44 protein-coding genes and 2 pseudogenes (1 of these 46 running past the window's edge) are annotated in these 57671 nt (G+C 44.8%); 25 read left to right on the top strand and 21 right to left on the bottom strand.

Annotated features, from left to right (window positions below; translation table 11 throughout):
* On the top strand, nt 1-286 hold the 3' portion of the coding sequence (gene fusA, locus CAG58_RS04195) for an elongation factor G (protein WP_004395904.1). It extends 1802 nt beyond the left edge of the window; 286 of the gene's 2088 nt are visible here — the last part of the coding sequence; the start codon falls outside the window, past its left edge; its stop codon occupies nt 284-286.
* A gap of 217 nt (nt 287-503) precedes the next feature.
* Here the strand turns inward: fusA and CAG58_RS04190 are convergent, their stop codons facing one another.
* The 6 genes from CAG58_RS04190 to CAG58_RS04165 all read right to left on the bottom strand — a co-directional run bounded on the left by CAG58_RS04190 (nt 504) and on the right by CAG58_RS04165 (nt 7803).
* On the bottom strand, nt 504-2189 hold the full coding sequence (locus CAG58_RS04190; RefSeq protein WP_161429842.1) for an AMP-binding protein: 1686 nt from the start codon (nt 2187-2189) through the stop codon (nt 504-506).
* 142 nt (nt 2190-2331) lie between these two features.
* Complete coding sequence (locus CAG58_RS04185; protein WP_161429841.1) at nt 2332-3489, bottom strand: HD domain-containing phosphohydrolase; 1158 nt, start codon at nt 3487-3489, stop codon at nt 2332-2334.
* Nucleotides 3490-3586: 97 nt separating this feature from the next.
* The gene (chrA, locus tag CAG58_RS04180) at nt 3587-4732 is read right to left on the bottom strand and encodes a chromate efflux transporter (protein WP_161425842.1); all 1146 of its coding nucleotides are present in this window, start codon (nt 4730-4732) and stop codon (nt 3587-3589) included.
* A 32-nt stretch (nt 4733-4764) separates the two neighbouring features.
* Entirely contained in the window at nt 4765-5316 is a 552-nt protein-coding gene (locus tag CAG58_RS04175; protein WP_161425841.1) for a gamma-glutamylcyclotransferase family protein, read from the bottom strand.
* Between the two features lie 13 nt (nt 5317-5329).
* Nucleotides 5330-6265, bottom strand: coding sequence for a zinc transporter ZntB (locus tag CAG58_RS04170; RefSeq protein ID WP_161425840.1), 936 nt, complete (start codon nt 6263-6265; stop codon nt 5330-5332).
* Nucleotides 6266-6351: 86 nt separating this feature from the next.
* Complete coding sequence (locus CAG58_RS04165) at nt 6352-7803, bottom strand: RimK family protein (RefSeq protein ID WP_004395898.1); 1452 nt, start codon at nt 7801-7803, stop codon at nt 6352-6354.
* Between the two features lie 82 nt (nt 7804-7885).
* Here CAG58_RS04165 and CAG58_RS04160 point away from each other — a divergent pair, with 82 nt between their 5' ends.
* Complete coding sequence (locus tag CAG58_RS04160; RefSeq protein WP_161425839.1) at nt 7886-8986, top strand: GNAT family N-acetyltransferase/peptidase C39 family protein; 1101 nt, start codon at nt 7886-7888, stop codon at nt 8984-8986.
* A 103-nt stretch (nt 8987-9089) separates the two neighbouring features.
* Here the strand turns inward: CAG58_RS04160 and dapD are convergent, their stop codons facing one another.
* From dapD to CAG58_RS04145, 3 genes are all read right to left on the bottom strand, one after another.
* Nucleotides 9090-10121, bottom strand: coding sequence for a 2,3,4,5-tetrahydropyridine-2,6-dicarboxylate N-succinyltransferase (dapD, locus tag CAG58_RS04155; RefSeq protein WP_161425838.1), 1032 nt, complete (start codon nt 10119-10121; stop codon nt 9090-9092).
* A gap of 191 nt (nt 10122-10312) precedes the next feature.
* Complete coding sequence (locus CAG58_RS04150) at nt 10313-10606, bottom strand: YebG family protein (RefSeq protein ID WP_004395895.1); 294 nt, start codon at nt 10604-10606, stop codon at nt 10313-10315.
* Nucleotides 10607-10696: 90 nt separating this feature from the next.
* Nucleotides 10697-11587 (bottom strand): LysR family transcriptional regulator, encoded by an 891-nt coding sequence (locus CAG58_RS04145; RefSeq protein WP_161425837.1) that lies wholly within the window; start codon nt 11585-11587, stop codon nt 10697-10699.
* Between the two features lie 107 nt (nt 11588-11694).
* Here CAG58_RS04145 and CAG58_RS04140 point away from each other — a divergent pair, with 107 nt between their 5' ends.
* The 4 genes from CAG58_RS04140 (at nt 11695) to recD (ending at nt 22081) form a co-directional block, all read left to right on the top strand.
* Nucleotides 11695-12666, top strand: a complete 972-nt coding sequence (locus tag CAG58_RS04140; RefSeq protein ID WP_161425836.1) for a TDT family transporter — start codon at nt 11695-11697, stop codon at nt 12664-12666.
* A 101-nt stretch (nt 12667-12767) separates the two neighbouring features.
* Nucleotides 12768-16217, top strand: coding sequence for an exodeoxyribonuclease V subunit gamma (gene recC, locus CAG58_RS04135; RefSeq protein ID WP_161425835.1), 3450 nt, complete (start codon nt 12768-12770; stop codon nt 16215-16217).
* A gap of 99 nt (nt 16218-16316) precedes the next feature.
* The gene (gene recB, locus CAG58_RS04130; protein ID WP_161425834.1) at nt 16317-19931 is read left to right on the top strand and encodes an exodeoxyribonuclease V subunit beta; all 3615 of its coding nucleotides are present in this window, start codon (nt 16317-16319) and stop codon (nt 19929-19931) included.
* Nucleotides 19928-22081 (top strand): exodeoxyribonuclease V subunit alpha, encoded by a 2154-nt coding sequence (gene recD / locus CAG58_RS04125; protein ID WP_161425833.1) that lies wholly within the window; start codon nt 19928-19930, stop codon nt 22079-22081. Before recB ends, recD begins: the two co-directional genes overlap by 4 nt.
* A gap of 75 nt (nt 22082-22156) precedes the next feature.
* Here recD and CAG58_RS16795 read toward each other — a convergent pair whose 3' ends face one another.
* Both CAG58_RS16795 and argA read right to left on the bottom strand, forming a co-directional pair.
* The gene (locus CAG58_RS16795; RefSeq protein ID WP_004395889.1) at nt 22157-22333 is read right to left on the bottom strand and encodes a hypothetical protein; all 177 of its coding nucleotides are present in this window, start codon (nt 22331-22333) and stop codon (nt 22157-22159) included.
* 251 nt (nt 22334-22584) lie between these two features.
* Entirely contained in the window at nt 22585-23922 is a 1338-nt protein-coding gene (gene argA / locus CAG58_RS04120) for an amino-acid N-acetyltransferase (RefSeq protein ID WP_161425832.1), read from the bottom strand.
* Between the two features lie 235 nt (nt 23923-24157).
* Between argA and CAG58_RS17090 the strand changes: the two genes are divergently transcribed.
* From CAG58_RS17090 to csdE, 4 genes are all read left to right on the top strand, one after another.
* Nucleotides 24158-24565, top strand: coding sequence for a DUF2850 domain-containing protein (locus CAG58_RS17090; protein ID WP_040904658.1), 408 nt, complete (start codon nt 24158-24160; stop codon nt 24563-24565).
* A gap of 71 nt (nt 24566-24636) precedes the next feature.
* Nucleotides 24637-25740 carry a murein transglycosylase A gene (gene mltA / locus CAG58_RS04110; protein WP_161425831.1) on the top strand — a complete coding sequence of 368 codons (1104 nt, stop codon included), beginning with the start codon at nt 24637-24639 and terminating at the stop codon, nt 25738-25740.
* Between the two features lie 87 nt (nt 25741-25827).
* Nucleotides 25828-26637, top strand: coding sequence for a tRNA cyclic N6-threonylcarbamoyladenosine(37) synthase TcdA (tcdA, locus tag CAG58_RS04105; RefSeq protein WP_004395886.1), 810 nt, complete (start codon nt 25828-25830; stop codon nt 26635-26637).
* A gap of 74 nt (nt 26638-26711) precedes the next feature.
* Nucleotides 26712-27143, top strand: coding sequence for a cysteine desulfurase sulfur acceptor subunit CsdE (csdE, locus tag CAG58_RS04100; protein ID WP_161425830.1), 432 nt, complete (start codon nt 26712-26714; stop codon nt 27141-27143).
* A gap of 2 nt (nt 27144-27145) precedes the next feature.
* On the opposite strand, the gene CAG58_RS04095 is transcribed toward csdE, so the two are convergent.
* A complete protein-coding gene (locus tag CAG58_RS04095) occupies nt 27146-27745 on the bottom strand; it encodes a DJ-1 family glyoxalase III (protein WP_158144216.1) in 600 nt (199 codons plus the stop codon).
* On the bottom strand, nt 27745-28632 hold the full coding sequence (panE, locus tag CAG58_RS04090; protein ID WP_161425829.1) for a 2-dehydropantoate 2-reductase: 888 nt from the start codon (nt 28630-28632) through the stop codon (nt 27745-27747). Before panE ends, CAG58_RS04095 begins: the two co-directional genes overlap by 1 nt.
* A 227-nt stretch (nt 28633-28859) precedes the next feature.
* On the opposite strand from panE, the gene CAG58_RS04085 reads away from it, so the two are divergent.
* The gene (locus tag CAG58_RS04085) at nt 28860-30851 is read left to right on the top strand and encodes a bifunctional metallophosphatase/5'-nucleotidase (protein WP_161429840.1); all 1992 of its coding nucleotides are present in this window, start codon (nt 28860-28862) and stop codon (nt 30849-30851) included.
* A 156-nt stretch (nt 30852-31007) separates the two neighbouring features.
* Here CAG58_RS04085 and CAG58_RS04080 read toward each other — a convergent pair whose 3' ends face one another.
* A complete protein-coding gene (locus CAG58_RS04080) occupies nt 31008-31790 on the bottom strand; it encodes a nucleoside-specific channel-forming Tsx family protein (protein ID WP_161425646.1) in 783 nt (260 codons plus the stop codon).
* Nucleotides 31791-32115: 325 nt separating this feature from the next.
* On the opposite strand from CAG58_RS04080, the gene CAG58_RS04075 reads away from it, so the two are divergent.
* From CAG58_RS04075 to CAG58_RS04055, 5 genes are all read left to right on the top strand, one after another.
* A complete protein-coding gene (locus tag CAG58_RS04075) occupies nt 32116-32709 on the top strand; it encodes an LON peptidase substrate-binding domain-containing protein (RefSeq protein ID WP_161425647.1) in 594 nt (197 codons plus the stop codon).
* 251 nt (nt 32710-32960) lie between these two features.
* On the top strand, nt 32961-33545 hold the full coding sequence (locus tag CAG58_RS04070) for an RNA polymerase sigma factor (RefSeq protein ID WP_004395879.1): 585 nt from the start codon (nt 32961-32963) through the stop codon (nt 33543-33545).
* Entirely contained in the window at nt 33542-34210 is a 669-nt protein-coding gene (locus CAG58_RS04065; RefSeq protein ID WP_161425648.1) for a ChrR family anti-sigma-E factor, read from the top strand. The genes CAG58_RS04070 and CAG58_RS04065 overlap by 4 nt, the downstream gene beginning before the upstream one ends.
* A gap of 412 nt (nt 34211-34622) precedes the next feature.
* On the top strand, nt 34623-35717 hold the full coding sequence (locus CAG58_RS04060; protein WP_161425566.1) for a porin: 1095 nt from the start codon (nt 34623-34625) through the stop codon (nt 35715-35717).
* A 24-nt stretch (nt 35718-35741) separates the two neighbouring features.
* A complete protein-coding gene (locus tag CAG58_RS04055; protein ID WP_161439697.1) occupies nt 35742-39005 on the top strand; it encodes an ExeM/NucH family extracellular endonuclease in 3264 nt (1087 codons plus the stop codon).
* Nucleotides 39006-39086: 81 nt separating this feature from the next.
* On the opposite strand, the gene CAG58_RS04050 is transcribed toward CAG58_RS04055, so the two are convergent.
* The 3 genes from CAG58_RS04050 to rdgC all read right to left on the bottom strand — a co-directional run bounded on the left by CAG58_RS04050 (nt 39087) and on the right by rdgC (nt 41850).
* On the bottom strand, nt 39087-39341 hold the full coding sequence (locus tag CAG58_RS04050; RefSeq protein WP_040904656.1) for a YfhL family 4Fe-4S dicluster ferredoxin: 255 nt from the start codon (nt 39339-39341) through the stop codon (nt 39087-39089).
* Between the two features lie 2 nt (nt 39342-39343).
* Nucleotides 39344-40744, bottom strand: coding sequence for a prephenate-dependent tRNA uridine(34) hydroxylase TrhP (trhP, locus tag CAG58_RS04045; RefSeq protein WP_161425359.1), 1401 nt, complete (start codon nt 40742-40744; stop codon nt 39344-39346).
* 191 nt (nt 40745-40935) lie between these two features.
* On the bottom strand, nt 40936-41850 hold the full coding sequence (rdgC, locus tag CAG58_RS04040; protein WP_161425358.1) for a recombination-associated protein RdgC: 915 nt from the start codon (nt 41848-41850) through the stop codon (nt 40936-40938).
* A 236-nt stretch (nt 41851-42086) separates the two neighbouring features.
* Here rdgC and phoB point away from each other — a divergent pair, with 236 nt between their 5' ends.
* Genes phoB through CAG58_RS04025 form a run of 3 tightly spaced genes read left to right on the top strand, consistent with a single transcriptional unit; the run spans nt 42087 to nt 45046 of the window.
* Nucleotides 42087-42776: a phosphate regulon transcriptional regulator PhoB gene (phoB, locus tag CAG58_RS04035; protein WP_161425357.1), complete on the top strand. Its 690-nt coding sequence runs from the start codon at nt 42087-42089 to the stop codon at nt 42774-42776.
* A 21-nt stretch (nt 42777-42797) separates the two neighbouring features.
* Nucleotides 42798-44102, top strand: a complete 1305-nt coding sequence (gene phoR, locus CAG58_RS04030; RefSeq protein WP_004395870.1) for a phosphate regulon sensor histidine kinase PhoR — start codon at nt 42798-42800, stop codon at nt 44100-44102.
* A gap of 17 nt (nt 44103-44119) precedes the next feature.
* Nucleotides 44120-45046 (top strand): PstS family phosphate ABC transporter substrate-binding protein, encoded by a 927-nt coding sequence (locus CAG58_RS04025; protein WP_237665977.1) that lies wholly within the window; start codon nt 44120-44122, stop codon nt 45044-45046.
* A 53-nt stretch (nt 45047-45099) separates the two neighbouring features.
* Here the strand turns inward: CAG58_RS04025 and ppx are convergent, their stop codons facing one another.
* Both ppx and ppk1 read right to left on the bottom strand, forming a co-directional pair.
* Entirely contained in the window at nt 45100-46629 is a 1530-nt protein-coding gene (gene ppx, locus CAG58_RS04020; RefSeq protein ID WP_161425356.1) for an exopolyphosphatase, read from the bottom strand.
* Nucleotides 46613-48715, bottom strand: a complete 2103-nt coding sequence (ppk1, locus tag CAG58_RS04015) for a polyphosphate kinase 1 (protein WP_161425355.1) — start codon at nt 48713-48715, stop codon at nt 46613-46615. The genes ppx and ppk1 overlap by 17 nt, the downstream gene beginning before the upstream one ends.
* A 471-nt stretch (nt 48716-49186) precedes the next feature.
* On the opposite strand from ppk1, the gene CAG58_RS04010 reads away from it, so the two are divergent.
* From CAG58_RS04010 to phoU, 5 genes and pseudogenes are all read left to right on the top strand, one after another.
* Nucleotides 49187-51388 carry an ABC transporter permease subunit gene (locus CAG58_RS04010; RefSeq protein ID WP_161425354.1) on the top strand — a complete coding sequence of 734 codons (2202 nt, stop codon included), beginning with the start codon at nt 49187-49189 and terminating at the stop codon, nt 51386-51388.
* Between the two features lie 14 nt (nt 51389-51402).
* Nucleotides 51403-51727 (top strand): annotated as a pseudogene (locus tag CAG58_RS17140) (phosphate ABC transporter permease PstA); the annotation flags it as partial.
* A gap of 356 nt (nt 51728-52083) precedes the next feature.
* Nucleotides 52084-53052 (top strand): annotated as a pseudogene (gene pstA / locus CAG58_RS17135) (phosphate ABC transporter permease PstA); the annotation flags it as partial.
* A gap of 2 nt (nt 53053-53054) precedes the next feature.
* The gene (pstB, locus tag CAG58_RS04000; protein ID WP_004395863.1) at nt 53055-53873 is read left to right on the top strand and encodes a phosphate ABC transporter ATP-binding protein PstB; all 819 of its coding nucleotides are present in this window, start codon (nt 53055-53057) and stop codon (nt 53871-53873) included.
* 27 nt (nt 53874-53900) lie between these two features.
* Nucleotides 53901-54599 (top strand): phosphate signaling complex protein PhoU, encoded by a 699-nt coding sequence (gene phoU, locus CAG58_RS03995; RefSeq protein ID WP_040904645.1) that lies wholly within the window; start codon nt 53901-53903, stop codon nt 54597-54599.
* On the opposite strand, the gene CAG58_RS03990 is transcribed toward phoU, so the two are convergent.
* Nucleotides 54596-55348: a copper homeostasis protein CutC gene (locus CAG58_RS03990; RefSeq protein ID WP_161425353.1), complete on the bottom strand. Its 753-nt coding sequence runs from the start codon at nt 55346-55348 to the stop codon at nt 54596-54598. The two genes, phoU and CAG58_RS03990, sit on opposite strands and share 4 nt — an antisense overlap.
* Before the next feature lie 333 nt (nt 55349-55681).
* Nucleotides 55682-56293: a peroxiredoxin C gene (locus CAG58_RS03985; RefSeq protein ID WP_161425352.1), complete on the bottom strand. Its 612-nt coding sequence runs from the start codon at nt 56291-56293 to the stop codon at nt 55682-55684.
* A gap of 216 nt (nt 56294-56509) precedes the next feature.
* On the opposite strand from CAG58_RS03985, the gene CAG58_RS03980 reads away from it, so the two are divergent.
* A complete protein-coding gene (locus CAG58_RS03980) occupies nt 56510-57415 on the top strand; it encodes a hydrogen peroxide-inducible genes activator (RefSeq protein WP_154168999.1) in 906 nt (301 codons plus the stop codon).
* Nucleotides 57416-57671 lie beyond the last annotated feature (256 nt).

Here is a 57671-nt window from a genome sequence, read left to right as displayed (position 1 = left end):
AATCATGAAAGTTGACGTGTTCACTCCAGACGATCACGTTGGTGACGTTATTGGTGACTTGAACCGTCGTCGTGGTATGATCAAAGACCAAGAAGCTGGTGTGACTGGTGTTCGTGTTAAAGCGGATATCCCACTATCTGAAATGTTTGGTTATATCGGTTCTCTACGTACAATGACATCTGGTCGTGGTCAGTTCTCTATGGAGTTCTCACACTATGCACCATGTCCAGCTAACGTAGCAGAAACCGTTATTGCTGAAGCTAAAGCGAAAAAAGAGAAGAAATAATTCTTCACTTTAAGCGCTAAAAACGCCCCGAACAGTGAATGCTGTTCGGGGCATTTTGTTTATGGTTTTTATATTATAAAGGGTAAGAAATAAGTGAAGAACTAAAATACCCCCAACCATAACTAATGGTGCTGGGGGCAAAGTCTTCAGAGATAAGATGAGGGATTGGAATCTCTTATTCTCGTTTTTCTCTGGCCTAAAAGGGAGAATATCGTGATTATTCTTCCCAAACGACGAGTTTGTCTTTAGGCCAATTCTGGCCTACGTCATGATATTTTTGCTCTAAGACATGACGTTTTATCTTTAGTGTTGGCGTAAGAATACCATTATCGATACTCCACGGATCTTTGATCATCAATACGCCTTTTATCTGTTCATGAGATTCAAGTTTAGTATTCATTTTTTCGATCACCCGCTTCGTTGTACGCTCATAACGCTCTCGATCAAAATCAGAGAAATTATGCGGCACAACCAAAAGTATCGGCGCTGGCAGCCCTAAGCCAATTATACACAGCATCTCTACTCGACTGTATTCGTATAATTTCTTCTCAATGGGGACGGGGGAAACAAACTTACCTTTGGCTGTTTTAAACGTATCTTTGATTCTTCCTTGGATCGTAAGATAACCATCAGAGTCTATTGAACCTAAATCTCCAGTGTGTAACCAACCTTGAGCATCAAAAGCGTCTTTGGAGGCAATGTCATTTTTATAGTACCCAGAAAATACACCTTTACTATGAACGAGTATCTCACCGTCATCGGTAATTTTTAAGCGAATTCCAGGCCCTGCATGGCCAACTGTTCCTATTTTATCGGCCCGGAAAGGATAATTAATCGTACTGTAGGCAAATGATTCGGTCATTCCCCATGCTTCGGTAATATTTAAGCCAAGGCTGTGGTACCACTCTAATAATGCAGGAGAGACTGGGGCAGAGCCACAACCAAGGACTCGTGCTTGATCTAGCCCTAAACCATCCGCCAATTTGCGTTTAATTAAGCTATTTATAAAAGGGATTTTGAGCAGAATATTCAGTTTTTTCTGCGGAAGTTTATCTTGGATACGCTGTTGGAAAAGAGTCCATAGCCTTGGTACTGAGATAAATAACGTTGGGCGATGCATTTTGACATCTTCAATAAAAGTATCCAACGATTCAGGAAAAGCGGTTAAAACACCACCTTGAATTGACGTGCCAAGAATATAAACACGTTCGGTGATGTGTGCGAGAGGCAAATAAGAAAACAGGCGATCATCTTTTTGAATACCGATTTGAGCAATCAATTGTTGTACTGCCCAAGCAAAAGCACCGTAGGTTAGCATGGCACCTTTTGGTACGCCTGAGGTTCCTGAGGTATAAACAATCGACATCAGTTTGTCATCATAATGTTCAGGCCGTTCTTCACTGGGGGGATACTGAGCAATTAAGTCTAGATATTGATGGTGGCACGCTGGTGCTGAAGCGTAAGGTAGAGCGATACTAATCAGCTCTGGCATTTTAGCTAAAACTTGGGCGGTGGCTTTACTGTCGTCTAATTTACCGACAATGATTATTTTACTTTCACTATGACTCGCACAATATTCAATGGTGTCAGCGCCGGCAGTAGGGAAAATGGGCACACTGACATAGTCACCGAGCATGATTGCTAAATCACATATGAACCACTCGGCGCAGTTTTTTGATATAAGCGCCACTTTATCACCAGGTTCAGCCCCTAAGGCGCGTAGTGCTGAAACGAGACGTAGTGCTTGATCAGCGACTTGAGCGAAGGTGTACTCAACAAATTGTCGATTAATAATTTGTTTCAAGTAAACGTCGTTGGGGCGAGTTTGCGCCCAAGTTAAGATCATTTCATTAGGGGGTGGGAGAGCGCACTTAGTTTGACTTAGATTTGTTAACGGATTCATTCTCTAACTCCATGTATGAGCAATGGCTATTTTATTTTTGTTAAAATTTTGTAAATAGTAGCATGGCTATTGGAGTGGTGAAGGTTAATTAACTCACATTTGTTAATGACAACAGAGTGATACCTCACAAAAATTACTCAAATTAAGACGCTGGGGGTTCTCTATCTTTCGGATCGAGTTCTGGATAAGTCTCGCTAACCCGCTTTAAATAATCCTGATGATAACGCAGCGCGTTAACGCAGTGTTTATCTAGCTTACCGGATACGACCATTTTTTCTAGTTCCAACAAGGCAAATGGAACAGACCAAGCTTGTTTGTAGGGGCGATGGCTCGTTAGTGCATCGAAAATATTTGCGACAGCAATAATGCGAGCTGAGATAGGAATGGCTTCTTGGGTTAAGCCATAAGGATAGCCACTACCATCAAGAAACTCATGGTGGTAGGCAACAATCTCTTTGAGTACGGCGATACTTGGATGTTCTGGTGAGCCAATGTCATCAATAATATCGTTGATGATCTCAATGCCTTTTTCGATGTGTTGATTGAGCTGCTGCCTTTCATCTTGACCGAGTGAGCAAGGTTTATTCAGTAATTCTGCCGGAATGGCCAGTTTGCCAATATCATGGCATTTAGAAAACTGGCTAATATTCTCTATTACTTCATCATCCAATTGGTAGACCGATGCTACTTCTAGAGCTATGACACGCGCATAACGACTAATTCGTTCTTTATGTTCTTTTGAATCTAACCAGTGTTCAGGTGATTTAGCGTTAATGGCTTTGGTTGCATTGAGCAGCGATTGGACTAAATCGTATTCTGAACTGACGACAAAACGTACGATATCAATATACGATTTGAGTTGTGCGTATTTTTCAGGCGTAAAGGTGTTTTTTTGTTTTGAGTTTAAAAAGATAAAACCAATGAACGTTTGATCATGGTAAACCGGTAAGGTCATTGAGGATTGAAAACCTTGTTCAAATAACCATTGGCTATGCGGAGTGGTATGATTAACTTCAATTGAAATATCATTGATATAGCGAACTTCACCAGATTGTGCACACGCTTTTAAAATCGGTAGATTATCGAGGGGCACCGAGTAATGAAGCAGTTCAAAACCTTGATTATCACTATGAGCATAAGTTTTTAACTCGTTGCTCTCTTCATCGAATAGAGCGAAGGAGATACGGGCGATATTCGGCTCTACCGTTAGCATCCGTTGATGGATATCGGTTAACTGATGGTTTAGTGTGCCCACTTTAGCAAAGAAGCTGGGTTTTTCTCCTTCATGGTACGTGTTCATTTGCCCCCCTTGCGGTGGAATAGTCATCGCCTTTAGTAAGTCTAGGCGATTCGCTGGAATTCACCGTGTTTGATCAGCAAAAAATCACTTCTTTTTGTTACAAAACGCCACGAATAAGTGCCGTTAACAAATAGAACATGACTAAACCAAGAATGGGCCACTTCATAATTTTAAGTAACCATAAACCGATCAGTAGTAAAGCAACGTCCCAAGCGTTGAATACTGCACTGATAAACACTGGTTGATAAAGAGCAGCGAGTAATAATCCGACTACAGATGCGTTGACTCCGGTGAGAGCACCTGAAACGGAGGGAATATTAGCAAGATTTTGCCAGTGTTTGAGCACGCCTAAAAGCAGTAAAAATCCCGGTAAAAAGACGCCGATGGTAGCGATGATGGCACCGGTGATCGGCGATGCGGGTAGCAAGTAGTAACCCAGATACGTTGCTAGTGTAAACATTGGCCCCGGTACCGCTTGAGCGGCGGCATAACCAGTAAGGAAAGTATCGCTGCTTATTTGATCGGCTAACAAATTTTGCAACAGAGGCATGACGACATGGCCGCCACCAAATACTAAGCTACCAGCATGAAAAAATTGTTCGAATAACATTAAACTCGCACTGGAGCTGACTAGCCATGGTAGGCCAAATAAAATCGCTACAAATAAAACTAAAGGCCACCACGTTGGTCGAAATGGAATGAGACTTGTCGTGGAAAACGGATTTTTTAGCCACTTCATGCCGATGATGGCAGCAAGGATTATGACCAAGATTTGCGCTAAGATACCGGGAAAACACAACAAAATGACCGCACTAAACAGACCTAAGCTGGCGGTGGTTTTTGTTCGGCAAAAGTTTTGATACATCCCCCATGTTGCCTCGGCAACGACCACGACAGCGAGCAGTTTTAATCCATGGTTCAGTAGTGCATATTGTGATGTATCAAGCCAATAGCGGCTGAAAGTGGCGAGTAATACCATTAGTATGATCGAAGGGAGAGTAAAGCCAATAAAGGCTAAACCAGCGCCCAGTAATCCGCCTCTCTGATAGCCGATCGCGAAGCCAACTTGGCTTGAACCTGGGCCGGGTAAAAACTGACTTAAAACGACAATTTGTCCATATTGTTGATCGCTCATCCATTTTAGTTTTTCAACAAACGTGTGTCGAAAGTAGCCAATATGCGCCGCTGGGCCGCCAAAACTTATCCAACCGAGCGTAAAAAAGCGTATGAATATTTCCCACATCTTGTTCATCGTCCCTAGCGCGAATTGAATATTTAACGAACCTGAGCAATCAGTCGATCGATGTGTTCAAGGTCAGTGGCGTTGACACCGGCTAAGTTGCCATATTTAGGCATGGACCGATCATTTTCCCATGGTGCTTGCCAGCCTAAGGTATGTTCGACAAAATGGCGAGCAAACGCCTCAGAAACTTCCAAACACCCGGCGAGCACGGTATCAACGTAAGTTTGGACAATCGGACTGCGTGGACAAGGGGGCTGATATTGTTCGGTGACATAGACCCAAATCGCTTGATCGGTTTTAAGAGGATGCTGACAGTCTATGTGTTGATGAGAAAGTGCGATACGTTGATATCCACGTTCTCGGCGATCAAATTCAGCTAATCCAGCCTCATCGATTTCGAGCAGTACGCCATTCACTTGGCCTTGTCCCGGGTTAACCACTAAAGGTGAAATCAGATAGCTATCATCCACTTTTCCCCAATAACGCACTAAACCATGGACAATCGCTGGAATCGCTTGTCCGGTTTGGCCTGTCAGTTGACGCGAAGCTGAGTTCATTAAGCTTCCGTAACCGAAAATATACATAGTGAGTCCCCATTTAATTGGTTAAAAAACGCAAACGGCGCAATATCCAAAATTCCATCACAAAAATAGCAAGCAGACCAGCACAAAAGACCCCAAAAGCGATAGGAGAGTCGGTGCCTGGTATACCCCCGACATTGACCCCAAGTAAGCCAGTCAGGAATGTCGCAGGTAGAAAAATTGCCGTAATGACTGAAAATAAGTAAGTGTTTTGATTCATTTTTTCAGCGTGATACTGACGCAATTCCCCTTTAATAATATCCAACTCACTCAGGAAAAAATCTAAGGTTTCATTAATCCGAGTAATGGTATTTACGCTATGACGTAAATTCAATTGTTTGCTTTTGGCTATCGCAATTTGGCCGGTTTGATAATCTTCAAGGGCGTATTGTTGAGGTTTTATAAATCGCTTAATTTTTAGCAGCGCTTTATGAGTTTGGATTAATTGCTCACTCAGTTCGGTTTCACTTTCAAATTGAGCAATTTTGGTTTCCACCGTATCGAGATAATCATCAATATTTTTGCTCAGCCCATCAATGATGGCGAGTATTACCTCAGCAAGATTTTTCGGTCCATTGCCTTTTTGTAGTGCTTGGCTAATTAAATTAATGGTTTTTGAAGATATTTTACGGCTGGTAATTAAGGCGCCATGATAATAGAGAATTCGCACGCTGAGCATATCAGAAGGGTCGGCATTATCATTCAAATTAACCCCTCGTAGAATCAGCAGAAAGCGTTGTTCGTCGTACTGTTCAAATAGAGGTCGAGTATCTTCGGCAAGTAAACTATCGACGATAGAGAGAGGAATAGCATTATCGATTAGCCATTCACGTAACCCAGCTTTATCTCGTTGGCAGTGGTACCAGTGGTCTGCTTCAATTTTTTGGGGATGCAGAGAGAGTGGTATCGTAGGAGTCGTGGCAAAAGACCAATGATCGAGAAGAAAATCCATTGAGAATCCTTGTCCTTGATAAAATAAACCCAAGTGATGAGTTATCTACATCACTTGGGGAAAAGTGTTCATCGAATCAGAATAAACTAAAAACCACGCATCTGAATACGGCGTAAGAATTCTGTCATGATACGATCGTAGAGCAGATCGCCGAGAATCGCATCTTCAACTTGATGATCAATGCTCGGGTTATCATTGACTTCAATCACATAAACCTGTCCATCGATCTCTTTAAGATCGACGCCATACAGACCACTACCGATCAAGTTTGCCGCTTTTACCGCCACATCCACCACCGATTTAGGCACCTGCTTTAAATCGAAGGTTTCAAACCCACCCGATGAGACTCGGCCACTGCTGTGGTGCTGATAAATTTGCCAGTGTCCACGACTCATCATGTATTTACAGGCATAAATCGCTTGGCGGTTCATGACGCCAATTCGCCAATCAAAATCAGTCGGCATAAAAGCTTGAGCTAGGATCAGCGCGCTTTTGCTAAATAACGCATTGGCTTCTTTTTCAAGCTCTTGTTCATTACGAACCTTGACTACCCCACGAGAAAAAGCGCCATCGGGGATTTTCAGCACCATAGGGAAATCCAGTTGTCCCATCAAGTAGCTTTTCCAATCGTTATCAAACCCTTGTACGATAACACTCTTAGGCGCAGGAACTTTATTACGTTGCAGTAACTCGGTCAAAAATACCTTATTGGTACATTTCATGATCGATTCTGAATCATCCATCACGATCAGGCCCATTTTTTCCGCTGTTTTCGCAAAGCGATAGGTGTAGTTGCTAATATTAGTGGTGGCGCGAATGAATAGGCCATCAAACTCGCCCAAACGCGACAAATCATCAGGGGAGATCAATTCTAAGTTCATACCTAAGCGATTGGCGGCGCGGCGAAAACGCTTCAATGCAGAAGGATCGGAAGGCGGCATTTTCTCCTCTTCATCGACCAACATCGCGATATCGTAGCGATACTTCTTCTCTTGTTTCGGTCTGCGCCAGATTTTACTTGAGAACAGCTCTAATGACTCAATGAAGAAATCTTGTTCACTGTCTTGCAGATCTTGAAAAGGGAATGGCGCAATGCTGTGAATTTGCCATTGTCCCTGAATTTTGGTCATTTTCAGTTCAATCACTGGCACCATAAACTGTTCGAACAGGCGCTGAGCCAGTTTTTCTAGACCAGCTTCTGGTGTGCGTCCAAAGTAGATTTTACAGTGGATAGAGTCGATATTTTTGCACAGCTTGTTAAGTTTTAAGAGTCCAGAGGACAGTAAAAACGGCTGGTTAATATCGTTAATTGCCATCACGCGTGGGATCACTCGATGTCCACGGGCTTCAGCTAACAGAGAGCAGTAATATCCCGTACTCATGTAATCATAATCGCGACAAAGGTTCACCACCTGTACGCTGCGCTGTGAAGCTTTCCAGTCAGCATCTAAATATTGATCAACGCTGACGACTTGTTCTGAAGGGAAATACTGTTGCCAGTCACTGGCCTGATCGGTCACGATTAAAAGGTTTGCCATCGCTATATTCTTCCTAAATCAATAGGTCTATTATTGAGTCACAATCTTGCCAACTACTCTTTTCATCCTGTAAGGACGTCGTATGGACTTTCGTCTTGCGAAAAGTACTGATCTCGCTGCGCTTAATGCGTTAGAACAACAGCTGTTTGATGGAGATAAAATTTCTCCTCGTCAAATGAAGCGTTTTTTACATTCTAGCCATTCGGTGATTTTTGTCGCCGATTCCGGTACGGAGTTAGCTGGATATGCATTGCTACTATTTCATCAAGGTACACAGCTCTCAAGGTTGTATTCGATTGCCGTTAAACCTGATTTCAGAGGACGGAGGATTGCTCAAACGTTAGTTGAACAATGCGAGCGTGCTGCTCTTGATCAAGGTTTCACTACATTACGGCTAGAAGTTCGTGAAGACAATATAGCCGCAATAAAATTATATGAAAAAATGGGTTATCGCACTTTGAAGTGTTTGATCCACTATTACGACGATTTATGTGATGGTCGTCGGATGCAAAAACGTTTGACCCCTCATGGACCTAAAATTTTGCTACCGATGCCCCTTTATGTGCAAACCACACCCTTCACCTGTGGTGCCGCTTGCTTATTGATGAGTTTCTCTTGTTTACGACCCTCTTTTGAACTGAGTCGCACCCAAGAGCTTCAGTTATGGCGAGAAGCGACGACGATTTTCATGGCGGCGGGGCACGGTGGCTGTAGTGGCCAAGGCCTAGCGTTAGCAGCAGCGAAACGAGGTTTTCATGTCGAGTTATGGAGCCAATCACAAAGTACCCCTTTCATTGATAGTGTCCGAGACCTCAATAAAAAACAGGTGATTGAGTTAGTGCATCTGGATTTTTGTGAGCAACTGGCTCATCAAGATGTGGCGATGATTGATGCTCCACCCACTCAGGATCAACTTGAAGCGTGGGTGACGCAAGGGGCTTGCGTACTATTGTTGATTAGCACCTATCGATTTGATGGTAAAAAAGAACCTCACTGGATCATTTTAAGTGGCATGAGTGAAAAGTTTTTCTTTTTCCACGATCCTCATGCGGAATCTGAACAGCATGCGATGGCTTCGGCGTATGTTCCGGTTGGTAAAAAAGCCCTGTCTCAGATCATCGGTTTTGGTAAGCAAAAGCAAACCGCTTGTGTGGTGATTAGCCCAGCCAATGTTGCCCGTTAATTCGGTTCATAAGCGAACAATAGTACAATAACAAAGGCTAGCTGACGCTAGCCTTTGTTTTGATAATCGAACGGGTTAAGCCGTTGAACTCATTGGATGAGACTTAGTTATTGCTATGCAACTCACTGTTTAGCTCAACCGCTGATTTATTGGCTAAACACTCGATTTGACCGGTGATCGAATTGCGGCGGAATAACAGGTCAGAGACACCAGCGAGCTCGCGTGCTTTGATGATCTCAACTTCTTGACCTTGGTTATCGAGCATGCGGACTTTGGTGCCAGCAGTGACATACAACCCTGACTCTACCGTGCAGCGATCGCCAAGGGGGAAACCAAGACCGGCGTTGGCGCCAAGTAGTGAGTTTTCCCCAATCGATACCACGACTTTGCCGCCGCCAGATAAGGTGCCCATGATTGACGCACCGCCACCAATATCAGAGCCATTACCGACAACAACCCCAGCGGAAATTCGTCCTTCCACCATGCTGACGCCGGTGGTACCCGCATTAAAGTTGATAAAACCTTCATGCATGACAGTCGTCCCTTCGCCAACATGTGCGCCAAGGCGAACGCGAGCAGTATCAGCAATACGTACACCCGTTGGGACAATGTAATCAACCATTTTCGGAAACTTATCGACACAATCGACGCTTAATTGACGTCCGGCAAGGCGAGCTTCGATTTGACGCTCGGCAAGCTCTGGTAAATCAATCGGGCCTTCATTGGTCCAAGCAATGTTATGCAATAGACCAAAAATACCATCCAGTACTGTGCCGTGTGGTTGCACGAGACGATGAGAGATAAGCTGTAGTTTTAAAAAGCCTTCAGCGATTGAGCTTGGTTGTTGATCGGTAGCGAGCACCACCAAAATCAGTGGTTGAGTAGACAGCGCGGCTTTGCTGGCAAAAGCGGCATTGTCCGCTTGACCATGAGTCGCAAAGGCATGAGCCAGTTGACCGTATTGCTCTGGTAAGATCTCAACTACTTGATTACCCGATTGATAATTGCAAATATCAGCCAATACTTTGATTAAATCATCACTTGGATTTAGAACTGGATGAGGGAAAAATGCCTCAATGATTTTTCCGTCACGATTGAGTGTGGCCGTACCAAAGCCTAGGGCAAAATTCGCCATTATGAGTTCTCCATTTTGGTGGTGTCAATTTCGTGGTCAATGACCGTAAGATGATCGTTATCTTAAAGAGAGTTTTATTCAGAGGAAAGGTGCAATACGTTATCCGTCCATCGAACGATATCGTCTGTCTTTTTAGCGATAGATATCCTTTCTAGGATAAAAAACCGCTGCTAGGCAGCGGTCAGAGTCAGTTAAGCAGCATCGTCGACAGAGTCATCACTCTCGACCGCTTTCGGTTTTTTCGGTGGCGTAGGCTTGCGCTTGGCACCGAGCGCGACCAGCACGTCTTCTTTGTTCTGTGCCAAGAACAGCGCTAACTCTTCTTGCTTACTTTCATCTTCAATCAGAGCGCTTTTACCTAATAATTCGAACAGCTCATCTGCCATATCGAGCATTTTGTCATAAGCATCAGCTTCGGCTTTCGAGGTAAAAGTCATTTTCTCTTCTCCGTTGCGCTCCACCACGTACTTAACGATGACAGCCATGGTTCATCCTCTATGTTGTGCTAAATAATTACTGGCTTTTTATACAGTTTTTATTCAATAAAGTCTAGATGAAGCCATCAAACTGAGAGGCTAGGCATTGGATTGATGACAAAAGGCGATAAAGCTTTTCAACAGCGGACTTTGGTACTTTTCTTTATGCACCAACACCCAAAAACGCCGTTGCATATCGAGAGGGACAGTCAGTTGCTTGACTCGCCCATCTTGTAACGCGCAGTGGGCCGCCAGCTGTGACAAACAACCGAGTCCTAATCCAGCTGAGACACTGTTAATCAATGCTTCGGTGGTATTGAGCTCGAAACTCTCTTGCCATTGCTCAATGCGCGGCGCAACGACGCGCATAAAAAATTCTCGAGACCCCGAACCGGCCTCTCTTAGCACCCATTGGCTCTGTTCAAAATCGCTGAGCGTTAACGTTGATTTTTTGGCGAGCGGATGATCAGGGGTGCAGATAATACACATATCATCTTGACCAAATTGACGCGAAATCAATTGGGGATGCAGGGTCTTGCCCTCTATCAAAGCAACGTCTAACTCATAATCGACCAGTTTTTGACAAATCAGTGCTGAATTAGAAATAAATAGGCTTTGTGCATGATGATCGTATTGGGAGCGAAAGGCGCTAATTAAATAAGGCGCTAACTGGTTGCCAATCGTGTCACTGGCTCCAATTCGTAATTGCCCAGCGAGGGTATTTTGCTGATCAAACAGATGATGCAGATCTTTGGCGCGTCCCAGCAATTCATCGGCCAAAGGCAATAGTTTTTGCCCTTCTTGATTAAGGATTAACCGGTTGTTGACTCGATCAAACAGCGCATGTCCTAAGTGTTTCTCCAATTCCGCTAAAGCTGAACTCACCGCTGCTTTAGAGAGAAACAGAGCGTCTGCGGCTTCGGTTAGCGTTTTGTGTTGGGTGATGGTCATAAACACATTGAGTTGTTTGAGCGAAATCGGGCTGGCCATAGGTTGTTTAGTTTTATCGAACGCGGGTTATAAATAATCAGATATATTCAAACATTAAGCAAGGGTATCATGCGCGTATTGCGATAATAAGCCGTGTTGAGGTGAGTATGATTCAAGCAGCAAAAACAAAAGTGATGGGAGCGCCCACTCCCATGGCAGGATTGGCATTAGGTATTGCCAGTTTAGGTTGGAGCTGGGAAAACCTTGCCAATTTACAAGGCTACGGTCAGTGGCTTGGCGCTGCGCTAGCCAGTGTGTTATTGATTGTTTTAGCGTTTAAGTTTCTCTTGCATAATCATTTACTCCGCCAAGATTTGGCGCACCCAGTGGTGGGCAGCGTCGTGCCGACTTTTGCGATGGCGTGTATGGTGGTGTCTCATTCGGTGGGCCAATTTTCACCATTTTTCGGTGATGGACTGTGGTTACTGGCGGTGTTGCTGCATGTCATTTTCTTGGTGAGCTTTGTTTATCATCGTGCTAAAGCGTTTGAACTGCATCATATGGTGCCGAGTTGGTTCGTGCCACCCGTGGGGATCATTGTGGCTGACGTGTCATTTTCTGGTAACCCACTACTGGCTCCGATTGCTCATGCAACCTTAATCTTTGGTATGTTGGCTTATGCGGTAATGTTACCGATGATGATTTATCGTTTTATGTTTACCCATCAAGTGCCAGATGCGGCTAAACCCACCTTAGCGATCTTGGCAGCGCCAGCGAGTCTCTCTTTGGCAGGTTATTTAACGGTTACCGCTGAGCCTTCCCCTGTGATCATTGCTTTACTGTTTGGTATTGCGGTGTTGATGACGGCGATTATTTACCTCGCGTTCACTCAATTACTGCGTTTACCTTTTAGCCCAGGTTATGCCGCGTTTACCTTTCCAATGGTGATTGGTGCCACGGCGCTGTTTAAAACCGCTCATTGGATGGAAAGCGTAAATATCGCCCCTCACTATGTACAGCAGATACATGCGCTTGCCAGTTTTGAACTGATTGTGGCGACCGTGGTGGTTGGATACGTAGCGCTACGTTATCTGATGTTCTATTTTCCAGCTCGTTCATTGGCTGGTCAGGCGGGATAATCGTCATGCATTAGGGTTAACAGACCCGAGGAAAATTATCCAGTTAACGGCACTTATGCTACTCTCAACCCTTATTAAGGGCAGAGTAGTGTGAGTGCATTGTGTTTACCGTTTATCATTCGAATAACGTTGAAATCCTCAAAACGCTGTTAGTGCAGTTGATCAAAAACGACCCGTTAGCGCACCCGTTTGACAAAGAAAAAATCTTGGTACAAAGCTCGGGCATGTCGCAATGGCTAAAGATGGCGTTAGCCAAAGAGCTGGGAGTGGCTGCGAATCTTGAGTTTCCATTACCGGCCAGTTTTATTTGGGAGATGTTTACCCAAGTCTTGCCTGAGGTACCACAGCGCAGTGCATTTAATAAAGAAGCAATGACGTGGAAGTTAATGCGTCTGCTGCCAAACCTACTCACTCATCCACAATTCACTGCCCTGCAACGCTATCTTGAGCGAGACGACGATCACTCTAAGCTATACCAATTGGCAGAGAAAATTGCCGATATTTTTGATGGTTATTTGGTGTATCGTCCGGATTGGATCGCTCAGTGGGAAGCGGGGGAGGTCGTTAAAGAACTCGATGACGAGCATCCTTGGCAGCCAATATTGTGGCAAGCCTTATATCAAGACACTGTCTATCAAGGTCAGTCCCATTATCATCGTGGCAATCTGTATCAAAGCTTTATTGAGCAATTGGCAGAGGGGGCATTAGATACCCGTCTGTTACCCAAGCGGTTATTTATTTTTGGTATCGCCTCTCTTCCTCCCCGTTATCTTGATGCACTAAAGGCATTGGGTGAGCAGATAGATGTCCACCTAATGTTTACCAACCCTTGTCAGCACTATTGGGGGGATATTCGCGATCGAAAAACCTTAGCCAAACTGGAGAGCCGCCAGCGCAAAATGCTGGCGCTACAAAATAATGAGATTCAACTGGCTGGTCAGCGCTCGCCACTAAAAGGCGGTATAGATGCCAATTTGGTTGATGAGCAGCATAATGAAGCGTCAGTGGGCAATAACTTGTTAGCCTCGATGGGCAAATTGGGCCGTGATAATCTCTATTTGCTGTCGCTATTGGATTGTGAAGAGCTGGAGCTGTTTATGGCCCCTACTCGGGATAGTTTACTGCATCACCTGCAAGCGGATATTTTGCATTTAGAAGAACATCAAGATGATCAGCAACTTGATAATAGCCTGCACAAACAGGTCATCGAGGTTGATGATTTTTCTCTCTCGCTTCATGTCTGCCATAGTCCAATGCGAGAAGTGGAAGTCTTGCACGATCAACTGCTGGCCATGTTTGATGCTGATCCAGATTTAAAACCGCGTGACATTATTGTCATGGTGGCGGATATCAATGCCTATAGTCCAGCGATTAGCGCCGTATTTGGCAATGCGCCTGGTGAGCGTTATATCCCTTATGCCATTTCAGATCGCACAGCCGATCAAGAAAGTCCTATCTTAAGTGCATTTATGCATTTGGTTAGTTTGCCAGAATCACGTTGCTTAGCCTCAGAGTTACTGGAGTTACTCGAAACGCCAGCGATGATGGCTAAGTTCGCGCTTAATGAGCAAGAGTTCGCGCAAGCAAAATTATGGGTGGAAGCGTCTGGGATTCGCTGGGGGCTAAATGCTCGTACGGCAGATCAATTTGAACTGCCGCCAACCGAACAAAATACTTGGCAATTTGGCGTTGAGCGGATGTTACTCGGTTATGCCATGCCGCCCTCTGCGGGCTTATTTGAGCAAGGCGAACTGGCTTTAGCGCCTTACAATGAAGTGCAAGGATTGAATGCGGAGCTGGCGGGCAAATTGGCGCATTTTATTCAGCGAGTGAGTGATTACCGTGAGCGGCTCGCCAACACTCAGAGTATTGAACAGTGGCGAGCGCTGTTAGGGGAGCTACTGGATGACTTTTTTGTGGTTGATCTGCAAGGTGAGCTGGCGCTGAAATCGATTCGCGATACCTTAGCGCAATTAAAACAACAACTGGCGGATGCTAAATACGATCAAGCACTGGCACCGAGTATCATCATCCAGTATCTACGCAACAAATTATTAGGTACACGAGTCAGCCAGCGCTTTTTGGCAGGACAAGTGAACTTTTGTACCTTAATGCCGATGCGATCGATCCCCTTTAAAACGGTGTGTTTATTGGGCATGAACGATGGTGTGTATCCGCGAACCATGCCGAAAGATGGTTTTGATTTAATCAATGGACGTCCCCGAGCGGGGGATCGCTCGCGGAGAGATGATGATCGCTACCTATTTTTAGAGGCGTTGCTCTCGGCACAAAAAACGTTGTACATCAGTTACGTTGGTCGTTCGATTCAAGACAATACTGAACGTGTCCCTTCAGTTTTAGTCGCAGAGTTAATGGAGTATTGCCAACAAAATTACTGCTTGCAGGGCGATCAATCGTTGAGCAGTGATCGGTCGGCGGAACGATTGGTTGATGCGTTAACCACAACTCATGCCATGGTCCCGTTCAGTCCAGACGCATTTTTGACCCAACCCGGCAGTTACGCTAAAGAGTGGCTACCTGCGGCTAATCGTCAGGGACAATCCCGTGGTGAATTTAATCGTGCGCTCAGTGATTACTTAATTGAGGCAACATATCCTCTGAATTTAGAGCTTGTAGAGCTACAACGTTTTTGGCGTTTGCCAGTGCAATACTTTTTTAATCGCCGACTGAAAGTCACCTTTGAAGCGCCGCAGCCAGTGATGGAAGATGCAGAGCCTTTTACTTTGGATGGGCTAGAGAGTTATCAATTACGCGATCAACTCCTTGATGTTTTTCTTGAGCAGCCGAATTCTGAACATGCGATCGAACGTGTATTGGTTGAGCAGCGGGCGCAGGGTAAATTACCGATCGGTGCCTTTGGCGAGCTAGAATTTGAGACCAATCGTGCACAAGCTCAAGCGCTAGCGGAGAAAATCGGTTTCTTATGTCACTCACCACTTGATGATCAAGAGATCAATCTGCGTTTTGATTTATTCGGTGAGGGCAAATCGGTTCAACTGACTGGCTGGCTGACTAAGAATTATCAAGCTGGATTAATGCGTTATCGCAGTGGTGCGATTCGTGCTCAGCATTATCTCGCGGCGTGGATCGATCATCTTGCTCTTGCCGCAATGGGAATCAATAAACCGACTCATGTGATTGGTTACGATCGCAAACAAGGCGTGCAGCATTGGGTTTATCCCCCCATCGCGGATGCCGATCACGCCAAGGCATTACTGACGGAGTTAGTGCGTTTATTTTATCAAGGCATGACCGAACCGTTGGCGTATTTTCCTAATACCGCATTAGCCAGTATTGAAGCGGGGTTTAGCCGTGGAAAGTGGGTCGATGATCGCGAAAAATCACTGAAAAAAATGGCGGAGACTTTTCATGATGGCTATATGACTCGTGGTGAAGGCAGTAATGTTTATATTGCGCGTATTTGGCCACAATGGCATGAAGAGTTAGCTGAGCAAGTCCGGTTATTGGCCAGTTTAGTCATTCAAGGACCCAGACTTGCGGCTCAGCAAGCGGCAGATGTTGAGCATTAATGGGATGATGCAAAGCCAGCTTACGTTTAGATCGTTATTGGGGTTTCGTCTTACATCGGTGTGCTGGTACACACCTGTGCATTCAAAGGTTAACGAGTTATGAGTATCTCTTCACCAGCGGTGGTGACACCGTTAGATCCGCTTACTTTTCCATTGCATGGCGCGCGATTGATTGAAGCATCGGCGGGAACTGGAAAAACCTTTACCATTGCGGCTTTATATTTACGTTTGCTGCTGGGCCATGGCAATGCAGACACTCGTCATCCAACGCCGCTGACGGTTGATCAAATTTTGGTGGTGACGTTTACCGAAGCGGCAACCGCTGAATTGCGCGATCGCATTCGTCAGCGGATCCATCAGGCGCGAATCGCTTTTTTACGTGGTTCTAGTGATGATCCCGTCATTCAAGGTTTGTTGGCCGATTATGCCGATCGACCTGGGGTCGCAAAAGTATTACTGCAAGCCGAACGACAAATGGATGAAGCCGCCGTTTATACGATTCATGGTTTTTGTCAGCGGATGCTGACGCAAAATGCCTTTGAATCAGGAAGCCGATTTAGTAACGAATTTGTCACCGATGAAAGCCAGTTGAAAGCGCAAGTCGTGGCCGATTATTGGCGTCGTCAGTTTTATCCATTACCATTGAACCTGGCGGCCGAAGTCCGTCGTTTGTGGCCTTCGCCACAAGCCTTATTGGATAAAATTGGTGGTTATTTAACGGGGGCTCCGCTAACGCTATCGGTTGAAGCCATGAAGGGTGATTTAACGGCACTTTATCACGATGGCCTATCACGGATTGCTGATTTGAAACAGCAATGGTTGGCGTCATGTCGCGATCTCCCTTCATCGATTCAAGACTCTGATTTACATGCCGCGACTAAAAAAGCGCTATTAACACGGCTAGAGTTGTTGAATGTGTGGGCAAATCAGCCTCACCATCAGTTCGATTTACCCAGTGAATTATCAGACTTTGCTCAAAGTGCGCTGGAGGCTAAAGCTAAAAAAGGCAATCCCCCCCAACATGCTCTGTTTACGATTATTGAGCAGTTTTTACAAACGCCGATCAGTTTAGCTGCGCCATTATTGGCCCACGCGATCCTCCATTGTCGAGAGCGGCTCGCTGAAGCCAAAACGCAAAAACAGTGGTTATCGTTTGATGATCTGTTAACTCAGTTATCGGCGGCGATTGATCACGATCAGCTTGGTTTACTGACTGAGCGGATTCGCACACTTTATCCAGTGGCGATGATTGATGAGTTTCAAGATACCGATCCGCTGCAATACAGCATTTTCAGCCGAATTTATCTCCCCAAAGCAGAGTGTGGTTTATTGATGATTGGCGACCCGAAACAGGCGATTTATGGTTTTCGAGGGGCGGATATTTTTACGTACATCAAAGCTCGTCAGCAGGTCAGTGCGCATTACACGTTAGGCACTAACTGGCGCTCTAGTGCGCAGATGGTGAGCGCGGTTAACCAGTTATTTAGCTCATCTGCTAGCCCTTTTATGTATGATCAAGACATTCCGTTTTTGCCTGTTGCCGCTAGCCCGGATGCGGATAAGCGACAATGGTTACTTAACGGGCAGAGTCAACCGGCATTAACTTACTGGCTGCAAGAGGCCGATAAGCCACTTCCAAAAAATGAATACCTATCCTGTATGGCTAAAGCGTGTGCGAGTCACATTCAAACCATTTTGAGTGCGGCGCAGCACCATCAAGCGTATTTTGAAACGGGCAAAGGCCAAAAAATAGTTCAAGCTGGCGATATTGCTGTGTTAGTGCGTACGGGTAACGAAGGGCGGATGATCAAACAAGCGCTGGCCGAACAAGGGATTGCCAGTGTTTATCTTTCAAATCGTGATAGCGTTTTTAGCAGTGATGTCGCGCAGGATCTCCAACGCCTATTGCAAGCGGTATTAACCCCAGACGATGATCGTACTTTACGCGCCTGTTTAGCGTCGCCCTTATTTGCTTTCGATGCTGCCAGCCTAGATGCACTCAACAATGACGAAGTGGTTTGGGAAAACGCAGTCAATGAGTTTAAAGCCTATCGACAACTGTGGATTGAACGTGGTGTATTGCCGATGCTGCGCAGTGTGATGAGTAAGCGTCATCTCGCCGAACGTTGGTTGGAAGAGCAGAATGGCGATCGTTTATTGACGGATTTCATGCACATCGGTGAGCTACTTCAGCAGGCACGACAAGAGATAGAGAGTGATCACGGCCTGTTGCGTTGGTTGGCTCAGTCGATCAATGATGCCGAGCAGGGGATCGGCGGTCGAGATGAGCAGATTCAACGTTTAGAGTCGGAACAAAACTTAGTACAAATCGTCACCATTCATAAATCGAAGGGATTGGAGTATGACTTAGTCTTTTTGCCATTTGTGGCTGGCTATCGAGAGGCCAGCGAAGGTAAGTATTATGATTCAGTCAACGATCAAACCGTGCTCGATATTACTGACAGCTCGGCAGCGCTTGAGCAAGCGGATAAAGAACGGCTGGCTGAAGACCTGCGCTTGATCTACGTAGCCTTGACTCGCGCGGTGTATGGTTGTTTTATTGGCTTGGCACCGCTGCGTAATGGCCGCTCGACTAAAGAGCCGACAGGCGTTCACTTAAGTGCGATTGGTTATTTACTGCAAAATGGTCAAGAGGCAGGTATTGCCGAACTCCATTCGGCGCTTAACGCGCAAGTAAGCGATGCTATTGTGGTCACCGCTCCTCCGCCACCACAGAGCGAACCCTTCACGGCGTTGGTGGCTGAGAAACCGATCTTGAAAGCTCAGACTTTGCATACGCATATCGATCGCCATTGGCGTTTGACCAGTTACTCGGCGTTGGTAAAACATTCGAGCAAGCTGGCTTATGATGAGGCGAGCTTGGAAATATCCGGTTTTGATATCGATTCGGGCGATGAACAGCATCAAGCTCTATTACTGGAACCAGAACGCTCTATTTTTACTTTTCCCCGCGGCGCGACACCGGGAACCTTTTTACACAGTTTGTTTGAAGAGGTTGAGTTTACCGAATCGGCCAGCAGCGATGAGAATCAGCAACGAATCATTGAATTGATGGAACGAGAGCACATTGAGCTTGAGTGGTTACCGGTTTTACAACAGTTAGTTGATACCGTATTAGCTACGCCGCTCGATGGAAAAGCATTACGCTTGAATCAAAAAACCGCCCAACAACGATTGGTGGAAATGGAGTTTTTATTACCGGTCGAAGTGCTGAGCGCTCCCGCTTTAAATCGAATAATTCAACGCTATGATCCCTTGTCCGCTAAGGCTGGGGAACTGGGGTTTTATCCTGTACAAGGCATGCTCAAAGGTTTTATTGATTTGGTATTTGAACATCAAGGTAAATATTATTTGTTGGATTGGAAATCCAATCATCTCGGAGATGAGATCGGTGCTTATCATGGTGAGCGTTTAAGAGCGGCGATGGTCGAGCATCGTTATGATCTGCAATATCAGCTTTATGCATTAGCGCTGCATCGATTTTTGCGTAGTCGTCTCGCCGATTATGATTATCAGCGTCATTTTGGCGGTGTGTATTATCTATTTTTACGCGGTATTGATGGTCAGTCTGAACACGGTATTTTCTTTAATAAACCAAGTAGTGAACTGCTGGATGAGATGGACAGATTGATGGATGGAGAAGCCACTCATGTCCGAGCGACGAACGCTGGACAAATGGAGTTGGATTTATGACTGGTTCACTAATGACACTACTGGAACCCTTAGCCGAAAAGGGGGCGCTACGCCAACTGGATTATCAATTTGCGCGATTTATTGCTCAAAAAAGCAGGTCTCAATTAGGCGATGAAGATAGCCAAGCGCTCGGTTTTATTGCCGCGCTGGTCAGCGCAGAGTTAGCTAAAGGGCATATTTGCTTGCCACTGTTTCGTGAACAGGCAACGGCTACTGAGTCATTACTCTTAACTCCGGCTGATTTCAGTGCCAAGTTAGGTTTATTTGGTGATGCGGCGCTGGTGGTTAATCAGCAGTTGCAAGCCATCGATTGGCTTGGGGTTTTGCAGCGTTCGAGTTTGGTTGGTCAGCAAGGGGAAGCGGTCCCGTTAATGTTTGATGGTCAGCGTCTTTATCTGCATCGTTATTGGTACTATGAAGTGACCTTAGCGCAGCGTTTACTCAGCTTTGGGTCACCAATGAGCTTAAAGCCTACTGATGTCCAAAAGCTGAAAGCATTGCTCGATGGCTTATTTGCTCGTCAATACCATCGGTTGCTTGAGGCTTTGCTGGCACAGTCCGCCATGGCGACCCCATTAACTCGCCAACAGCTGGTGTGTGACTTTCTGGATGTGGTGAGTCCGCAAGAATTGGATTGGAGTGCGATTGATTCTGTAGTCAGCGCAGCTCGTCACGTGAAAGATCTGATCCACTTAGATACGCTGATCCCGCAACAGGCTTGTATTAATTGGCAGAAAGTGGCGGCCGCGGTGGCGCTTACGCGTCGTTTTGCGGTGATATCCGGAGGGCCGGGGACGGGAAAAACCACCACGGTAACCAAATTACTCGCCGCGTTAATCGCTCAAGCTCAGCAAAACGGTAGCATGCCTAGTATTAAGCTTGTTGCGCCGACTGGCAAAGCCGCAGCACGTTTAACAGAGTCAATTGGTAAAGCCGTGGCTGAGTTAGCGGTTGAGCCGGCGCTAAAAGCCGCGATCCCTAGTGAATCAAGTACGTTACATCGATTACTCGGTCCGATCCCTCACAGCGTGGAATTTCGTCACCATCAGCGCAACCCGCTGCATCTTGATATTTTAGTGGTGGATGAAGCTTCGATGGTGGACTTACCCATGATGGTGAAACTGATCGAAGCATTGCCTAAACACGCCCGTTTAATTTTGTTAGGTGATAAAGATCAATTAGCGTCTGTGGAAGCGGGAGCGGTCTTGGGCGATATCTGTTCGTTTTTGGCCTTAGGATACAGTCGTTCGCAAAGTGAACAACTGTCGGCATTAACCGGCTATCAAGGGTTCATCGGACATTCGCAAGCGAACGTCAACCCTATCGCTGACAGTTTATGCATGTTGCAAAAAAGCTACCGCTTTGATGTACGCTCTGGCATTGGTCAGTTGGCTAAAGCGATCAATCGTGGCCAACCGAGCGCGGTCGATGAGGTATTAAAACGGGATTATGGCGACATTACTCATCATCCACTCACCAGCGACCAGTATAATCAGATGTTGCAAACAGTGGTTGAAGAGTATGGTCACTATTTGCGTCGTCTTGAGGACGTTATGATTGATCCCTCTAGCGCTGCGCTAGAAACGCAGGCCCAGCAAGCGAAAGCGGCGCTGGATTGTTTCAATCAGTGTCGTGTTTTGTGCGCAGTCCGTGAAGGGGATTTTGGGGTGAATGGCTTAAATCAACGCATCGAGCGAGCACTCGCGGCGCGTCGCTTGATTGATCTGCAAGATGAGCTTTGGTATCACGGCCGACCCGTGATGGTCACTCGTAATGATCACAGCTTAGGGTTATACAATGGCGATATTGGTTTATGCATATTAGACAGGAGTGAAGACGAACCCCGTTTGAAGGTCTATTTTGAATTACCGGATGGCAGTGTAAAGGCGATTTTACCGAGCCGCGTCCCTGAACATGAAACCGCCTATGCCATGACCATACATAAATCCCAGGGCAGTGAATTTGACCTAACGTTACTGATTTTACCGCCTGATTTTAGTCCTATTTTAACTCGCGAGTTGATCTACACTGGAGTAACTCGTGCGAAAAAACGATTAATCCTCTTGAGTGATTTACCGATCATGAAACGCGCGGTTCAGTTAAAAACGGAGCGTGCCAGTGGTTTAGTGGCTAAATTAACCGTCTCTTAATCCGTTATCGCGAAAGGTCAACAGACCCTCGGCTTACCGTCCACAATCTGCATCATAAAGGGTAAGCCAAACGCGCTAAAAGGCATGAGTAAAGGTAATGTTTTTGATTTTATAGCGGCTTTGAGAGCTCAGGATAAAAGCACGAAGTTGGTCGCTGGTTGGAAATACGCAGTGTACTGCGTGACCTTCAAGGAACTGGTTATCGGCCATATCCCAAAAGCTTTGTAATGAGTTACAAATAACAGTTTTCATCAATTGTTGCTCTTAAGTACGTGTGGTCGTAAAAGCAATCCTTGCATACCGATGGTTAGGTCGTACCCTCAAGCATTGGTTTCCTGAAGCATTGAGGGTATGGATGAGATCTGTATATTAATTATACAGATCTCATCAGGAGGCGGATTCTACCCATAATCTACACAGAAATAAAGCGTTCATTTACTGTGCAATGAATATGCAGTTCGTTGCTATTTTTTGGGGCGCGCCGTACCTTGGCTATTCTTGGACTATAAACGCAAGACTAAAATCTTTGAGCGACGTTGGTAGTTATATAAACTTTGTTTAGCCACTGGGAGGGATTCGACCCCGACCTCAATAAAGCCTTGTTCTCTAAACCAATGCAAGCTGTGGGTAGTTAATACAAATAAACGTTGAATGCCCATTTGTTTTGCTTGATGTTTCATATGGTTGAGTAACAGTAACCCTCGATTGCCATCACGGTATTCAGGGTGAATAGCCACACAAGCCATTTCTGCCATTTTTTCATCAGGATAGGGGTAAAGAGCGGCGCAGCCGATCAGTAAGCGATCTTTTTCAATAATGGTAAATTTATGAACTTCTTGTTCGAGTTGTTCGCGAGAGCGGCGCACGAGAATACCTTGCTCTTCCAATGGACGAATCAAATCAAAAATACCACCAATATCATCAATGCTCGCCTGACGGACTTGTTCGGCACTCGCCATAACTACTTGAGTTCCAATGCCATCAAAAGAGAACAATTCTTGAATCAGTGCGCCATCGTCTTTGTAGCTGATCAAATGGCTGCGTGGTACGCCAGCTCGACAAGCGGCAATCGCCGCGCGCAGAAAACGTAAGGTCCCTGTTGGGTCCTCACTTTTTGCAACAGGACATGACTCTAAACGCTCGACAATGTGTTCGACTTCACTGGGTAACAGCTCGGCAATCGCATTGCCCTGCTCATCAATAATGCCTTGTTCAGAGCAAAAACCGATTAACTTATCAGCTTTGAGGCGAATCGCGACTTGAGTCGCGACCTCTTCGGATAGCAGATTAAAACATTCGCCAGTGACTGAGCTTGCGATAGGCCCTAGTAACACAATCGATCCATGCTCAAGGGTACGATTAATACTGTCAATATCGATGCGACGAATACGACCGCTGTGGCAATAGTCGACACCATCGTCTATACCTAATGGTTGAGAGATAACAAAATTACCACTTACGACGTTAAGTTGGGTGCCAGCCATTGGCGTATTATTGAGACTCATGGATAATTGAGCAGTAATCGCTAGTTGTAATTGTCCAGCGGCTTGCATAACCAACCTTAACGCTTCTTCGTCAGTCACGCGAATACCTTTATGGTAGGGGGTGGTTCGTTGGTGAGTCTGCAAAATTTGATTGATTTGTGGACGAGCACCGTGAACCAATACTATTTTAACGCCAAGGCTATGCAGTAAAGCTAAATCGCTAATAATATTAGCGAAGTTTTTATCTGCTATTGCCTCGCCGCCAATCATGACCACCATGGTTTTACCGCGATGAGCGTTAACATAAGGCGCGGATTGTCTAAATCCTTTTACTAAGGCTGTGCTACGAATTTTCACTTTATCATACCGAAGTGTTTAAATATGTCTAAATAATGACTTTTTATTCATCCATTAACAAGCGGTTTTATCGATAATAGGGAGATTTTTTGTTATGGGTTTAGTCAATAAAAAGATTTAGCCATCTCTTGGGGTGTCGTTGCGTAGTTCTACGCTAACGTCTCTAAGGGAAGTGATAAACGAGAGACTCTTATTGGTTAGGTTTGGAGTCACTCATTGATGAGAGAAGAAGAAAGTGAACACGAATTCAACCCGTAATAAAAAATGGTTAGAGCGAATCTTAATCCTCGCGGTAGTACTGGGCGTCTCGGTGGTTATTTTGCTGTATAGCCAAGTGTTTAATCGCCTAGCAGACTCTTTTTCACCATCAAAAAGTGATATTTATGGATTGTGGATAGAGCAGAATGTCGCGCCGTATGCCGCGCAAAGAATTTATGTCCAAGCGGATGCGATTATGATTGATGGACGTATGGTGACAACCCATTATGACTTTAACGGGCGGCATTTGAGTTTTTATATCGGCGATCAAAAGATGGAATATCGGATGCTCAATGATGAATACACAGAAATGCGGCTAGTCTCCAAAGCGCATTATAACCCGACGTTTCAATTGTCAGGAAAGCATCAAAAAAACCTTCGTTAACAATTCAGCCATTGCGCTTCACTGTGGAGTTTGTCATGCTTTTTGATGAAACCCAACATGGATAACTCCCAGTGATAAAACGATTATTTTCTTGTGCTACGTTAGCGCTTCTGTTTGGCTGTGCTCAGCCAACTGACCGCGCGCAACAATATACTGATGATCAATTTCCTGACATTTTAAATCAGGTAGAGCAGCTCCATTCCAATACCCCGCGTGATTTTTCTAAGTTTGCCGCACAAAGTGAGCAAGTGGTGATTAATTCGCCTTCTATGGCGGCGATCTATCAACCTTTGTATGAAAAGCTTAATGAGTGGGCGATGCAAAGCGGCGATCCCGCTGATCTGGCGCAATTTGGTGTGCAAACCGCGCAAATGGGCGGAGGCGATAAACGAGGTAATGTTCTTTTTACGGGCTATTTTTCACCAGTAATGGAACTGCGCCATACCGCCGATGAAGTCTATCGTTATCCGGTGTACGCTCTACCGGATTGTAGCGATAACTGTCCAACCCGAGCAGAAATCTACGCAGGTGTACTCGCTGGGCAAGGCTTAGAAATTGGTTATGCCGCCAATTTGATTGATCCGTTTATTATGGAAGTACAAGGCAGCGGTTTTGTTCATTTTGAAGATGATGACACGCTCGAATACTTTGCTTATGCCGGTAAAAATAATAAAGCCTATGTCAGTATCGGTCGCATTTTAATTGAACGAGGTTTGGTTGAGCGCGCCAATATGTCATTAAAAGCGATTAAAGAGTGGGTGCTAGCGAATGATGAGCCGACGGTACGCGAGTTATTAGAGCAAAACCCTTCTTATGTCTTTTTCCGCCCCAGTGCTGCCGCACCTGTCACGGGTAGCGCGGGTATCCCTCTATTACCGATGGCTGCGGTGGCAGGCGATCGATCCATCTTACCGATGGGCACGCCTATTTTAGCTGAAGTTCCTTTATTGAATGCCGATGGAAGCTGGTCAGGGGTTCACCAATTACGTTTATTAATCGTGCTTGATACCGGCGGCGCTGTGAAGCAAAATCACCTCGATTTGTATCATGGCATGGGGTATCGCGCTGGTATTGAAGCGGGGCATTATAAGCACTTTGGCCGAGTATGGAAGCTGGGGTTAGAGAACTCAGCGACACAAGCGCCTTGGGCTTTGCCACCTGAAAAACGACAATAACACGACACAGCCTAGACTTTTTTATCAAGAGTGCGTATAAATCGCACTCTTTCTTTTTGCCTCTTTTATACAGTGTGGATGCTTGTTATGCGTGAACTCGATACGCCTGCCTCAGACAATTACAATCAGCGTTTTGGCGGTACTCGCCGCTTGTACGGTGATAGACAAGTGGAGATCCTCCGTGCCGCTCATGTGTGCGTAATTGGGATTGGTGGTGTTGGTTCATGGGCTGTGGAAGCTCTGGCTCGCTCTGGTATCGGCGAGCTGACATTGATCGATATGGATGATGTCTGTGTCACCAATATTAATCGTCAAATTCACGCAATGACGGGCACGATAGGCAAAAGCAAAATTGAGGTCATGGCTGAGCGAGTGACATTGATCAACCCTGACTGTAAGGTCAATTTGATTGATGACTTCATCGACTCGGACAATCAAGCTCAGTACCTTAATAACCAGATGGACTATGTCTTAGATGCGATTGATAGTTTATCCGCTAAAGCTTCTCTGTTGGCTTATTGTCGCCGTAATAAAATCAAAGTGATTACTATTGGTGGTGCTGGAGGTCAGACCGATCCGACCCAGATTAAAGTCGCTGATTTAACGAAAACCATTCAAGATCCTTTAGCGAAAAAGCTGAAAGATCGCTTGCGTCGTGATCATCATTTTCCAACTAATCCGGCACGTAAATTTGCTATTGAGTGCGTGTTTTCTACCGAGCAACTTAAATATCCTCAAGCCGATGGTACGGTGTGCGCCGCTAAATCAAGCGCGGAAGGGCCTAAGCGTATGGATTGTGCCACTGGATTTGGCGCTGCAACTGTGGTCACCGCAACCTTTGGTTTTGTCGCGGTTGCCCGGATCATTGATAAACTTATCCAGAAACATTCAGCGTAAATATCTGCAGCAATTGAGTCAGTTGCTGCAGTGTCGAGACCTTTAACTCATCATTCGTTGCGGAGATATTATTGATGTCCAGTTTGCCTAACCATCCGTTTGGTCTCACTATTACTGATGCGCACATTCTTGCCACTATGCGGTCATTACAAGGTTGGGAAGCGCGTTATCGGCAGCTGATCCTCTGGGGTAAGCAATTGCCTGTTATGGATGAGAGCTTAAAAAGTGATCAAGCCGTTGTCGCAGGATGTGAAAGTCAGGTCTGGTTAGTCAGCGAGCAAGATGAACAGGATGGCTGGTTATTTTGCGCCGATTCCGATGCGCGTATCGTACGTGGCTTGATTGCTGTGGTTTTAGCCGCATTAAACGCCAAAACTGGTGAGCAGATAGCGGCTTTTGATATGGATGCGTATTTTTCCGATTTGGGATTACTTGACCATCTCAGCCCTTCTCGTGGTAATGGCCTGAAGGCGATTGTCGAGAAAATACGCACAGAAATTGTCTAAGGCTACGCTTCTTCCTGTTTATCATAATGCAATTGCGGCAGTGGGATCAGGGGGAGCGCAACCTCTTTGGCTCGTTGTTTGCCTGAAAGTTGAGCAATAATTTCAATCGCAAATTCCAGTGCTGTGCCTGGCCCTTGGCTGGTTAAGAGATTGTGATTAACGTCAAAGGTGACACGACGATTGCGCCAGCGTTGCTCTGGGATACGTTCTTGTAAGCTGGGATGACAAGTCATGATCGCCTTTGGATAGAGTTGGTGATGTTCTAACATCACGGCAGGGGTTGCACAAATCGCCGCGACTAAACGGCCATCGTATTTCTGCTGTTTGACGATTTCCACCAGTAAGGTGCTGTCGCGAAACACTTCCGCTCCGCCAAGGCCGCCCGGTAATACCACCGCTGCAAATTCTTCATCCGCTACATCCACTAACTTACAATCAGCGGTTAAGGTCACGCCGCGTGAGGCTTTCATTGTCAATTGGCCAGAAAAATCGGCACTGGCAACAATCACTTCATAGTTGGCTCGAACCAAAATATCAATAATCGTTATTGCTTCCATTTCTTCGGTTCCGGGAGCGATAGGAACTAATATACGTTTGGTCATTAAGGTATCCAACGTTGTTGTAGTGAATGAATATGTTGATAAAGGCTCTGGTTGACTGGTACGGCTAAACTGTGTTGAGCCGCTTTTTTTATGACATAACCAGTAATAAAGTCTATCTCGGTTGGCCTTTGATGGGCAACATCTTGTTGCATTGATGAGTAATTTTGACTTGTTGCCTCAATAACGCGATCAATAGATTCGGTGAGTTGTTGTAGTTCGATTGGCACTTGTTCGGCTCGCATAACGCTCACCAGTTCATTAATTAACTGATTGAGTAATGGTCGATAGTTAGCGTCCGCTAACTGCCCATTGCGACAGTTCTCGATTGCTGTGAGTGGATTAATCGCGCAGTTAATTGCTAGCTTGTGCCATAAGGCATAGCGAATATTGTCTGTCCATAAAACGTGCGGTAAAGCATGGTTGAGGACATCAACCAAAAAATCACAGCGCTCGCCTTGAGCGTTGACGGCGCCTAATTGGGTGGTGCCTTGTCCGGTATGCATAACATGATGTGCGCCCTGTTTTAACGCCCCATGAGTGGTGGTTGCCATCAATAGTGGGTAATCAGAGAGCGGCTCTGTGAGTGTGTCGAGTGCCCCCATCCCATTATGAATAAACAGTAATATAGTTTGTGGAGCAAGCTTATCGAGCAAAGGAAGCAAGGCGGTTTCTACTTGCCACGCTTTAACACAAACGAGCAGTAAGTCAGCCTGTTCAAGAGTCGCTGGTTGATTATAAGCGAGAGTGATCGGCGGCAGATCATCCAGAATAAGGCAACGCTCTCCCGCTGGCTGGGTTCCCCATAAAGTGACTTGATGGCCAGCTTTATGTAATTGATAAGCCCATAAACGTCCGATTGCACCAGGGCCTAATATAACGATATTCATCAAGTTTACCTGTAGTTAGGGCGGATGATGCTTGTTTGCTTATAGTAGCCGATGATGGCGATAAAAAACGAATCGGCAGTCAGCGCTAGTGGACCAATTAATCATTTATTCAAACCTTGAATAGAACGGCTGAACTAAATAATCCCTGCGATATCACGGAATTTTAATGTTTTTTCCGGTAAATTACAGCGGCTCTGTGACTTTAAGCAAAATAAGGAAATAAATTTATGCGATTTAATCGTGCCATACTCGCCAGTACCATCGCCCTTGCGTTATTAGGATGCAGTCAAACAGATAAAGAGAGTGCCGAACAAGCGGCCTTTGAACTGACTATTGCCCATATTAATGATACCCACTCCAGTTTTGATGCGGTTCGTTCAAGCTTTTATATCAATCAACAGCGTGTGTACAACGAATTTGGCGGCCATCCACGCATTTTATCCAAAGCCAATACCTACCGTGAACAAGCTGAAAAAAACAATCAAAGCATGCTGTTTTTACATGGCGGTGATGCGTGGCAGGGTAGTGCGTACTTTAAATTGAATGAAGGGCTGATGAATGCGGATATTCTGAGCCGAATGGGTATCGACGCCATGGCGCTAGGTAACCATGAATTTGATTTAAATAACCAAAAACTGAATGCATTTTTAGATCGGATCAACTTTCCCGTTCTTGCTGCTAATATTGATACTAGTTTAGATAAAGATTTAAAAGATCAAACCAATCTAAAACCTTATGTCGTGTACGCGTTCGATGGTTATACGAAACAGCGTTTTGATGATATGAGCCAATTACCAACCGATAAGCCGTTGGTAGGGGTTTTCGGATTAGCATTGGATGATATGCCTAATATTGCTCCGAATACTGGAGACGTTCAATTTTTTGATATGGTTGAATCTGCGCAAGCGACCGTCGATGAACTGCAAGCACTGGGTATTAAGAACATCATTGCCGTCACCCACGTCGGTAATGCGATTGATTTAGACATTGCCAGTAAAGTGAATGGGATTGATTTGATTGTTGGTGGTCACTCTCACTCACTATTGGGCGATTTTACTAACCTAGGTTTGGGCAATAACGGTATTTATGCTCAGTTAGTCACTAACCCGAATGGCACCAGTAAAACTTGTGTCGTTCAAGCCGGAGAGTTTGCTCAAGCGATTGGTAAAACGACGGTCGCGTTTGATAGTGACGGCGAACTGATTTCGTGTGCTGGCCATAATACTTTGCTGACCAACGACGAGTTTTACCATCAAGCTAATCGTCAGCAAGAGAGTGCCTTTAGCGACGATGAACGCAGTAAAGCCCTCCGTTTTATTGAGCGTCAGCGTAACATTGCAGTAGCCGCCGAAGAAGCCGCACTGCGTGCTCATATCGATAGCCAATACAAGCCTGCGGTTGAGAAAGCGTATGGTGATGTGATCGCTAATGTGCCACAGGAAATTCGCCATGCTCGACGTCCAGGTGATAATAACTCTGATCAACACGGCTCGCGAGTCGCACCGATTGTTGCATTGGGACAATATTATTGGGCAGCGAGCGATGAAGTGGTGCAATTGACAGGAATGAAAGCTGACTTTGCACTGACCGGAGCCGGTGGCATTCGCACCAATATTGCTGAAGGTGAATATCGTGAAGGGGACGTGACGTTAGAAATGTTGCCTTTTGCTAACTTTATGTCGATTGTGCCAGTGAAAGGTTCGGTGATTAAAGCATTGATCGAGAAAACCGTCAGTGAAACGTTGCCGCCTACCGCTCATGCAGGGAAATTCCCGTATGGCGGTAACTTGCGTTATGTGTTTGATGAAACCGTTCAACACCAAGCAGGGACTCTCAGTTTAATTGAAGTTAATACCGGTACATTGAATGAGCCAATCTGGAGCCCATTAGAGGATAATAAAATCTATAATGTGGCGATGAATAGCTACAACGCGACCGGTAACGATGGCTGGACACCATTATTTGAAGCGCAAAAAGAGCAATCTGGTCGAGTCGATTTTGCTTATGTCGATGGTAATTTGACTGCTTTCCCAGTCAGTCACATTGAAGAAGTAGGCGGACGCTATCAAGTACACTATCAAGGTCATGAACTCAATTGTAAAGCGGATAATGTCGTATGTAATACTGATGCGCGTGCTGTGGTTAAGTATATCGCAGAACAACAACCTGTATTGGAAGCGCTGGATTACCCAGTCGTGACCTTGAATCGAGTTAATTAATTGTTATCCTGGTTAAGCAAAAAATTGTGATTATTAAAGCGGTTCTTTAGATGAAGGACCGCTTTTTATTTTTTGCTCGATACCGTCAAAAAATCAGTGCGACTCAATAAAAAAGGGAGAAGCCGATGCTTCTCCCTTTTGCTGAATAATAAATGATTAGAATTTGTAGGTAACGGCTACGTAGTGGCCAAAGCCGCTTGATTTGAATGCACTAGAGTCTTTAATACCAAATACATCTTTATAGCCTTTCAGACCATAACCAACTGCGAAGCGATCGGAATGCCAGTAAATACCGTTAAACATTGCTCCACCATTGCTTGCAGATGAATATTCCTCTTTCATGCCAAATTGGTAATCAATGTAACCTTGGTAAGAGACAAATGAGCCATTTTCAAAAAAGTAGAAAGGCTTAAACCAGTTGGTAGCAAAATGGAAACCGTTCCAATCTTTATCATTTCCTTGATAAGTTGCATAGAGGTTAACGCCAACTTTACCTAGCCATGGCACCATCACATCAGAACCAAGACCGATTTTCTGATTGTTGACACCTGAATTACCACCCCACTCGATTAATGAAGCGATGTAGAGTTCTTGTACTGGGCCAAAAGAGAGATCTTTACCGGTTAACGCGTCGAGAGACATACGCGGCGCAAATTTCATAAACATTTTTTCTGCGCCAGCTTTGTCGCTACTTGGGTTACTGGTTAGGTTAAATACGTCAACATAACCATACAGGTCAAAAATACCTGAACGACCACCAAATTCCATCTCTAAGTAATCGTGGCTTGATTTACCTGGCAGTTCGTCGAATGCACCCATCAAGTTAAACTGCATCCATTTATAATCGTTTTTATGGATATCGCCGTCAGAATAGTCAGCAGCAATAACAGGAGCAGAAGTAGCAGCCATGAGGCCAAGAGCTAAAAGTGATTTACGCATAGGGGAACTCTCTTTGTTGAGTGAACTTACAAGGCTGAATGTTGTCCTTGCTAATTGCCGAGCATAATAGCGACAAATTTCTCAATTAAAAGTGATAGAGAGTGCAAAACTACTTGTTTATATTGATGCGTATCACACTATTTTATTTTTCTTAATCAGAATATATATTTTTCATTTTGTTGCATTATTAGTGTGATCTTCGTTGGTTTTGTTTGTGGGGTGGGATTTTTTAAACCACTCACAAAAGCAACAAAATCGGTAAGTGATCCCTTAACTGTCTATTTCGTAAACAGGAGAAACATCAGTAAAAATAGAGGGAGGAATAATGCAAGAAATTATGCTTTTTCCACTGAGTTCGGTTGTATTGCCTGAAGGTAAAATGAAGTTACGCATTTTTGAACCTAGATACAAACGAATGATTGCGGAATGCAGCAAAGCCAATAGCGGATTTGGTGTCTGTTTATTGGATAATAAATCTGCAGTCAAACGTCACCAGCTTTCGTACCTCGGTACTTGGGTTAAGATTGTTGATTTTGAAACCTTAGACGACGGTTTATTAGGGGTCACCGTTGTTGGCATTAAGCGTTTTTTTATTGAACAAGTACGCAGTGAGTCGGATGGGTTACGCAAAGCCACCGTCCGTTGGTTAACTAACTGGTCCACCACACCTTTGTCTGACCACCACTTATTATTGAGTGAGCAGTTACAGCTAATTTACCAACAGTTTCCGCAAGTGGGGCAACTGTATTCACATCGTTTTTTTGATGATGCGAGTTGGGTTGCTCAGCGTTGGTTGGAGATTCTCCCCTTATCAAAAGCTCAGTGGGAGGGCTTGGTCGATCATGAGAGCTGTCATCCGGCATTGTCTTTTCTTACACAGACGATTGAGATCTATGATGATTGTTCTGGTCAGGGATAGTGGGAAGCTATCGCTTTCTTTTATTGTGTGGATGATTTAATAACCACGTTTAACTTTTTAGGGATAAGAGTTGGATAAGACAAACACTAGTCTACTCTGCCCGTCTCAGCCATTTGGGTATATAATGAATCTTTCTCTAGGTATTGAAATTTCCACCATTATTCAGTCAGTGATCCACGATGACTTTACTTACGTAAGATGAGTGATTGGGGAGAAATCTCAAGCCGAGGTTTTGCAAGGACAGGTATCCTATGACGAGTCAAAATCCACAAACCTTTACCCGTGATGATTGGGCTGATTGTATGGAAAAAGTGCAGCAACAGGATAAAGCCGCTTTTGGTGTGGTGTTCCACTTTTTTTCTCCCCGTCTTAAACAGTTTGTGATTAAGCAGTTAGGCAATGAGCAGGTTGCGATGGAAATTGTTCAAGAAACCATGGCGGCGTTATGGCAAAAATCGCATTTGTTCGATAGTCAGAAAAGCTCTCTGTCAACATGGGTCTACACGATTGCTCGTAACCTCTGCTACGACTTAATGCGCAAGCAAAAGGGAAGGGAGTTGCACGTGCTTGCTGATGATATTTGGCCAACCGATTACTGTCCGCCAGATTTAATCGACCACTATTCGCCAGAGCATGAAAGACTGAAAGAGCAAGTGGTTAAGTTTCTTGATCTACTACCAGAATCACAGCAAAAAGTGGTAAGAGCTGTGTATTTAGAAGATTTACCGCACCAACAAGTCGCGGAAATGTTTGATATTCCTCTTGGGACCGTCAAATCACGTCTACGGTTAGCTGTAGAAAAACTAAGAACCTCGATCGATGCGGAGCCGTTATGAGTTATCATCCAGAATTATCATTACTTGAAGCGTATGCCCAAGGCAATGTTGATGCTTGTCATGGGATCGCTTTAGCGACACATCTTGAGCAGTGTGCTCACTGTCGTCAGGTGGTTAAAAAATTTGAAGAGCAACAAGGCGAACAACTGGTTGCGCTAGAGCAAGAGTTATCGACCGATGATTGGACTGGTATGCTGGCAGAGATTATTACGACCCCAGTGCCAAGTGCGCCAGTATCGGCCTCAGAGTCTTTACCGGTGACCATTGAGGTTAATGGTAAATCGATTGCGATTCCTGCTGCTCTGCGACGTTTGATCCCAGCCGACACTAAATGGCGCAATTTTGGTGGTAAGGTTTACTCACTTCCTTTACCCAGCGAAGATAAAGTGCGCATGAGTTTAATGTACATCAATCAGGCAGTGAGTGTGCCACAACACACCCACAAGGGCATCGAATCTACTTTGGTTTTGCATGGTGGTTTCCGTGATGAAGAGGGGCATTATGAGGTGGGTGATTTTATCCAGCGTGACGCTTCTATTTGCCACGCACCACAAACCGATGTAGGGCAAGATTGCTTATGTTTAGCCATTCTCACTGAGCCGATGATCTTCACCCAAGGTGTAGCGCGAGTCTTTAATTTATTTGGTAAAGGGATGTATCCCTAAACGAGTTTTTCGTTAACCTCTACTCTTCATGCTTCAGCCCCTAGGTTTATCCCTAGGGGCTTTTTATTTGCACTTCATGTTGTTTATTGAACCAAACTCTCTTTTTTGATTTTTTCTTGATAAAAACCAATCCAATCAATAGCAAACGTTTGCCAATGGTCACGAAATCGCTTGGTTATGAGAGCGGATTCAAATCTTTGTCAAGTGATCTTTAGCGTTAATGATGAGAATGGCATTTTAACCATATGTATTTTATTGGTTTATTTTTTGTCAATTATTTATTCGCAACTTGAGTTTTTACTCTATCGTGTTTGCTGTCACAAAATCAAAACATTGATTGAGTTAATATTACAAGCTGTTGTGATTAACCTCACGTTAAGCAATCAAGATGACTTATAGCAAGGAAAATGGCATGCGAGTAATACATTCTCGGAAATCAGCGTTGCCTTTAGCGCTGTCCGCCGTGTTTTTAGCATTATCGGCAACGAGCCACGCTGCTCGACTTTATAGCGCTGATAATGGTGATTATATGGATATGTTTGGAGAAGTGGGTGTTGGCGGATATTTTGGTAACAAAACAAAATATAAACAATACCACTCTGATGATTCTTTTATTGATGACACGTTTGCTACATTCGGATCGAAAGGCCGCGTGAGCATTTTTGATTACCGCATCGAGTTAGATTACGGGCGTGAAAATTGGCGCGGTGGCACAGGTGATATGGTATTACAGATCGATAAAGCTTGGCTTGGTTATCGATATAGCCCTTATCACTATGTGGAATTTGGTTTAACGGATACTGCATTTGATGATTATGATGCTTACGGCGATTTAACGTTTGATACCGGCGCTGAGACGGGAGAAGCGGGGGACCAAGCTAAAACCATTAAATATGAAGGTAACTATCAGAAGTTTGCCGTAGGAGTTTCTTACAGCTACAAAGGTGAATCTTCATCAGGCCAAGCTCAAGGCAATATTACTAATGGCTATGTGGGTTACTTTGGTGATGAATTCTCAATGGTCCTTGGCGCAGAGCGTCGTAATGGCTCGGCTGGAGAGTCGAAATACGGTTTATACAAATTGTATGGGCTCGGGCTGCGCTATGCAGCGACAGAGAAGTTATTACTTGGCCTAAATGGCTTTATTGAATATGAAGAAATCGGTGAGTGTACGACGACTTCCGATCCTTGGGTTGATCCGGCGATTAAAGTGTGTAATCGCTATCAAGAATTTAAGAACCAAGGCGGTTTAGCTTCTTTCCAATATAGCTTGAATGAGCGTTGGGATGTGGTTGGTTCAGTTAACTATGAAGCCTATAAAGATTGGGATAGAGGAAGTCAACAGTGGGGCGGCAATGTCGAGCTATGGGAAGCGATGGGACGCAGTCGTAGCTTCCAAACCATCGGTGTACGTTATAAACCGAGTCGTTCTTCTGTGATTGAAGTGGAAGGTAATATCGGTGAAAGCTATCAAGATGTCTATGCCAAAGCGAAAGTCTTTTTCTAATCCCGTTTTGTAAAGGAAATACCCATGAAACATAAAATGTCTCTTCTGGCATTAGCGGTCGGAAGCTCATTGTCGGCTCCTGCGTTTGCTGATATTAATGATATTGTCATTGCCCGTTATATTGAGGGTTCAAGCAATAATAAAGCGATTGAGATTACTAACGTAGGAAAAGAGTCCCATTCTTTTGTTGATGCCGCTTTGTATATGGATGGAAATGGTGGATCATCGTTTCAAGAAATAAATCGCTTGAACGGTGTCACTCTAGAGCCAGGTCAATCTCTAGTATTGCATCACGAGGCACTGATCGAACCTATTAAGTCGATGATACCTGCTGGTACACAAACTCAAGTAGCCAGTTTTCGTTTTAACGGCGATGACACGCTTTTTATTGCGTATCCTGTTACAGCAAAATGTGCTCTACAAACCGACTGTTTTATTGACGATGATCTAGAAAAAGCTGTTTTTCGCGCTAAAGCTCACGATTACATCGGCACTGTATCGGGCGTTGAGTGGGGTAAAGATAAGACCTTTGTTCGCAACACAGGTCAATCATCTAAGCCCAGTGCACAATTTAAACCTGATGACTGGGATCAATTTTCCAAAGATTCACCAGAAGGCTTAGGCTCTGGATTATCCGGCGTAATCAGTCCTCCAGAACCTGAAGTCGGTGTTTGTGAAGGACAGACTCTAACACCAACGTATGCGATTCAAGGCGATAGCTGGCATTCACCAATGGTTGACGTTGAAAATAAAAAATTCATTAGCGATGATGAATATTTTGTTGCTGGTGTTGTGGTTGCGGCAACCACCGGCCTCACTAAAGGCTATTATATCCAAGATAAAGACGGTGATGGTAATCCGAAAACTTCAGATGGCCTATTAGTTTTATTTGATGGTGCGCAATCAGAGCACGCTGGTCAGACGTTCTGCTTCAAAGGCAAAGTAGAAGAGTCTTATGGGCGCACTCAGCTCAAAACTACGGTAAATAAATTCCAAGTGATGGATGCAACGGTAAATAAAATCGATCCAACACCTATTACCGTTATCCCTGAATTAGATACAGAGAATGGATCACTTTCTTTCCGTGCGACACTAGAGCGTTATGAAGGGATGCTGGTCACCTTGCCGGAAGATATGAATCCTGAGCTAGAGGGTAAACAAAACATGCGGATGAGCCGCACTTTTAGTTTTGATTATGCTCCACGAAGAAGCAACATGGTCGTTTCTTATGAAAGACCTAACATGCATCCGAACCAATTAGCACCAGCTGGTTCAGATGAGTCAAAGACTGCGATGCGCGAAAACCAAGATCGTCGAGTATTTGTAGAAAGCGATGCGAAAGCTAAAGATGGAGAAATTCCGTATTTCCCAGCTTGGAATAATGATCCAAACGCTAACTCTATTCGCATTAATGACAGCGTAGTCAATATCAACGGTGTGTTGGATTATAGCTTTAATGAATATCGTTTGATTTTGCCATCGAGTGCTGAATTTAACGTAACTAAAGCAAACTTTAAGTCGAATAACAGTGCACGTCAAACGGCGCCTTCACTTAAAACGGCAGTGGCAGCGGATGAGTTTGTCTTGCGTGTTGGTTCAAAAAATGTATTAAACTTTTTTAATTCTCCTTTTAAAGGCGATTACAATAAAAATGGTTTAAATCGCGGCGCAGAGAGCCAAGCTGAATTTGAATTACAAAAAGCTAAATTAGTGGAAGCTCTTTATGGTATGAACGCCGATGTGATCGGTCTGATGGAAATCGAGAACAACGGTTTTGGTCATTATGGTGCGATCAAAGAGTTGGTTGATGCGCTGAACGAGAAATACACCGAAGATCGTTACTCACAACGACATACAGCTAAATATGTGGGCAACCGCTATACGTTTGTTGCAATAGACTCTAATGGCGATAAGCTGATCACATCAGATGATACAATAGGTTCAGATGCCATCACGACTGGGCTAATTTATCGTCCGAGCAAAGTTACCCTGGAAGAAGTGGATGTCATTCCTCTGCCTCGCCAAGAAGCTCCTGCCATCAAAGATATCAATGGTAATGTTATCACTAATAGCAAAGGCGAATTGGTTGGTAGTGGGCGTGCATTCCAGCGTGATTCTTTGACCGGTACGTTCTTGGTGCATAATACAGGTAAAAAACTCACTATCTCAGTTAACCACCTCAAATCTAAAGGTTCTGCCTGTTGGGAAGATTATCAAAATGTCGATAGCAAGAATGCAATCATCGATGCTGATAAGCAGGGTAATTGTGAACACTTCCGTGTTGCGGGGGCGGTTCAGTTGGGTGAGCAACTAGAAAAACGTTATCCAAATAATGATCGTATTATTATGGGCGACCTGAATGCTTACGCTAAAGAAGATGCGATGCTTGTTCTAACCAGTAATCCAACCGGCAAAATTTTACGTGCTGCGCGGGATACTTGGATAGGTAACCAATCTCAGTTTGGTCCTGATGGAGCAGTAATTACGCGTAGTTTTGGCTATATTAATGCTGTACATATGATGGATCAAACATATGGTCGTCAACCAAGTTGGAGCTATTCATATAATGATGAAGTGGGTTCGTTGGATCATATGCTAGTTAGCTCAGGTTTAAAATCTCGTGTTGTTGATGCGATAGACTGGAATGTTAATAGCTCGGAAACCCCATTATTCGACTATGCGAAAAGAAATGCAGGCGCTGAGCCTGGTAAATTCCATAAGACAGACAAAGACTATTCTAATCCTGTGGTAACAGCCTTCCGTTCATCCGATCACGATCCGGTCATTATGGCTTTGTCGTATAAGTATACAGAGCCGGGTCTTAAGCCTGTTCGTTTTGTCGCCGATAGTAGCCGCGTAGATATTCCTTTCGTGGTAAACGCTGAGGCTAAAAAAGGCGATAAAGCGTATTTAGTTATCACCAGTGGGTTGCAATCGAGCGACAAACCTCAGATTCCTGTGGTTGAGTTGAAAAAAGACGGTCTGCAGACGGTGAACTTTAACGTAGTGAGTTTACCTCGTGGTGAATACACGGTGCGAATGTATTTGATGCGAGAAGAGATCGCGGAAGTGGTAGCGATCACAGCGAGATCGTCTGAGGCACAGAGTACTTGGTCTGAGGTAGTGGGTTCGAGCAAGCAATTGACGATTGAAATTGCCAGTAAAGATTCCATCGGTGTCGGCAAAGTTGCCGTTCCTAGTTATGATGGCACCGGTGGTGGTGGAGCATTCGGTGGCTTTGGCCTCTTGTCTTTATTGACATTCGGCTGGTTCCGTCGCCGTCGCTAAGTAAATAAGTTGAATTAATCAGTAATAAAAATCCGCCTGAATTGGCGGATTTTTTTATTAAGTAACCACTAAAATAAATAGCTAAGCTAATCCTTGAAGGATAACAAATTTTTCTAGCAGTTGTTCTTCGCTTTCAATGTGTTGAGGATCCGTAATAATACAGTTATTGATCGGACACACCGACTGACAGGTCGGTTGATCATAGTGTCCTTTGCACTCGGTACATAAATCTGGGTTAATCTCATAAACGTATTCACCCATCGAAATGGCGCCGTTTGGACACTCTGGTTCACACATATCACAGTTGGTGCATTTGTCTGTGATCAATAGTGCCATGATTATTTGCCTGTTGGGTTGCGAGTATCTTGACCGGCATTGAGGTTACGCATTAATAACGCGTACTCAAGATCTAAGTCTTCAGGCATAGGAATAAACACGAAGTGACCATTACCTTTTGCATCATCAATGGCTTGCGACTTGCGGTTTTCCATCATTTCAAGAGTAAAAATGATATTGCCTTTAGGGGTCATCAACTCAAGACTGTCACCGACACAGAACTTGTTCTTCACTTCCACTTCAACTAAATCACCACGGCGTTTACCGGTAAACTCACCGACAAATTGCTGACTATCGGAGACAGAGTAACCATAGTCATAGTTTTGGTAGCTATCATGAGTATGACGACGTAGGAAACCTTCGGTATAGCCGCGATGCGCGAGGCTTTCTAAGGTACCCATTAGGCTGTCATCAAATGGTCTGCCAGCGACGGCATCATCAATCGCTTTACGATAAACTTGAGCCGTTCGGGCGCAGTAATAGAATGACTTAGTACGACCTTCAATTTTGAGCGAGTGAACGCCCATTTTGGTTAAACGTTCAACGTGCTGAACGGCGCGTAAGTCTTTTGAGTTCATGATATAGGTACCATGTTCATCTTCAAACGCGGCCATTTTTTCTTCAGGGCGGTGGCTTTCAGACAACAGCACGACATCATCAATCGGTTTACCTAACCCTAAGGTGTTATCGGGACGCTCTGTTTGTACTTCAATCGCTTGGGCGACGCTTGGATCGAACTGTTCGACAATTTGCCCTGACGCATCTTCTTGTGCTTTCTCTACTTTGTATTCCCAGCGGCAAGCGTTGGTGCAAGTACCTTGGTTCGGGTCTCGTTTATTCATGTAGCCTGATAATAAACAGCGGCCCGAATAGGCCATGCACAGTGCGCCATGAACAAAGATCTCTAGCTCAGTCTCTGGGCATTGTTGGCGAATTTCTTCGATCTCTTCTAGTGACAGCTCGCGAGATAATATTACGCGTTCGACACCTTGGGTTGACCAAAACTTAACCGTTGCCCAGTTAACCGCATTAGCTTGTACTGATAAATGAATCGCCATCTCAGGAAACGCTTCACGTACCATCATGATCAAGCCGGGATCGGACATAATTAATGCATCCGGTCCCATGTCGATAACCGGTTTTAAATCGCGAATAAAGGTTTTTAATTTTGAGTTGTGTGGCTGAATATTACACACCACATAGAATTTTTTACCCAGTGCATGCGCTTCGTTAATGCCGATTTGCAGATTTTCGTGGTTAAACTCGTTATTACGTACGCGTAGGCTGTAACGCGGTTGGCCGGCATAAACAGCATCTGCGCCGTAAGCAAAGGCATAACGCATATTTTTTAGACTACCGGCAGGTGACAGTAGCTCAGGAACGAAAGGGGATGTTGTACTCATTATTAGCTTCTCAATCTGATTTCAAGTCAGGCCAATACCACCTCATGGTATTGGAAAGGGCGCAAATTTTACGTCAAAAGGTAAGCGGTGACCATACTCTTTTTCAGGTTATTATCCCTTGGCGTCTTGGTCTTGTCGTGGAAGGATGAAGAGAAAGGATTCAGGCTGGAGATACCAGCCTGAATAGGCCGTTAGGCGTCGTTTGACGGTAAGCCGCCTAATACATCAAATAAGTTAGGTAATAGAGCAGAAAATTCACCACACATTAACGATAAATCCGCATCGAATCGCGCCGCTTGGTCTTCTCTTGGAATATCTTCGTTTTGATCTTTGAGCTCATCACTAAATACCAAACGCTTTAAGCTGCAATCTTCGGCCAGAATAAAACTGATCCGCTCTTGCCAGTTGAGCGCTAACTTAGTCACCACTTTATTAGCCGCAATATGACTGATGATTTCATCACTGGTCAGCTCTTGCTTTTTACAACGGATGGTTGCGCCATCTTCTAAGGTGGATTTTAACTCTGCTTCTTCTAAGAGCGTAAAGCCTTGTGGTACGTTGCCGTCCTTGACCCATTGAGTCAATGTGGTTTCGACCGCGACTTCAGGAATTGCTGGTACAACGGGTAAGCTGCCCATGGTTTTGCGCAGCAGAGCCAGAACATCTTCGGCTTTTTTATAGCTGCTAGCATCGACCAAAATTAACCCTTCTTTAGGCATGATGAGTACGTAGGTATAATGGCTACGAGTGAAGGCTCGCGGCAGCAAATCAATCATGACTTCTTCTTTTAAGGTCTCTTTCTCTTTTTTCTTGAGTGGTCGACCTTCTTGCGTCTCAATGGTGTCGACTTTGGCATTCAAAGACTCTTTGATCACCGATGCTGGGAGCATTTTTTCTTCTTTTTTGGCGCAAATCAGTATTCGTCCATCACTAACGTGCGTCATCATATCGCCATGTTTACCAAGGGCATGCACCCAGCCAAACTTCTGTTTGTCTTGACTAGAGCAAGGGCTAAAACGAAATTCCGTTAGTTGAGTTTCCAGTTGATCCGCATTAAAGGGAATATCACGATTGACGCGATACACCATACAATTTTTAAACCACATAGTGCGCTTCTTTTGGTTGTTCACAATTCGTCTATGATAGGGGAATTGACGATTAATGTCTTATACTCTTACGACACGAAATGACGATTGGTTAGCGGAGTTTGGTCATGCTAATCATCTCGTAAACCGTACACAAGCGTGAACTTTATATGAAAATTAGTTTGCAAAGGTCACAAAAGTGTCATAATCATTTCCCATAATGCATAGCGTTGATTAATAACAAAGGTTATTCAATTATGTCTAGAAGGATTCTGGTCGTTGAGGATGAAGCACCCATTCGTGAAATGTTGTGTTTTGTGCTTGAACAAAAAGGCTATCAAGCAGTGGAAGCTGAAGATTATGATAGCGCGGTGACTAAGCTCGCTGAACCTTTCCCCGATCTTGTTCTGCTCGATTGGATGCTACCCGGCGGTAGCGGGATTAACTTTATCAAACACATGAAACGTGAAGAGTTAACACGTAACATTCCGGTTGTCATGCTGACCGCTCGGGGTGAAGAAGAAGATAAAGTGCGTGGTTTAGAAGTAGGAGCGGATGATTACATCACTAAACCGTTTTCTCCTAAAGAGTTGATTGCGCGTTTAAAAGCGGTTATTCGCCGTGTTACTCCTACCTCATTAGAAGATGTCATTGACGTGCAAGGTTTAAAATTGGATCCGGTGTCTCACCGAGTGACCGCTGATGATATGGCGCTAGAGATGGGACCGACCGAGTTTAAGATGCTGCACTTTTTTATGACTCACCAAGAGCGCGTATACAGTCGAGAGCAACTGCTGAATAACATCTGGGGCACCAATGTCTATGTTGAAGATCGTACGGTGGATGTGCACATTCGCCGCTTGCGTAAAGCTCTAGAAGAAGCCGGACATGATAAGCTTATCCAAACGGTGCGTGGCGCTGGCTACCGGTTTTCAACCAAAGCTTAAGTAAGCCTATTGTGGAGTATTATGGTTGAACGATTAACTTGGAAAAAGCTGGCCTGGGAGCTGGCTTTTTTTTACCTTCCCTGGCTGATTGTTGGCTGGGTATTTGGGCATATGCCTTGGTTGCTGTTAGCGGCAACGGCATTACAGCTGGTTTGGCATTTGCATAATCAAGTGCGATTTTCGGCTTGGTTGTGGGATGAAAAGCGCTTAACACCCCCTTCTGGTTCAGGGAATTGGGAGTCGCTGTTTAATGGTATTTATCGTTTGCAGCAGCGGCAACGCAAAAAGCGCAAAGAGCTCACCAATTTAATTCGCCGTTTTCGTAATGGTGCAGAATCGTTACCTGATGCGGTGGTGGTGTTTCGCGCAGAAGGCAATATTGTGTGGTGCAACCGCTTAGCCCAGTATTTGTTGGGATTTCGTTGGCCCGATGATGCTGGACAACCGATTTCCAATTTGATCCGCACGCCAGGTTTTATCAATTATCTGCAGAAAAATGATTTTTCAGAACCGTTGACCATGCACTCGCCATTGAATGTTGAGCGATCTTTAGAGCTACGTATCGTGCCGTATACCGAAGGTGAACATTTAATGGTCGTACGTGATGTGACTCAGGTGAAGCAGCTTGAAGGCATGAGACGAAACTTTTTTGCTAATGTATCGCATGAGTTACGCACGCCAATGACGGTACTGCAAGGTTACTTAGAAATGACGGAAGACCCAGATCTGCTACTCGGTCCAATGTGGCCGAAAGCCCACGGAGTGATGACCGAGCAGTTGAATCGGATGTCGAGTTTAGTTAATCAATTGCTCACCTTATCGAAAATTGAGGCTTCGCCCATTCATGAGTTGGATGAAGAAGTTGATGTCCCAGCGATGCTTGAGGTGTTAGAAAAAGAAGCGTTAAGTTTAAGTGGTGAACAGGCTCATCAGATTCGTTTTACTGTTGATAAACAGCTTAAAGTCTTAGCCGATGAAGACCAACTGCGTAGCGCTATTTCTAATTTAGTTTATAACGCCGTGAAATATACCCCAGCGGGCGCAGAGATTCAGGTTCGCTGGCAAAATACTGAACAAGGGGCGTTGTTTGAAGTGGAAGACCGTGGTGAAGGGATTGCGGCTCAGCATTTGCATCGCTTAACCGAGCGTTTTTATCGAGTGGATAAAGCGCGATCACGCGATACCGGTGGTAGTGGTCTGGGGTTGGCGATTGTCAAACATGCGCTTTCCCATCACGATAGCCATTTAGATATTCGCAGTGAAGTTGGCGTTGGGAGCTGTTTCTCGTTTGTGTTACCGAAACGTTTGGTGGTGAAATGCAATTAAGACGTTGGTTGATGGTGATGATGGCGAGTTTTCCGTTCAGCTCAGGAGCTTCGCAATCACTCACCGATTATCATCGCGTACCGGGTATATCGGGGAGTGTCCTTTCTGTGGGCTCGGATACTCTTGCCGGGCTGACAACACTTTGGGCAGAAGCGTTTAATGAGCTGTATCCTAATGTTAATGCTCAAGTACAAGCATCAGGCTCATCGACGGCACCTCCAGCTTTAACGGAAGAAACAGCGCAATTTGGACCGATGAGTCGACCAATGCGTCTACGAGAGATTGAAGCGTTTGAACGCACCCATGGCTACAAGCCGACTGAGTTACGGATTGCGATTGATGCGATTGGTGTGTTTGCTCATCGAGATAATCCCATCGAGGGGTTAAATTTTACCGAGCTCGATCAGATTTTTTCAGTAACGTTACGTTGCGGGGCCACAGAATCGATCAACCGTTGGTCACAATTAGGTCTAGATTACTCGTGGGCACAGCGACGCATGCAGTTGTTTGGACGTAATTCGGTATCGGGAACGTACGGCTATTTTAAGCAAACCGCGTTGTGTGGCGGGGATTTTAAAGCCCATGTCAATCAACAGCCGGGTTCAGCCTCTGTGGTACAGTCGGTTGCTTCATCGATTAATGCATTAGGCTATTCTGGGGTAGGCTATCGTGTTTCTGGAGTGAAACTGGTCCCGATTGCGCGCCAAGGACGAGATTACGTTTATCCCTCACACGATAATATTTTGTCTGGTGAATACCCTTTATCTCGTTATCTGTATTTGTACGTTAACAAACACCCAGGACGGCCATTAATGCCGCTTGAAAGAGAATTTGTGCGTTTTATCTTTTCTAAGCAGGGACAAGATCTGGTTAGCAAAGAAGGCTACTTAGCCATTTCTGCTGAGGTCGCGCAGCAAGAATTGGCCAAAGTGGGGATTAAGTGATCCGTGTTTACCGCGCATGCCAGCAGTAAAATCTAGGCTTTGATCCGCTTGATTTAAAACGTTAACGTCCAACCAACTTTATGCCAATAGGCTTGTTCACTGAGTAAATCGATGTGCAGCAGTTTGTTGTTTTTAAGCCAAGCTGGATCATGGCATGTTAATTGCCACCGGTCTTCTTTGGCACTTAAGCGAATCTCGGGAAGTGGATCATCATTGCGCTGTCCATTTAGGACAATCGCTAACCGTAACACGCGGATAAGGCCGATGATGTGTTTTTTCTTATAGAGATAGAAATCGCTCATTTCACCAAGCTTCAGAGCTTTACGTTGAAAGCGAACCAGCGTGGCGAGCACCCTTTGTTGTTCACTGTTAAACCCTGGCATATTGGTGTGCTGTAAGATGTAAGCGGAGTGACGATGAAAGGCTTGTAAGCTGATGCTAAGGCCAACTTCGTGGAGTAGCGCAGCCCATTCTAGTAGCGCAAATAAATCACTGTTGGCTTTGAGTCCTAATTCGTCATTAACTTGACTCAAAAACTCTTTAGCGTAGCCCTTAACTTTTGCCGCGTGCTCTAAATCAACGAAGTGTTTGACCGCTAAGTTTTCTGTCGTGCGTAAACGGACATCGTCGTACTTGAACCTATCTTCCATTTCATACAGTAAGCCTTCGCGCAATGCGCCATCGGAAAAATGCATTTCCTTGATCTTTAATGCATTAAAGACACCGGTTAAGATGGCGACTCCGGCAGGAAAGACCGGTTTACGATCATCAGTCAGTCCGGTTAATTGAATATCCGCAATTTGATTAGACTCACACAGCTTATCGACTAATTTATGTAGCCGTTCTTGGGTGATCACGCCATCGTCGTAGCCTAAGCCAATCAATACTTCATGGATAGCTTTGACGGTACCGGATGAGCCAAACGCACGCTGCCAGCCTTTTTTACGATATTTACTGGCCATGGACTCGAGTTTTTGTTCCGCCGATAAAATCGCTTGAGCAAACTTTTTCTTGGACAGTTTATCATTGGTAAAAAAGCGTTCAGTGTAACTGACACAGCCCATCTGTTTGCTGTTAACCAATTCAGCTTCAAAGCCTTTACCGATGATCAGCTCCGTACTTCCACCGCCAATATCGACGACCAGCATAGAGTCTGCTTGCGGTTGAGTATGAGCTACACCAAGATAAATCAATCGCGCCTCTTCACTGCCAGGAATAATTTCGATAGGAAAAGGCATCACCTCTAACGCTCGTTGTAAGAAAAGGTGAGCGTTATTAGCTTGACGTAAGGTGTGGGTGGCCGCGATACGGACATTCTCGACTTTGAACCCTTGGAGCCGCTCGGCAAACATGGCTAAACAGGCTAACCCTCGCTCAATGGAGGCGTGATCAAGGTTTTTTTGTTCATCTAAGCCTAATGCCAAATGCACCCGTTGTTTATGGCGGCTGATCAGTTGTAAATCTTGTTCAACGACTTTTGCGACCACCATATGGAAGCTATTTGAGCCAAGATCAATCGCCGCGATTTCTCGGCTGGTCGATTCGCTACTGTCTGGAGAAGAGATCTCAGAGTGGGTTTTCATGTGGCTCAAGGTTTCCTTTGGGTTTGCGTGTTTCTTTTTCTATTTGTTTAAGGTAGTCGTAAATAGCCAATTGTGAACGTATTTTTTTACGATTGCCGCGTTTGACGTAACGGTTACTCATCTCTTTATCGATAACTCGAGCTTTGACGGTATCGGTAAACTGGAGATTAATGATATCGATGATCCGTTGTTTTAAACGTGGGCTACGAATAGGTGTGGTTACTTCAATCCGATGATCGAGGTTACGTGTCATCCAGTCAGCCGAAGAGATATAGACTAAAGGGTCGCCATCGTTATGGGTGATCAGTACTCGTGGATGCTCTAAGAAACGATCAACAATACTAATAATACTAATGTTATCACTGACTCCAGCAATACCGGGAACTAATGAACACATACCGCGAATGATCATTTTTATTTTAACGCCCGCACTGCTCGCACCATAGAGTTTATTGATCAATCCTTTATCAACCAAATTATTCACTTTAACCATGATTTCAGCCTTCTTACCGTTACGGGCATTGGCAATTTCACTATCAATCAATCGATACAACTGGGTACGGCTATTTCGCGGTGAAACCAGTAAGTGAGTAAATTTAATCGGGCGAAATGGATTTTCAATATACGCAAACACACTACGCACTTCATTGGTGAGCTCATGGTCGGCGGTGAGTAAAGAAAAGTCAGTGTAAATCCGTGCGGTTTTTTCATGGAAATTCCCGGTACCAATATGTGCATAGCGCACTAATTCACTCTCTTCTCGACGAGTGATCAACAGTAACTTGGCATGAATTTTCATTCCTGGGATACCAAAAATCACGTCAACGCCCGCTTCAGTGAGGATCCGGGACCATTCGATATTGGCTTCTTCATCAAAACGCGCTTGCAGCTCGACGACCACGACGACACGTTTACCGTTATGCACTGCATCGATCAACGAATTCATCAATTTAGAGTTTTTAGCTACCCGATAAATGTTGATTTTAATGCTGATCACTTTGGGATCAAACGAGGCTTGGCGCACTAACTCGGTGATATGCTCAAAGCGATGGTAAGGGTAGTGGAGTAAGATGTCTTGGCTACGAATGGCATCAAAGGCGTTTAAGTAACCATCGAAATCAGCACATTTGAGAGGTGGTAATGTACGGTTTTCTAAGTAATCGCGCCCAACATTGGGAAACGCGATAAAGTCTTTAAAGTTGTGATAACGACCACCGGGAAGCAGACTATCATAATAAGAAATTTTGAGTTTTTCACATAAAAACGTCAGCATGGCTTCAGGCATATCATGTTCGTAGATAAAACGCACGGGCATCGCGGTCAGTCGCTGACTTAAGCCTTCTGATAATTGTTCGAGTAAACTGTACTCAACTTCGCGGCGTAAATCGTACTCTGCATCTCGAGTCATTTTTATTGCGTAGCCGTGAAGCGTGTCGTAATCAAAAAAGCCACGGAAAATATCATCTAAACAGTAACGAATAATATTGTCGAGCAAAATAATGGTCTTGCGTCCTTTGCCTTTTTGCTCAGGTAACATGACAAAGCGAGGTAAGTGATCGGTTGGGATCTCGAGCAGGGCATAGCTTGATTGCTGGTCTTTTTTAAGCTCAACGGCAATGTAAGCGTACTCATCTTTAAGAAATTGCAATACATCAATATCATCACGCAGCAATAGCGGAGTAATATGGGGTAACACCTCTTTATGAAAATATTTACTGATCCACTTTTGCTGTAAGGGATCGAGTTGGGTCTCATTGACTAAAAAAATCCGCCGCCGGGCCATTTCGACAATCAATTCACTGTATAGACGATCAAAATCTTGGTTCAGTTTAAACGCTTTGCTCTGCATTTTACTCAGTAGATGCTTGGAGCTATCTTTTACGCCTTGTTCACGGTTGATTAAAATTCGCCGTTTGACATCGGCAAAACGGACTTTATAGAATTCATCTAAGTTATTAGAAAAAATACCTAAAAAACGAATTCTTTCAATCAATGGTACCGTTTTATCTGCCGCTTCTTGCAACACACGCTCATTAAACGAAAGCCAACTTAATTCTTTGTCGATGTACAACTTTTCGGTACTCATGGATTCCTTTCTTTTGCTTAAGCTCGAAAACCTTGACGAGATGATGCGTCGGTTTCCGCCATGCTTATCTGTTGCCTAGTTTATAATTTACGTCATCTCAATCACATCGTTTATCTATACTCATGGCGACGGACTGCCGTCTATCTGACGATCGACGTTATTTGTAGATAAGCCAATCGCAATGATCATTGTGCAAACTAAAGCGATGATATGACATAATTATTACAAATTGAGTTGATATAGAGTGGTTTTGTTTTCAGTTGCTTATCTGCGCTGTAATATAACCGTCACGTATTTGAAATAGTATACCCTGTAGCACCATAAAGTATGAAACGCTTCACATAGTTAAGCGGCTGGTTATTCTGATGCGCTTCTTGCGCTCGCGATCTTATTCTTACTCTCCGTGCTGTTGGTCACTACCGCTTTCTAAGCTCGGCCGCCCCCTCAAGATAACAAGGATAGAGTGAATTGATGCCCCACAGTGAATTTTCATTACAGCAACGAGATCATAAACGACGCTTGAAAGATCGTTGCGTTCGCTTTGCGGTAACCTGTGGTGGGGTTGGAGTCTTAGCGGCTCTGATTTTAATTTTTGTTTATTTGGCGTTGGTCACCCTACCACTTTTTGCAGATGCCAAGCTTGATGCCAACTTTGCTAAACAGCCGATTTCCTCTGTGCAGCCTCAGGTACTGGCGATGGATGATTATGGTGAGCATCTGTTCGTGGTCGATCAATATGGTGAAGCGGAATTTTGGGCGCTAAAGCAACCGAGTGATCAGCCGTTATGGCGACAGCCTTTGTCTTTTGTTCCTGTTAAAATAGAAGCCAGTACGGCACAAGACGGGTGGTATGCGGTTTTGGATGCTGCGCATCAGGTGCATCTTTTTCGTCCTCGGTTTGATTATTCAATAACTCAACAGCGACGAGAGTTTACCCCTGTGCTAGAGTCATTAAGCACCGAATCTACGCTGGTTGCAGCACCAGAGGAAGCGGTGATTGAGCAGTTCAACTTTGCGCTAACGGCTGACTATCTTTATACGGTCAGTTATTTGGCTGACCAACGGGTAATGATTCGTTGGCTGGCGCGACAAGCGCCTTTAGCCATGGCAGAAACGGTATTACCGACTCGGTACGCGCAACTGGATCAACTGCTTATTACTCCAGATGGCCAGACGATTTACTTACGTACCGGCTCGCAATTGGCGGTTATTCAGCGTGATGGTGAAGCGTATCGTCTGCGTGAACAAGTGGATCTTAGTCGCGGCCAGCCGCAGCGCTTAGTGACGAATATGACCTTGTTATCCGGTGCTTATTCTTTGCTGGTTACTTACGAGAATGGCGTTGTCAGTCAATGGTTTGATGTTTTACAGCAAGGTCAACGCCAGTTGCAGTCGATTCGTGATTTTCAGCTGGCACCGTCTATTCAGCTTTTGCTCACGGATATTCAGCGTAAAGGTTTTTATACTTTTTATCCTAATGGCACGCTACAAAGTCATTATACCACCAGTGAAAAGCTGGTGTTGTTTGAGCGGGTTTTTCCTAAAGCGCCGACGTTAGCGGTGATGTCGAATAACGAGCGTTATATTGCCACTTGGGACGATGGAATCGTTCAGGTCATTGAATTGGATAATCCTCACCCTGAGATTTCCTTTTCGGCACTATGGAAAAAAGTCTGGTATGAAGGCTATCCAGAGCCGCAGTTTGTGTGGCAGTCAACCGCGGCGAATGAGCAGTTTGAACCTAAATTAAGTTTAGTGCCTATTGCGTTTGGTACATTGAAAGCGGCTTTCTATGCCATGCTATTTGCCGTGCCGATAGCGGTGTTTGCCGCTATTTATACCGCTTATTTTATGAAACCCGCGATGCGTCGAGTGGTGAAGCCGACCATTGAATTGATGGAGGCGCTTCCGACGGTGATCATTGGCTTTCTCGCTGGGCTATGGTTTGCGCCTATCGTAGAAAACAATTTAGCAGCGGTAGTCACACTTTTAATCGGTTTACCCATCTCGACGTTAATGATGGGTGTTATCTGGTCTTGGTTACCTAAACGTTATTTGGGGTATGACATTTCCGGTTGGCAAGCACTGATCTTAGTGCCATTAATGATCGTTATTATGGCATTGACGCTCTCTTTTAGTCATCTCATCGAACAAGTCTTGTTTGCCGGAGATGTACTGCTCTTTTTGGATCAAAGAGGCATTGGTTTTGATCAGCGTAATGCGTTAATTGTGGGGATTGCGATGGGATTTGCCGTGATCCCAACGATTTTTACCATTGCAGAGGATGCGATTTTCTCGGTTCCGAAGCATTTATCGGATGGTTCATTGGCTCTTGGGGCGACTGGATGGCAAACCTTAACCCATGTAGTGTTATTGACCGCCAGCCCAGGAATTTTTTCGGCAATCATGATGGGGTTGGGGCGAGCCGTTGGCGAAACCATGATCGTACTGATGGCAACAGGGAATACGCCTATTCTCGATTGGAATATTTTACAAGGCATGCGCACCATTTCAGCGAATATTGCGATTGAACTACCTGAGTCTGCGGTGGGGAGCTCTCATTATCGAGTGCTGTTTTTAGCGGCGTTATTGTTGTTTGTCTTTACTTTTATCGTTAACTCCTTTGCCGAGTGGGTGCGTCAGCGCTTACGCGCCAAATATCGTTCATTGTAATCGGGAGCACGTAAATGAAACTGACCCAGCAATTTCAATCTGGCTCTCCTTGGATTTGGCTGACGGCTGGTGCCGTTAGCATCAGTTTGATCTCAGTATTAGGCTTATTGTTATTAATTGGCTGGAAAGGATTAATTTATTTTTGGCCAGCCCCGCTTTATCAATGGCAAACTGAAGATGGTCATACTTTGGTTGGGCAGCTCTATGCTCGAGAAAAGGTGACGGTCAATCATCTTCTTGAGATGGGAATAAGCCTACCTGAAGACGCGATTGCGCAAGGCCACGTGCAACGATTAAACATTAAGGTGGCTAATCGAGACATTTATCAGGCTGATTTTTTGTCGATTCTTGATATTAAATTGTCACCGGCGACCCTTGCTCATGGTTGGGTCGTCTTGCAACGAACCCATGACGGGCAGTTTTATGGTAAGCCGATTGGTTTTGAATCGACACTCATCAGTCAAGAGCAGCCTTTAAGTCCCTCTCAGTGGTTAGCAACCGTTTTTGGGCAGACTCAGCAGATAAGAGCGGAGATCGAGCAGCAAGTTCGACCGCGCATTCGTGAACTGGCTCATCAGTTAACGACACTTCGTCTCTCAGATCCCAGTTCTTTAAAACAAACCCCTAACCAGCGTACAGAGCGCCAGCAAAAAGAGCAGCAATGGGTGAGTGAGCTGGCCGAAGCTGAGCAACGATTAGAAAGCTTAAGGGCAATATTGGATGATCAGCGACTCTTATTGCAAGATATGGCTGGTGATACGATTTGTATCCCAATGAGTCAGGTGCTCGATTATTGGTATCCCAATGAAATGACCCATGCCGAGAAAGTGATTCGCTGGCTGAAGCATTTGTGGGATTTTTTATCCGACTCGCCTCGCGACTCGAATTCTGAAGGTGGGGTCTTTCCCGCCATTTTTGGCACCGTATTGTTGGTATTGATCATGTCTGTGATTGTGATGCCACTGGGTGTTATTGCTGCGGTTTACCTGCATGAATATGCTAAAGACAACGCCTTTACGCGTTTAATTCGTGTCGCGGTGATCAACCTTGCGGGTGTGCCATCGATTGTTTATGGGGTATTTGGGCTGGGCTTTTTTGTGTATACGATTGGCGCAAGTATTGATAATGTGTTTTATGCCGATAGTTTACCAGCCCCCACCTTTGGTACGCCGGGATTATTGTGGGCGGCATTAACGTTAGCGGTGCTTACCTTACCGGTGGTGATCGTGACCACCGAAGAGGGGTTAACACGCATTCCGCCATCAGTGCGTTATGGTTCATTAGCGTTAGGGGCAACGCAGTTTGAAACCATTTGGCGGATAGTGCTGCCGATGGCCAGTCCAGCGATGATTACTGGGCTGATTCTTGCGATTGCTCGCGCCGCTGGCGAAGTGGCTCCTTTGATGTTAGTCGGTGCGGTTAAGCTAGCCTCGAATTTACCTGTCGATAGCGAGTTTCCTTTTGTACATCTAGAGCGCAAGTTTATGCATTTGGGATTTCACATTTACGATGTTGGTTTTCAAACCACCAATATTGAAGCTGCTCGCCCCTTAGTGTATGCCACGGCCTTTTTACTGGTGACCGTGGTCGTGATGTTGAATTTAACCGCCATTCATATTCGCAATAACTTGCGTGAAAAATACCGAACCTTAGGACAAGATTAAATATGTTTTCTGTTGAGCAAACATTAGGTTATCAGCCTCCCTTAGATGTTCATCATTTAACGGATCAGCAAACCGCGATTACTATTGAAGAACTCAGTTTGTATTACCAACAGACTCGTGCTTTAAATGGAATTTCGATGCGTATTCCCAAAGGGCAGGTGACGGCATTTATTGGTCCTTCAGGTTGTGGTAAGTCGACGTTATTACGCTGTATTAATCGAATGAACGATTTAGTCGATGGTTGTCGAGTTGAAGGCGCCGTGAAATTGCATGGTAAAAATGTCTATGACAGTGATGTCGATGTGCCGACGTTGCGACGCCGAGTCGGGATGGTCTTTCAGCGCCCCAATCCTTTTCCTAAATCCATTTATGAGAATGTGGTCTATGGTCTACGCTTACAAGGTATAAAAAACAGTCGGACACTCGATGACGCGGCAGAGTATTCATTACGAGCGGCGGCCTTGTGGGATGAGGTAAAACATCGTTTGCACGAAAATGCATTTGGATTATCCGGTGGACAGCAGCAACGCTTGGTTATTGCGAGAGCGATAGCGATTGAACCCGAGGTATTGTTGTTGGATGAACCTACCTCTGCGTTGGACCCTATTTCAACCTTAACCATTGAAGAATTGATTCATGAGTTGAAAAAACAATATACCGTGGTGATAGTGACGCACAATATGCAGCAAGCGGCACGAGTCAGTGACCATACGGCTTTTATTCATATGGGAAAGTTGATCGAATATGCAGATACAGATTCTATTTTTACTTCTCCATTGAAAAAACAGACTGAAGACTACATTACTGGTCGATATGGCTAATCAAATAGCAAAAAATAGGATGGCATGATGCAGTTAGGCCGACATATTTCAGGACAATTTAATGTCGAACTTGAATCGATTCGAACCCATGTACTGACCATGGGAGGATTGGTGGAACAGCAACTCTCTTTGGCGATGCAGGCGCTGCACAAAGAAGATATCGAGCTAGCACGCAAAGTGGTTCGAGATGACCATCAAGTCAATGAAATGGAAGTGTCAATCGATGAAGCGTGCACGCGAATCATCGCTAAGCGCCAGCCGACGGCCAAAGATTTGCGTTTGATTATGGCCATCATTAAAACCATTACCGATTTAGAACGCATTGGTGACGTCGCGACTAAAATGGCCTATATCGCAATAGAAAGCCCTGCCGATAAAGAACGTCGCTTTCAAGTCTCATTAGAGCCACTCTGCCGTCAAGCTATCGCCATGCTGCATCAAGTCTTAGATGCTTTTGCTCGCATGGATGTGGTCGCGGCGGCGGCTTTGCATAAACAAGATGATAAATTAGACCAAGAATACGAAGCGGTGATTCGTCAGTTAATGACCTATATGATGGAAGACCCGAAAAATATACCGCACATTTTGCAAGTGATGTGGTCGGCTCGTGCTATTGAACGGGTCGGTGATCGCTGCCAAAATATTTGTGAATACATTATTTACTTTGTAAAAGGTAAAGATGTTCGTCACTTAGGCAAACAATCGATAGACGATGCGTTGCGCTAAACCAAGCCCCTCAATTGTTCAGCGACTTGAGCAATCGCGGTTGGATTCGTTACCGGGATCATAAAATCATCCACGTCCGCTTGGCCCATTTTTGCGGCAGCGGATTTGAGCTGCATGTGACTGGGCCGTACGCTTTTACCTGATAAGTGGACTTCCTGTACCCCAGTTTGTTGAATAATCCGCGTCACATTATTCGCGGTTAATCCTGCGCCTGCCATAATGCGAATTCTGCCTTTGGCAAGGGAGACCATGTCTGCCAATGTAGAGATACCTTGTTCTACTTGAGGTGCTTGCCCTGAGGTAAGTACTCGCTCACATCCTAAATCAATTAAGAGTTCAAGCGCCTGACGAAAATCCCGACATTGATCAATTGCTCGATGGAACGTCACACCTAAACCATGTTGCTGAGCACGGGTAACCAGTTGTTTGACCTGTGATTCGTCTATCTCCCCCTGTGCGGTTAAGGCCCCAATGACGACACCTTGGAGCTTAGCTTCGGCTGCAGCATCAATGTCATCTAACATCATGACGATGTCATCGTGGTCATACAAAAAATCGCCTTGGCGTGGGCGTATCATGGCATACACCGGAATGGTTGATAGGCGAGCACTTTGCTTCATCATGCCATAGCTGGGGGTTAGCCCTCCTAACGCTAACGCTGAGCAAAGTTCGATACGTGTCGCGCCTCCTTGAATGGCATAATGCAGCGATTCGATATTATCAATACAGACTTCAAGTTCATAATTCATGATGATCTCTCACTTAAACGGTTTGAGTTGTTGATGCTGATTTTATCAGTCTGCCGCGATAGCGTCTGTTAACCTAAGGTCTGAAATAGAGGTAAAGTTAAGCTTTTTACCTTTCCTTAAATAGCGTGAGTGAGTGATTTAGAGTGCTTAGGAATTGGCGTTTATTGAGGATGACATGAATGAAAAAAGCCCAAAACCAGTGGCTTTGGGCTTTGATGACTTTACTTATGACTGATTGGCTTATGCGTTAAACGCTTTTTATTGTGTCCAACCTTTATCCGTGTGGCTCGAGTTGAGCGCGAGCCATTAATAGGCCGGTAGTGGCCTATTAACTTATTTCTTACCTAGATCACCAGCATGCTCAGATAGGAATGCAGCTACGCCTTCACTAGAGGCTTTCATGCCAGCTTTACCTTCTTCCCATTGCGCAGGGCAAACTTCACCGTGCTTTTGGTGGAAGTTAAGTGCATCTACCATACGTAGCATTTCATCAATGTTACGACCAAGAGGTAGATCGTTAACCACTTGGTGACGAACTAGGCCTTCTTCATCAATCAGGAATGAACCACGGAATGCAACACCCGCTTCTGGATGCTCGACATCGTAAGCTTTAACGATTTCGTGTTTGATATCTGCAACCAATGGGTATTTAACTTGGCCGATACCGCCGTTTTCTAGCGGAGTATTACGCCATGCGTTGTGTGAGAATTGTGAATCGATAGAAACACCGATCACTTCAACGCCTTTAGCTTGGAAATCTTCAAAACGCTTGTCAAAAGCGATAAGCTCTGAAGGACAAACGAAAGTGAAATCAAGAGGGTAGAAGAAAACAACGGCTTTCTTACCTTTTGTAAACTGTGCAAAGTTGAAGTTTTCAACGATTTCACCGTTACCAAGAACAGCTGCAGCAGTAAAATCAGGGGCTTGACGACCTACGAGTACCATTTTTTTGCTCCTAAGATGATGGTTAATGCTTGATAAAACAGCATGTTTTATCAAGTCCATTTAAACGAGACAAACTATAGTACACCATGTAGCATAGAAAAAAGCGAATTAAATAGATTAAGTTAATCGAAAAAAGCGATAAGAATTGGTGGCTGAATTTACTCGGTACGAGAAATCGCGCTTTAAGCTATTTGAGTGGAGAATAAAGAGAATACGATGAATAAATGGCCAAGCTTAAAGCAGCTACATTATTTGATTACGTTATATGAAACACGGCATTTTAGTGAAGCGGCTGAACGCTGTTTTGTTAGCCAATCGACACTGAGTAAAGGCATTCAAAATTTGCAGACTCTGATTGGTTGCCCTTTATATGAGAAATCGGACAAAAAAAGCCCGTTGGTTTTTACTTATGCCGGAGAACAAGTGGTAAAGGGAGGGCGTGAATTACTGGCGAAAGGTAAAGATCTGCTGGAGTTAGGTCAGCAGTGTCAAAATGGGCCGATGGAAGGACAGCTTAAACTAGGCTGCATTCCGACGATCGCACCTTTTTTATTGTGTGATTTGGTGCAAGAGCTTAACCAACGTTATCCTAAGTTACACTTATTATTACGCGAAGATACGACCGCTAATCTATTAAACGCCTTGCGAGTCGGAGAGCTCGATGTATTAATTCTCGCCTTACCGATGGACATCGGTCAGATGATGAGTCGAATCGTTGGTCGAGATCCTTTTAGGATGGTGATTAGCCGTCAGCAGGCGGACCGTATTCGAGTACCTATCACTTATGATGATCTGCCTAATGAATCGGTATTTTTATTAGAGCATGAGCACTGCTTAACTGAACATGCGGTATCTGCCTGTAAGTTAACCGATAAAGAAAAAATCAATCCTTTTATGGCAACCAGTTTACATACCTTAGTACAAATGGTGGCCAACGGATTAGGTATGACCTTTATTCCGCAAATGGCGATTGAACATGGTCTGTTAGACAATCAAAACTTAGTGATTATTGATCCTCCCGGTCAGCAGGCTTATCGAGAAATTGGTGTGGTATGGCGTCCCGGTTCATCTCGCCAGCCAACTTTTGAACAGCTTGCCGAAGTCGTGGCGCAGCTATTATAACGCCCTCTCAGGACAAAATAAGGGAGTGACGATGGCAGCGATACACTCTTCGTTTTGGAAGTTGCTGTGATATTAGCGACGTTTGTTTACTCTAACTCCATCATTTATCTATGTTCATGGAGCCAGTGAGAGCGAGTTTGGGCTCTCATTGGCATTGGTGACGTTTTTTCCAGATAAATTTGCCAGTGGCTTGCTTGCTAGCGGTTAATAGCGCCAAGTCGTTTGGAGAGCATAATGATGTTAAGCCGTTTGGCTG

This window comes from Vibrio sp. V31_P5A7T61 (assembly GCF_009904895.1).
GTDB classification, from domain to species: Bacteria; Pseudomonadota; Gammaproteobacteria; order Enterobacterales; family Vibrionaceae; genus Vibrio; species Vibrio metschnikovii.
This window is presented reverse-complemented; position numbering and strand designations above follow the sequence as displayed.

Excerpts from the sequence above, each read along its gene's own strand:
- CAG58_RS04190 (WP_161429842.1), bottom strand. The coding sequence starts at position 2,189 with ATGAATCCGTTAACAAATCTAAGTCAAACTAAGTGCGCTCTCCCACCC.
- CAG58_RS04185 (WP_161429841.1), bottom strand. The coding sequence starts at position 3,489 with ATGAACACGTACCATGAAGGAGAAAAACCCAGCTTCTTTGCTAAAGTG.
- chrA (WP_161425842.1), bottom strand. The coding sequence starts at position 4,732 with ATGTGGGAAATATTCATACGCTTTTTTACGCTCGGTTGGATAAGTTTT.
- CAG58_RS04175 (WP_161425841.1), bottom strand. The coding sequence starts at position 5,316 with ATGTATATTTTCGGTTACGGAAGCTTAATGAACTCAGCTTCGCGTCAA.
- CAG58_RS04170 (WP_161425840.1), bottom strand. The coding sequence starts at position 6,265 with ATGGATTTTCTTCTCGATCATTGGTCTTTTGCCACGACTCCTACGATA.
- CAG58_RS04165 (WP_004395898.1), bottom strand. The coding sequence starts at position 7,803 with ATGGCAAACCTTTTAATCGTGACCGATCAGGCCAGTGACTGGCAACAG.
- CAG58_RS04160 (WP_161425839.1), top strand. The coding sequence starts at position 7,886 with ATGGACTTTCGTCTTGCGAAAAGTACTGATCTCGCTGCGCTTAATGCG.
- dapD (WP_161425838.1), bottom strand. The coding sequence starts at position 10,121 with ATGGCGAATTTTGCCCTAGGCTTTGGTACGGCCACACTCAATCGTGAC.
- CAG58_RS04150 (WP_004395895.1), bottom strand. The coding sequence starts at position 10,606 with ATGGCTGTCATCGTTAAGTACGTGGTGGAGCGCAACGGAGAAGAGAAA.
- CAG58_RS04145 (WP_161425837.1), bottom strand. The coding sequence starts at position 11,587 with ATGGCCAGCCCGATTTCGCTCAAACAACTCAATGTGTTTATGACCATC.
- CAG58_RS04140 (WP_161425836.1), top strand. The coding sequence starts at position 11,695 with ATGATTCAAGCAGCAAAAACAAAAGTGATGGGAGCGCCCACTCCCATG.
- recB (WP_161425834.1), top strand. The coding sequence starts at position 16,317 with ATGAGTATCTCTTCACCAGCGGTGGTGACACCGTTAGATCCGCTTACT.
- recD (WP_161425833.1), top strand. The coding sequence starts at position 19,928 with ATGACTGGTTCACTAATGACACTACTGGAACCCTTAGCCGAAAAGGGG.
- CAG58_RS16795 (WP_004395889.1), bottom strand. The coding sequence starts at position 22,333 with ATGAAAACTGTTATTTGTAACTCATTACAAAGCTTTTGGGATATGGCC.
- tcdA (WP_004395886.1), top strand. The coding sequence starts at position 25,828 with ATGCGTGAACTCGATACGCCTGCCTCAGACAATTACAATCAGCGTTTT.
- csdE (WP_161425830.1), top strand. The coding sequence starts at position 26,712 with ATGTCCAGTTTGCCTAACCATCCGTTTGGTCTCACTATTACTGATGCG.
- CAG58_RS04095 (WP_158144216.1), bottom strand. The coding sequence starts at position 27,745 with ATGACCAAACGTATATTAGTTCCTATCGCTCCCGGAACCGAAGAAATG.
- panE (WP_161425829.1), bottom strand. The coding sequence starts at position 28,632 with ATGAATATCGTTATATTAGGCCCTGGTGCAATCGGACGTTTATGGGCT.
- CAG58_RS04085 (WP_161429840.1), top strand. The coding sequence starts at position 28,860 with ATGCGATTTAATCGTGCCATACTCGCCAGTACCATCGCCCTTGCGTTA.
- CAG58_RS04080 (WP_161425646.1), bottom strand. The coding sequence starts at position 31,790 with ATGCGTAAATCACTTTTAGCTCTTGGCCTCATGGCTGCTACTTCTGCT.
- CAG58_RS04075 (WP_161425647.1), top strand. The coding sequence starts at position 32,116 with ATGCAAGAAATTATGCTTTTTCCACTGAGTTCGGTTGTATTGCCTGAA.
- CAG58_RS04070 (WP_004395879.1), top strand. The coding sequence starts at position 32,961 with ATGACGAGTCAAAATCCACAAACCTTTACCCGTGATGATTGGGCTGAT.
- CAG58_RS04065 (WP_161425648.1), top strand. The coding sequence starts at position 33,542 with ATGAGTTATCATCCAGAATTATCATTACTTGAAGCGTATGCCCAAGGC.
- CAG58_RS04060 (WP_161425566.1), top strand. The coding sequence starts at position 34,623 with ATGCGAGTAATACATTCTCGGAAATCAGCGTTGCCTTTAGCGCTGTCC.
- CAG58_RS04055 (WP_161439697.1), top strand. The coding sequence starts at position 35,742 with ATGAAACATAAAATGTCTCTTCTGGCATTAGCGGTCGGAAGCTCATTG.
- CAG58_RS04050 (WP_040904656.1), bottom strand. The coding sequence starts at position 39,341 with ATGGCACTATTGATCACAGACAAATGCACCAACTGTGATATGTGTGAA.
- trhP (WP_161425359.1), bottom strand. The coding sequence starts at position 40,744 with ATGAGTACAACATCCCCTTTCGTTCCTGAGCTACTGTCACCTGCCGGT.
- rdgC (WP_161425358.1), bottom strand. The coding sequence starts at position 41,850 with ATGTGGTTTAAAAATTGTATGGTGTATCGCGTCAATCGTGATATTCCC.
- phoB (WP_161425357.1), top strand. The coding sequence starts at position 42,087 with ATGTCTAGAAGGATTCTGGTCGTTGAGGATGAAGCACCCATTCGTGAA.
- phoR (WP_004395870.1), top strand. The coding sequence starts at position 42,798 with ATGGTTGAACGATTAACTTGGAAAAAGCTGGCCTGGGAGCTGGCTTTT.
- CAG58_RS04025 (WP_237665977.1), top strand. The coding sequence starts at position 44,120 with ATGATGGCGAGTTTTCCGTTCAGCTCAGGAGCTTCGCAATCACTCACC.
- ppx (WP_161425356.1), bottom strand. The coding sequence starts at position 46,629 with ATGAAAACCCACTCTGAGATCTCTTCTCCAGACAGTAGCGAATCGACC.
- ppk1 (WP_161425355.1), bottom strand. The coding sequence starts at position 48,715 with ATGAGTACCGAAAAGTTGTACATCGACAAAGAATTAAGTTGGCTTTCG.
- CAG58_RS04010 (WP_161425354.1), top strand. The coding sequence starts at position 49,187 with ATGCCCCACAGTGAATTTTCATTACAGCAACGAGATCATAAACGACGC.
- pstB (WP_004395863.1), top strand. The coding sequence starts at position 53,055 with ATGTTTTCTGTTGAGCAAACATTAGGTTATCAGCCTCCCTTAGATGTT.
- phoU (WP_040904645.1), top strand. The coding sequence starts at position 53,901 with ATGCAGTTAGGCCGACATATTTCAGGACAATTTAATGTCGAACTTGAA.
- CAG58_RS03990 (WP_161425353.1), bottom strand. The coding sequence starts at position 55,348 with ATGAATTATGAACTTGAAGTCTGTATTGATAATATCGAATCGCTGCAT.
- CAG58_RS03985 (WP_161425352.1), bottom strand. The coding sequence starts at position 56,293 with ATGGTACTCGTAGGTCGTCAAGCCCCTGATTTTACTGCTGCAGCTGTT.
- CAG58_RS03980 (WP_154168999.1), top strand. The coding sequence starts at position 56,510 with ATGAATAAATGGCCAAGCTTAAAGCAGCTACATTATTTGATTACGTTA.